Raw genomic sequence first — 57,671 nt, 5'->3', positions numbered from 1 at the left:
TCGGTATAAGACCTCCATGTCGTCGTTACGCTCAGCTGTTATCTCTCAGAGGTATTGAGCTCCCCTGTGTTGGAATAACTATATTGTAGTGGCTATGGCGAGATTATTCCTTGTTTGACCTTATGGCCTATATGAATGTGGCTGACTAATCCCTTGAGCTGCCTCAGGAGTCTATGAATGATGCTCCAGTACCTCATAACCTTGACGTGATAGCATATCGATAAGCGTTATCAAGGGAAGTCCGATTAAGGTATTAGGGTCTTTCCCCTCTAATCTGTCGAATAAGGCAATGCCCAGGCCTTCGCATTTAAAGCTACCAGCGCAAAAGTATGGCTGCTCTTTTTTCAGGTAGTATTCAATTTGCGCTGTGGTTAATGCTCTAAAGTGAACCCGAAATGTTTCGCAGTGGGCCTCACACTTACCTGTAGTGATATTGTGAAGTGCTATGCCCGTATAAAAGGTGATCACCTGATCCGACGCAGCAGTTAACTGCGACACCGCAGTCTTATGGTTTAACGGCTTGCCGATGATCTCTCCATTGATAACGGCAACTTGATCGGAACCTATCACAAGGCCTTGAGTAAACATCTCGGCACCAACGCGGGCTTTATCTTTAGCTAATCGAACAACATGTGCTTCCGGTGCCTCTTCTTTGAGCGGCGTTTCATCAATATCCGGTGAGCAAGTACAAAATGGAATGCCTAACTTTGATAGTATCTCTTTTCGATATGACGAGGTTGAGGCTAAAATAATCTGAGAGGGCATAAATAATGTGTTCCTGAAGATAATAGTTGGTACTGTCCGAGAGGTGATTTTTTCACAATAAGCTAAGATTTAGTACCGGGCTGTTTGAATTCGAGTGGAAGTTTAGCTTCGTTTCACGTTGAACATCACTCTCTTTTGATATTTCTACGACTTAAAGTGCACAACCGCTTCTATTTTAAGCATGAGCTACTTGAGTAAATCAGGCCGCTTGGGTAAAATTTCCAATCCATCAATTTTTGTTTTTAGGGTCAGAATGTGCGGTCAATTTACCTTCTTATTTAAAGATGGCAAATTTTCCTTTGACTCTGAGGATTTCAAACTATAATATGCGCGCCTTATGCAAACAGTAAAGATACCGGTTTCAATTGATCCTATACGCGCTTCGGCGAGTCAGCTTTCTTATGAAGGTGTGATTCCGCATAAGCAATTAAAGCGATTAAATGAGTTAAGTGCCGGCGACTGTTCCGATGTGACAGTGTCGTTGGAATGTGGCGTAGATATACAGGGGATAGTCTACCTGAAAGGGAAGGCTGTGACGGAGCTCACTCTGAATTGTCAACGTTGCATGACGCTATTTACCACTGAGGTTACGGTCGACTTCAACTTTAGTCCCTGTGGGAATGAAGCTGAAATCGATGAGCTCCCGGATGCGTATGACCCTATTGAGTGTAATGAAATAGGCGAAGTTCGTCTGCATCAATTGATTGAAGATGAATTGATAGTCGCTATGCCTTTAATACCTATGCACGCTAACGAAAGTTGCGGACAAGGTGATCAAGACATAGTAGTAGGCGAGATTGAACCCGCTCAACAGGAGCGTCCAAATCCGTTTGCAGTGTTAGAAAAACTGAAGAGCAAGTAATCTAGGAGACAGGTCAAATGGCTGTACAGCAGAATAAAAAATCTCGTTCAAAGCGCGGAATGCGCCGTTCACACGATTCATTGGGCACAGCTCAATTGTCAGTGGATGCTACGAGTGGTGAACTACACCGTCGTCACAACGTGACTGCGGATGGTTTCTACCGTGGTCAAAAGGTTATCAACAAGTAATTTGTTGCTACCTTTATGACTAATCTGACGCTTGCGTTAGATGCGATGGGGGGCGATTATGGTCCCCGCATCACAGTGCCTGCAGCCTTGCAGGCACTTCGTTTATATTCCTTTCTAAATTTTTATCTTGTTGGTAATAAGACTGACATTGAGAAATACCTTTCTCAGGTTGAGTCTGATGTTCTTCGACGCATTGAAATAATTCATACGACAGAAGTTGTCACCATGTCTGATCGCCCCGCACATGCGCTCAGAAACAGAAAGCAAAGCTCTATGAGATTGGCAATTGAGTTAGTCAGAGATGGCAAAGCCCAAGCTTGTCTGAGTGCCGGCAATACCGGTGCGCTGATGGCCATGTCCAAAGTGCTGCTTAAAACACTTCCGGGTATCGACAGACCTGCGCTCGTGAGTTGTCTACCTGCTGTCAATAAAACCCCGGTTTACCTTCTCGACTTAGGCGCCAATGTCTCTTGCTGTTCTGAAACACTCTTTCAGTTTGCCGTTATGGGCTCAGTACTATGTGAGGCTGTGGACAAGAATTGTTCGCCCAAGGTGGCCCTGCTTAATGTCGGTATTGAAGAGATCAAGGGAAATGACCAGGTACAACAAGCGGGTCAACTTTTACAACAAAGTCCACAGATCAATTATACTGGTTTCATTGAAGGGAACGATCTCTTTTCTGGTTGTGTCGATGTGATTGTTTGTGATGGCTTTGTAGGTAACATCACTTTAAAGACATCTGAAGGTATAGCTCGTTTACTGGTACATCAATTAGAAAAAGGGCTTACCAAAGGCTTTTTTGTACGGTTAATGGCCAAAATGATCGCTCCTCGTATAAATTCTGTCCTGAATCAGATGAACCCCGACCACTACAACGGCGCAAGTTTGATAGGATTGCGCGGAATTGTAGTAAAAAGTCATGGAAGTGCCGATGAATCTGCTTATTTACAAGCAATTAGTCTAGCTGTTACAGAGGCACAACGTCGACTCCCTCAGATGATTGAAGAACGTCTCGAGTCGATTCTTTTAGACATAAATAACTGATATCTCCTTATATGCATACAAAAATTCTTGGAACTGGTAGCTATCTACCAGCACAAGTGCGTAGCAATCAAGATCTGGAACAGATGGTTGAAACCACTGATCAGTGGATTGTTGAACGTACAGGTATTTCAGAGCGCAGAATTGCTGCCGCCGATGAGTCCGTTTCTACTATGGGCTATGAAGCTGCGGTAAAGGCGCTTGAGATGGCAGGTCTCGACGCCAATGAACTCGATATGATCGTGTGCGGCACGACGAGTGCCAGTAATGCATTTCCGGCGGCAGCTTGTGAAATTCAGGCGAAGCTTGGTGTTCATACCATTCCTGCGTTTGATATCGCAGCGGCCTGCTCAGGCTTTGTTTACGCGCTTTCGGTCGCCGACCAATTCGTTAAATCGGGTGCGGCTAAAAAGGTATTAGTGATCGGTGCGGATGTCTTATCCCGACTTTGTGAGCCTGAAGACCGCAGTACCATTATCCTGTTTGGTGATGGTGCCGGTGCGGCAGTCGTTGGTGCATCGAGCGAACCAGGTATTTTGTCTACCCATATCTATGCCGATGGCAGGCAAGCTGATCTGCTGAAATGCTCTTTCCCTCCTCGCATGGGTGAAACCTCAGAGGCTGTCGGTTACATGACAATGAAAGGCAATGATGTATTTAAAGTTGCCGTTACTCAACTGTCACAGGTTGTCACTGATACATTGCGGATCAATCAGATTGATAAATCTGAAATTGATTGGTTGGTTCCGCATCAGGCAAATTTCCGAATTATTAAGGCTACGGCTAAGAAGCTCAACATGAGCTTAGATAAGGTTGTGTTGACCTTAGCAAAGCACGGCAATACCTCAGCGGCTTCAGTGCCCATCGCTTTGGATGAGGCCGTCAGGGATGGTCGAATTCAGCGTGGCCAGCTTATCCTGCTCGAAGCTTTCGGTGCCGGATTTGCGTGGGGAAGTGCACTAATTCGTTTTTAACTCTTGTTTAAAACAATGAGTATTATTTTTTGAATTGTCATAGGTATTAAATGATGGAAAATTCTGCTTTTATTTTTCCGGGTCAAGGATCTCAAGCGATTGGGATGTTGGCCGACCTTGCTTCAGAGCATCAAATCGTTGCTGATACATTTTCTCAAGCAAGTGACGTTTTAGGATACGATTTGTGGGAGCTTGTTCAACAAGGTCCAGTCGAAACGCTCAATGAAACAGATAAGACCCAGCCTGCATTACTTACCGCTAGCGTTGCCATCTGGCGAGCCTATGAAGCTGTTGGTAAGGCAATGCCTGCAGTGCTTGCCGGCCATAGTCTGGGTGAATATTCTGCATTGGTTTGTGCGGGCGTTATTGACTTTATTGATGCCGTAAAACTCGTAGAGTTACGTGGTCAATTGATGCAACAAGCCGTGCCTGCTGGCAGTGGTGCTATGTATGCAATTATAGGTTTAGATAACGAATCTATTGCAAAGGCGTGTGAAGAAGCCGCACAGGGTGAAATTGTGAGTCCTGTGAACTATAACAGTCCTGGCCAAGTGGTTATTGCCGGCAGTAAGGCGGCAGTAGAAAGAGCTGCAGCCTTGTGCAAAGACAATGGGGCAAAAATGGCGGTAGCACTTCCCGTTAGTGTACCTTCTCATTGTGAATTGATGCGTCCAGCGGCGGAAAAGCTAGCGTCGGCACTGGAAGCTATTGAGTTTAAAACACCTAAAGTCAAGGTGATCAATAACGTCGATGTCGCCAGCCCTGAAACTGCGACAGAGATCAAAGATGCCTTGGTCAGACAGTTATATTGTCCTGTCAGATGGTCTGATAGTGTTAATGCTATGTCTGAAAGTGGCATAACTCATCTTTATGAGGTCGGGCCGGGTAAGGTGTTAACCGGATTGGCAAAACGAATTAATCGATCGCTTACTGCAAAAGCGGTCAACGATGCTGCATCATTCGCTGCATTGACCGAATAGGAGATATTCATGAGTGTAAGTATAGATTTAACAGGCAAGGTGGCGCTTGTTACGGGCGCAAGCCGTGGTATTGGCCGTGCAGTTGCCGAGACGCTGGTTGCAGCTGGTGCAACAGTGGTTGGAACTGCAACGAGCGAACGTGGCGCTGCTGCTATTCAGGAGTATTTGGGTGACAAAGGTTTAGGCTTAGTCCTCAACGTTACCGATAGCCAGTCTGTTACCGATCTTTTTGCTCAGATAAAAGAAAAATCAGGTGATGTCAGTATTTTGGTTAACAATGCCGGCATTACCCGTGATAATTTATTGATGCGTATGAAAGAAGATGAATGGTCAGATATCATAGATACCAACCTTACATCGCTATTTCGTACCTCAAAGGCCGTCATGCGACCTATGATGAAAAAACGTAATGGTCGAATCATCAATATTGGTTCTGTCGTTGGTTCTATGGGAAATCCGGGACAAACGAATTACTGTGCAGCTAAGGCTGGTTTAATCGGCTTTACCAAATCTCTTGCAAGAGAGGTTGCATCTCGTCAAATAACAGTAAATGCTATTGCTCCTGGATTTATCCAGACAGATATGACTGATGAGCTGACGGAAGAGCAGCAACAAGGTATCATGTCTCAGGTTCCTATGGAGCGTCTAGGTCAGGCGCAAGAGATCGCTAATGCAGTGGTCTTCTTAGCTTCAGACTCCGCTGCATATATCACAGGAGAGACTCTCCATGTGAATGGTGGCATGTACATGGTTTAAGGGTGATTGGTAAATAATGCGGTTAATTATTGATGATCCTTATCAAAGTGTGTTTAAATTCGTGGTTAGACCACAAAAGTTAAGCTTGCATTGTTTACCAAATTGAATAAACTACTCTCAATCTTGCGCAAGTGCGTAATTTGAATAGGAAAGAAACTAATGAGCAACATCGAAGAACGTGTAAAGAAAATCATTATTGAGCAGCTAGGTGTTAAAGAAGAAGACGTTAAGTCTGCAGCATCTTTCGTTGACGACTTGGGTGCAGATTCTCTGGACACTGTTGAGTTGGTTATGGCTCTGGAAGAAGAGTTTGACACCGAGATCCCTGATGAAGAAGCTGAAAAGATCACTACTGTTCAAGCAGCGATCGACTACGTTTCAAAGAATCAGTAATCCTGAATTCTAGAAAACAGGCAGCATTTATGCTGCCTGTTTTTGTTTCTGGCTACTGGAATTTTTCGTTCAACTATTTCATGCTTTGAACCCAATTACTTCTCGAGTTGCTAAACTCTGTATCTTGAAGTGGTTTAGGTATATATTTTATTCCTCTGGTTAGAAACTCTCCATCGCAGCGTTAAACCGCTGTAGTCGATTAACTCAATGTATATAGGTGAACGTGTGTCTAAACGTCGTGTAGTCGTAACAGGACTTGGTCTGGTCACTCCTGTAGGGAATACGGTTGATTCTTCCTGGAAAGCCCTTGTTTCTGGTAAAAGTGGTATTGCACCAATAACTAAATTTGATGCCAGCGAGTTTTCGACTCGTTTTAGCGGCTCGGTCAAAGATTTTGATGTCGAGCAATATATGTCTAGAAAAGACGCTCGCAAGATGGATCTGTTTATCCAATATGGTATGGCCGCCGGTATTCAGGCTGTAACCGATTCAGGTCTAGAAATGGATAAGCTTGATCCTGCCCGCGTGGGTACCGCTGTCGGCGCAGGAATGGGCGGTATGCCGCTCATCGAACAAGCTCACTCAGCGCTGATGAAAGGTGGACCACGTAAGATCTCTCCTTTCTTTGTTCCAAGTACTATTATCAACATGATCTCTGGTCATCTTTCGATTAAATACGGGATGACGGGGCCTAACTTTGCCGTTACTACAGCCTGTACTACCGGTGTGCATAACATAGGTTTTGCCGCACGGACTATCGCTTATGGCGATGCCGATGTGATGGTTGCCGGTGGTGCCGAAGATGTGACTTGTCCGTTAGCCGTTGGTGGTTTCGGTTCGGCTAAGGCGTTATCGACCCGCAACGATGACCCGCAAGCGGCGAGTCGTCCCTGGGACAAAGACCGTGACGGCTTCGTTATTGGTGACGGCGCCGGTGTCATGGTTATGGAAGAGTATGAGCATGCTAAAGCACGCGGAGCGACCATCTATGGTGAGCTTGTCGGTTTTGGTATGAGTGGCGATGCATTCCATATGACATCGCCTCCTGCCGACGGTGCGGGCGCAGCAGCGGCAATGGTCAATGCCATTAAAGATGCAAAACTTGCAAACGAGAGTATTGGTTATATTAACGCTCATGGCACATCAACCCCGGCGGGTGATAAAGCCGAAGCGGCTGCCGTTAAGTCAGTGTTTGGCGATCATGCTTATGATCTGCTCGTCAGCTCGACTAAATCTATGACAGGCCATCTGTTGGGTGCTGCTGGATCGGTAGAAGCGATTATTACCTTGCTTGCACTTAAAGATCAGGTCATTCCACCAACATTGAATTTGGATAACCCTGATGAAGGTTGTGATTTGGATTTTGTGCCTCACACCGCAAGGGATCACAAGTTTGATTATGCCCTTTGTAATTCATTTGGCTTCGGTGGCACAAACGGCTCTTTGTTGTTTAAGAAAGCATAATTGTAGAGTCACTTCTGAAAAGCGCCTATGGGCGCTTTTTTTATACCATTTTTTAAATGGAGAATGCCAAAACTCAGCTTACGCTAACAAGTAAAGGGGAAGGTGGTAGCGCTTAGTTAACCTGGCTTACGCTTTGGGTTTACACCTTGCGTCAGTTTTTAACATGTTGAATAGTCATCAGATTAACCAGGATTTACCGTAAGATTAACCTTAGTTAATCTCTATTGGATCTTACCTTCGATAGGCAGATACTTGCGATCTCTAACTTCGGGTTTAAGGAACCTCACGTGTTAAATCTTACTGTACTTCCCCTAATGCCGCTTGTCGGCGCGTTAACGGCAAACCTGAATGAGCTGATAAGAGGTGAAACTGTTAAAGTGCACCCTAAGCTAACGATTGGAATGAAAACTTTCAGTGTTGCTGCCGCAGGTTTTGCAATCGTGTGGTTTGCACTGCTGGTGACAGCAATTTATGCCGGAGGTGAGGCAGATAACATCGCAGGAATCGAGGTGTTGATACTTTTCTTAGCTGGTTTCTTCATTCATTCGGGGATCAGTGCCTCACGCTTATTCAATGAAGGTGCACAACTATGGGTTTACCGCCTCTCAATTCCTTTTATTCTCGTTTCAAGTTTCATCGTTCTAAAATTTGGCTAACTGATTAAAACCTAGCTAAAACAGGCATAAATCTCTGATTATACTTGTACGCCATTTACTGTTTATGGCGTACACTTACTCCATACTCCAATTGTTTCGAGATTATAATGGCCGGTAAAGAACGAGCGATAACCTTAAGGTTTCTAGCGGAGCCTGCAGATGTAAACTTCGGTGGTAAGGTGCACGGTGGCGCCGTCATGAAGTGGATCGATTTAGCCGCTTACGCGTGTTCGGCTGGCTGGAGTGGTAAGTACTGCATCACAGCCTATGCCGGTGGGATCCGCTTTGTTAAGCCGATCCATGTGGGAAATATTGTCGAAACTACGGCGAAAGTTATCTACACGGGCCGCACATCTATGCATCTTGGCATTGATGTTCGTGCCGGAGACCCTAAGAACCCGGAGCGTCACCTCACCACTCACTGTGTCGTGATTATGGTCGCCGTAGACGATGCAGGTCATCCCACCGAAGTACCTGAGTGGGTGCCTCAAACAGATGAAGACATTAAATTACGCGACTCGGCCATTCGTTTGATGGAGATGCGTAAGAAAATTGGTGCCGAGATGGAAGCCCACGTAACCTCTGCTTAATTAAATCTCATACGTAAGAGGCACCTTAGGGTGCCTTTTTTCTATCCGGCTTTCATAAAAAATGAACAGGGTGATAGACTAGTTTAATACTCAAACTAAGCTAAGAACTAAAACTAATAAGGGAAGAAGATGGCAAAAGTAGCGTTTATCGGCCTGGGTGTTATGGGTTACCCGATGGCTGGTCACCTGGTTAGAAATGGTCATGATGTAACCGTATACAATCGCACAGAGGCTAAAGCAGAGGCTTGGGTCAACGAATATGGCGGGCAATCCAAGCCTACCCCTATGCTTGCCGCACAAGATCAGGATATGGTCTTTATCTGTGTCGGTAACGATGATGATCTACGTGAGGTGACCTTAGGTGAAGCGGGTGTACTTAATGCAATGAAGTCCGGAACGATTCTTGTCGATCATACGACAGCCTCTGCCGATGTTGCCAGAGAGATTGGTGATATCGCACGACAAGCTGGTATCGGCTTTCTGGATGCGCCGGTATCCGGTGGACAGGCTGGTGCAGAGAATGGTGTGTTGACAGTGATGACTGGCGGTGATGCGGAGATATTTGAGCAAGCTAAGCCTGTTATCGATGCTTATGCTCGCTGTATCGAGCGTCTTGGCGATATTGGCGCGGGACAACTCACTAAGATGGTTAATCAAATATGCATTGCTGGTGTGGTTCAGGGGCTTGCTGAGGGGCTTCATTTTGCACGCAGCGCCGGGCTCGATGGTGAGAAGGTCGTCGAAGTGATCAGTAAAGGCGCAGCGCAATCCTGGCAGATGGAGAATCGCTATCAGACGATGTGGCAGGGAGAGTATAACCTGGGCTTCGCCGTAGACTGGATGCGTAAAGATCTCAATATTGCATTAGATGAAGCCAGAAAGAATGGCTCACATCTTCCTCTCACTGCTCTGGTCGATCAGTTTTACTCAGAAGTGCAGGCAATTGGCGGTAATCGCTGGGATACATCAAGCCTGTTGGCAAAACTTGAGCGCAACAGAAAGTAAATTCAAAAACAAAAAAAGGACTGCTCAGCAGTCCTTTTTGATTGGGTAGTTTAGATTTAGTGCTCTTACTCTGGATCGAGGACGATATGTTCAAGTTCAACCGCAGCAACGGCGTGAAGGGCATCCATAGTTGCGCCAACCAGAGAGATTTTTCCACCCGCAGATTCGATCAATGCTGCACGAGAAATCTCACTGAACTCTCTGTTATGTCTGGCCATGGTAGAAAGCGCCATCTGCATGGGTAACATAGATGGGTTAAATGCCGCATTTTCGGCGTATCGGCCACAATAGGTCGCACCATCTTTTGTTTCCAGAACAACAGCAGCATAACTATTCGTATACGGGGCATAGCTCAAGCTTGCATGGTCCAAAGCCTCGATGATCATCGGATCTGAGCTGTCCAGACTAAGCTCATGCTGCTGTTTGGTTAGCAAGGGCTCGGTGATATTCAGATCGGTCGGACCGAAGGCATAAGGTAGATAGTGTGACAGAGGTTGAGTTTGCTGCTCTGGCAGGTGGATTTTAACCTTCTGACCTTCGACCAATTCGTTCATAAACTGACGACAGTGGCCACATGGTGAGAAATTAACGATGACATCTTCGATTTGACGCTCACCGCTCAGCCATGCATGACTGATAGCACTCTGTTCAGCATGCACCGAGTGGAAAAGTGCTTCACCAGAGAGCTCCATATTCGCGCCCATGTAGATATCACCACTCTTACCTTTGGCAATGGCACCGACATAAAACTCACTGATAGGCGGTCTGGCCAGTGCTGCGGCGACTGGAAGCAAGGCGATCAGAAGCTCGCTCTCCGCTAATCCACTCTTAGTAATAAGCGTGCTAAGTTGCTGGGCATCGATATGGCCGGCAAACTCGGCATTCAACATGGGTACCAATGCATCTGATAGTGGTTTGGGCAACTCAGCGATGCACTTTATAAATCTATCTTGCATGTTTATGGTCCTATACTTGTTAAGATAATGAAAATCATTTTAGTAATCGTTTTACAAGGATGATGAGATCCAGCTCCCATTTATTTCAGTAAGATCCTACAGATTGCTAAGATAATGACATAAAGCCGTAAGTAATTTTTGTTTGTCTTCATTTTGAGCTGTTTCATTTACCAGATTTTCTAACTTCAACATATAATCAGGATCGTTGAGTCTCGCCTGACAAAATTCACGCCATCTCATCGATTCCATCTCATCGAAGGTCTCGGGGTAATTACGGCCTCGGTACCTGAATAGCATCTCTTTAAGCCTGGAGTCATCGAATTCAAGCTCGAGTGCTGCAAGATTCTGCGGTGAGGTGTGACGAATAATTTCCATCTTCTCTTTATCTGCAGAATTGAAAAAACCACCGCTATATAGCTGCAGGTCCGGGTCCGTAGAACCGGACTCATACTCCACATCGAAGACGGCAACTAATTTCTCACGCAACTCAGGGTGTTGCTTCAACAGCTTAAACTGTTCTCTGGCAAATGCCTTATCTATGTCAAGTCTCTGGGCATTTTCATCACTGAGTGTTTTTGCCGAAGCGATAAAGGGACACTTATTGATGTGGATCTGTTTAACGCTGATAGGAAGTTCATCTTCGCCAAGATCGGCTCTGGGCGTATACATGCGCTCCCTGATCTGTTCGGCACTGAGTTCGATAAGAGGTGAAATGTCCATGGCCAAGTTGACACAGATAATGGCATTTTTATTGGTGGAGTGATGTGCCACCGGTGCAATGATGCTGGTACAACCATGGAGTGAACTGATTTTTGAACTCACATGCACCAGAGGTTGCATGTTAAGCACATCAATGAGTTTAGAGACCTCTTGTTTGCGTCTTAAGTTGAAGTAATAGTCGAACAGTTTAGGCTGTTTCTGTTTAATCAGCTTCGCCATATCTATGGTGGCATAAACATCTGACATGGCATCGTGTGCCTTTTCATGACTTAAGCCGTTGGCCTGGGTCAAATGCTCTAATTTAAAACTGGGCGAACCATCTTCTTTTTGTGGCCACTCGATACCTTCCGGTCTGAATGCATAACACGCCCTGACGAGATCTATGATGTCCCAACGTGAGTTACCTTGCTGCCACTCACGGGCATAAGGGTCATAAAAGTTTCGGTAGAAACCATAGCGGGAAACCTCATCATCGAAACGAATGGAGTTATAACCAGCCACACAGGTATTGGGCTGACTGAAAAGGTCATGCACTTTGGCCATAAACTCAGCTTCAGGCATTCCTTTCAAATTTGCCAGCTGAGGCGTAATGCCTGTGATAAGTATTGCTTCAGGGGAGGGCAGGTAATCGTTTGCCACCTTGCAATAAAAAGTCACCGGATCGCCAATAATATTAAGATCCATATCTGTACGGATCCCTGCAAATTGGGAAGGGCGGTCTTTAGCCGGGTTCGCACCGAAAGTTTCATAATCGTGCCAGAAGATGCTTGGGATATTGCTGGGAGACATAGGTAATATTTTTTGGAAGATACTTGCGACTAATCATAGCATTCTACATATCGCTTTGTCCTTAATGGTGAGACTAAGGCACTGTGAGGAATCACAAAGGGGCCGTTGAGTTCAATTATTGTACCTAAACGCTATGGTTGTGAATGTGTTTTAAACACATAAAGGGTAAGCATGGGGGGGAGTCGGGTTTTATCGTAATAATCAAGCTAGCTAGAAATCCAGCATGTGTATATATGGTTCAATTGTAACCAGTTACATAGCTGGTACAAATAAACTAAGCCATGTACAATCCCTCACCCAATAGAGGTGTTGTACTATGTTTGAACCCCTGTTAACACAGCCTGAAATTTTAAAACTCGATCATCACTCCAGACTGATTGTAACCTTGCACGAAAGTACGAGTGACTTCAGCTTATTACAAGTAATGAATGGCCATATAGGTGAGTTCATTATTGTATCTATCTGTGACGACTCCTTGTCTGTCATGGTTAGATTGCACCCTTTTCTTTCTATAGCAGTGGAACCATCAAATGCAGACGTTACGACATTGCTCGATGATAGGACTCCATTGACAAGAAGTGCAGGGCAAGGTTGGCGCCTGTTTAGTGCGCTAGGTATTTCTCCGCGTATGTGTGCCAGTCAGCTGAGAGAGGGCTTGTTCATCGACGTAGGGTGTAACTCTCAAGCGCAGTTTTCTATTGTGCAGTCAGGAATGTGGCAAATTGTCCCTCTAGAGGAAGATAACAGATTATTCCATGGGCCAAGAGAGCTTATGCGGGCGAAGGCCCTTGTCGCCAGAGCGGTTCAACATGAACTCAATACCCAAGAGTTATTGCTCGAGATAAGCGAGTTAGAAAATGTCAGGAGCGACCTTACTGCCTTTAGTTGCAGCGAGCTGGTTAGACGTCATCCGGAGATCAGTGCTGAAGTCACTAAGCTAGACGCGCAACTATTGAGAAAAAAACAGTGGTTGTCCCGAAGTTACAATCAATCTGTGGAGCGAGTAAGTTGGCAGTATTCGGCTAATCATGCTTCAAAACATGAATTACAAACACGTAAGCTGGAATACTATAAACTGTTATCGACCACTGCGATTAACGACATGGTTCAACAACTGATTGTTGACGAAGAGTAACCAAATAAACCAACGGAAAAATGATGAAATATCGTTGTCCCCTATGTAAACAAGCTTTGCTATTGAAAGACCGAACCTGGTATTGCCCTGATAACCACAGGTTCGATTGTGCCAAAGAGGGTTATGTCAACTTACTGCCAGTGCAGAAGAAACGCTCTAAAGATCCAGGCGATAATAAGGAGATGATGTTTGCTCGCAGAGAGTTTCTTAATAAAGGACATTATCAACTGCTTAGCGATCGGGTTAATGAATTAGCCTTGCAGCACGCTCATGGTGCCAAAGCCGGATTAGATATTGGCTGTGGTGAAGGTTATTACAGTCATCGTTTAAATGATGCCATGTCTGCAGATATGAATTTTTCGCTTCAAGGTCTGGATATTTCTAAGTCTGCCCTGAAATACGCATCGAAAAGATACTCAGATATCAGCTTCTGTGTTGCCAGCGCATTCGAAATGCCATTTGCGGATGAGAGTTTTGATCTTATGATGCGCATCTATGCACCTTCTTTAGATGAAGAGTTAAGGCGCGTGGCCAAAAAAGAGAGCATATTGATCACAGCGTCTGCTGGAAAGAACCATCACTTTGCCCTTAAGAAAATGATTTATGATAACCCAACTCCCCATATAACCGAGAGCAGTCAGATCGCTGGTTTTGAGTTACTTCACCGGGAAAATTTGGAGTCAATGCTGGCACTCAGCGATGAAATGGATATCACTCATTTTCTTAACATGACGCCTTATAGCTGGAAGTTGACCGATGAACAGAAGGGAAAATTGATAAAAAATGGGCTCAAATGCGAGTTGGACTTCAAAATTGAGGTTTTTAAAGCCATTTAATCAAAAATAAATGGATGAACGCTCAAAAAATGAGCAAGCGCCTGTTTTTAGTGTTTTTACACCATGTTTACAATCATCTCAATAAAACCAAGCGACAGATAACAAAGCGAAAAGATGGTTTTCTGGTGATTTGATTGTTGACATGAGCAGAGAATGATTTATAGTAGATGCAGCTCGAAGGTTGCATTTATTTTTATGTTCCAATACGAATTGTTCGTCCTGTTAACATAAGTAATACCGGCATTTTCAAGCTCTACTGCCGTTTAGGCTATATTTTATTTAAGTTACAGGATTTATATCATGTCTCAAGTTACTGGCGTTGTTAAGTGGTTCAACTCTGACAAAGGTTTTGGATTTATCGAGCAAGAGTCTGGTCCAGACGTTTTTGTTCACTTCCGTGCAATCAACTCTGACGGTTTCAAAACTCTTGACGAAGGTCAGAAAGTTCAATTCACTGTGACTCAAGGTCAGAAAGGTCCACAAGCTGAAAACGTAACTATCGTTTAAGTTTGAGCCTTTGATTAGCTTTAGCTAATCCAAAAGAATTTTTAAGAGCTGCGATTTATCGCAGCTCTTTTTTATGTCTGCAGAATAATCGTAACCAATCCAGACTTCCAGCTTTCCACTCTCGTCCTGTTTAAATCCCCCCTGAATTGCTCAGCCCCAGCCAGCCGTTATCAAGCTCCTTATACTTATGAGTATTATTATGGTGGCATGATTTTCACTGGCATGGAATTCGCTATCTTCATCTACAGTTTTAAGATATAGGCTGCTCTACTATAGCCAAGGTTAACTGTAGTCGCTCCATTAATGAGTGAGGCCAGGTGGAGCTTACATGGTCCGTCGACTTTCAGTATGACATCGACTGAAGAGTGTCAGGAAGCGAGAAGCAGGTTGTTAGTGGGGAATAAAAAAGGCACCACAGATTGTGATGCCTTAAATGACAAGTACTAATACAAGCGGAATAACTTTATGAAAAAAGTTTATCCTCAAGGGTTCTGCCTTTCAGTAGCGCACGGTATTTCCAAGCCTTGTGCGCTAAAAGAGTAAAGAACTGAACTTCGATATCAGGGATCTCTTCGGCAGAATAATGGATCAAATATTCATTCTCCTGCTTCTTAGTTACGCTGTTGATGCCGGCCAGACTTTCAAGAGCCGAAACGAAGGGTTCATCTTCGCATTCTTGCATCGAAACCGTGAGGTACTCATCGGTCATGTTTTCCTGTATCGATACAGACTGTCCAAGCTTGCCTTGATCGAGGTAGAGCACCTGGTCGCATAATTTTTCAAGCTCATCCAGGTTATGTGAGCTGATAACGAAAGTGATATCGGACGACAGGGATCTCACCAACTCTCGTATTACTTTGGCATTTGCAGGATCCAGACCCGCCGTTGGTTCATCCAATAAGACCAGCTGAGGCGAACCTATCAGAGCCTGAGCTATGGATGCCCGCTTACTCATACCATGACTCAGAGATTGTGGTTTCTGCTCCACAACATGGGCAAGGTCGACCAGAGACAATACACGCAGGCTCTCAGCTTTTGCTTGCTTAGTCGTTAATCCTTGCAGAGTACCAAATAGAGTGAATTGAGTGATTAGATTAAGATTTGGGTCCAGAGTTGCATCTTGTGGTAGTGATGCAACTTTACCAAGCAGTTTAGTGCTGCCGGGCTTCTCTCCCATGATTGTCACCGAACCACTGCTCGGCAATAAATATCCACACAGTAAGCTGAATAGGGTGGTTTTACCTGCGCCATTGGGTCCCACAAGTGCTATTGGTGACCCGGCCTTAAGCTCAATTGAGACTCTGTCTAGGGCCAGTTTGCTGCCATAGGATTTAGTGAGCATCTCACATTTTATCAGACTCATAATGAACTCCTTTTCATGTAAGTTCTACCAAGGAAAAGCAACACCAGAGTCTGGATAACAGGGATGGGGGCATAAACAAAACTGCCCATTCCTTGTGTATTGATCATCAAACTTAGTTGGGCACCAGGTAAGGTCCAGTGAAGGAGCCCGGCAAGTGATGGAATGTAGTTATTGATTATGGCAAGCACAATGGCACTCACAGCCCAAAGCAGAATGGCGTAGATAGTCGCCTGCCTGGCAGAGTTGGCGTACAGAGAAAGAATAGCCATCAATGCCGTGAACGGGGTAAGAATGATGAACATATTGATAAAAACGATAAGCCCGGAAGTGAGCGCCGGCAGTAGCAGTGTCGCGTCACGTGACATTGCAAGAATTACCGTAGCCAAAATAGTAAACATGAGCAATAGCGATTGGATTAGCATATGGCCGATATATCGGCCAAGAAATAAGCTGTCGCGACCCGTTCTAAGCGTGAGGAATCTAAAAGTGCCTCTTTGTTTGTCTGATGCAAATTGATCCGCAGAAACAAAGATACTGAAAAGTGGGAAAATATAGAGTGCCGATATCCATAGAATCGCCATCTCGGCCACCTGCCATTGAAACAACTGACTGATGGACTCCTCACCAAATACACCTGCAATCAGTTGTTTAAACTCTGGGTTGAGTAAAAAGCTGGATGCGCTGCGAATAGGGTATAAAAGGAGTAATAACCACACCAGTGAGAATGCGACAAGCGCGATTAATCCTCTGGGGTTAAACAGTAATTTTTTTAATTCAAATTTGGCTAGTATGAGCGTATTACGCATCAAGCCTGAGTCAGCGTTAGTTTCCAATGTGATCCCTTTTTGTTTGCTATGCCGATGAGATAGGTACGATAAACCCCAGAGTACCGATTAGTTTCACCCAATGGTACTCTGGGGATCTATGTTTTGTAACAGATCGTTTTGTAACAGGTCGATTGTTACTGATCGTTTCGTATCTGATTGTTTCTGTGAGAATCAGATTTTACTTTTATACCTATTGCTATTAGTTCTTGTCGGTCAGTTGTTGCTTGTCAATTAAGTAAATCGTGCAGTGCTTCTTTCAACATGACAACTTCTTTCTCTAACAGTGTCACCCGGGCCGATAACTTTCCCACCTCATCGCTACATTCATTTAGCTCACCGTCATCGGGAGTCACAGCCGAATGTTGTGCAGTGGGCACTGAGGTTCCTTTGATCTGTTCTGAAAGTAACTCTTCATAACGAGAATCTCTTTTTCCTGGTTCTCTGGCGAGTTGGTGAACGATAGCCGGATCGGCTTGGGCCAAAGTGATCAGCGTTTTTTCTACGGCGGCGACATCTTCGAAATTGTGTAATCGATTACTTCTGGTCCTTAGCTCACCTGGCGTTTGCGGACCACGCAGAAGCAGGAGGCAAACGAGGGCATATTGAGCCGGGCTTAATTGAAGATCGCTAAACTCTGTATTGCAGAATCTGTGTTTATATTTGACCACTCTGGAGCCAAAACCGCTCTGATCTGTTACCAGTCTTCGCTTCATCAAAGCGTCTACGGCTATTTGCGTTTCGGTTTCAGTCATCGACAGCACCGGCTCTCGGCTCGATTTTTGATTACAGGCAAGTGTCAGTGAATTTAAAGAGAGGGGGTATTGTTCCGGGGTGGTGACCTCTTTCTCGAGAAGGCATCCGATAACTCTTGCTTCATGGAGTGTTAGTTTCATTTCTGGAGACTCATAAAAAAAGCATGACTTTGTTATAACAGAGTCATGCTTTTAATCAAGCGACGAATTATCAGATATCATCTTACCGCTTGAAAACTAGTCGAATCGTCCTAAGTACCCTAAATTCAGGCTATACCAATCGATATTAGACAACTCAATCGACTAATCTTATTCCATCGACAGAGATGGTGATCTGTTTGGCTTTATATAAACCACCGATACTCTTCTTGAATGCTTTCTTGCTCATAGACAATTTGGCGTAAATGGTATCGGCATCCGTCTTATCATTTAACGGGAGGAAACCACCGGCTTGTTTAAGTTTAAACATGATAGTCGTCGAATGCTTATCTAACTCTTCCTTGACCCCTTTTTGCAAGATAAGGTCAATTTTATCGTCACTGCGAACTTGCTTAATGAAACCTTTCATTCGCTGGCCGAAACTTAGTGTGCGGAACACTTCATTTTTGAAGATCACGCCCCAATGGCTGTGATTAATAATCGCCTTGTAACCGAGATCGGTAGTGCCACCGATAATAAGATTCACCTCTTCGCCTGCATCATATGGAGGCGGTGTCGTGTCGAGAAATCTGTCGATCTTTGAAGAGGCGACGATGCGATCATCGACATGACTTTGATAGATGTAGACAAGGTAAGAGCGACCTTCCTCTATTTCACGGTGTTGTTCACCGAAAGGAAGCAGTAGATCTTTGTCTAAACCCCAGTTTAGAAATGCACCGAATGGTCCGGTAGCAACGGCTTCTAAATAGGCGAATTGACCCACTTCAGCTAAAGGCTTACGCGTGGTAGCAATGAGCTTATCCTCTGAGTCCAGGTAGACAAACACCTCTAACATATCGCCTAAGTTACACTCTTTTGGCATGACCTTGGTCGGTAGAAGTATTTGACCGAGTTCCTGTCCATCTAAATAAACGCCAAATTCAACGACTTTAACGACTTCGAGTGTGCTGGTTTTGCCTATCTGTATCATGGAGTTCTCTATTGCTTACGACATATCTATGGCTGCTGATTATAGTGGAAAATGAGCCATTAATCTGTAAGTGATTTTAATCTAACTGGACTAATTGAATGAAATTTAGCCGCGCAGACTGCTTCCGATAACTTTCATGGTAATCTTCATCGATATAGTACAAGTAGAACTTCACAAATTATGTGGTGCAACTACTTGCAAAATAGTTATTTGAGGTGTCTAATCGCGCTCCTTTAATTTGGTTATAATGGCAAACGGATTTAAGCTAGTATAATTGTGCCTTATGCATATTGACTGGTTTGACGTAAGTTGATTTTTACGCCTAATGACGAATGGCTTTGCTACATTAGTTTTAACTGACAGTACCGACAATCCAGTTCGGTACTACTTTATCTGGCTTATATACAGGTTTAAAGAATATGAGTGATTGGTCTATTAATGATGCCCGCACCGGGTACAACGTTAATTATTGGAGTCAGGGACTTTATGGGATTAGTGACAGTGGAGAAGTAACCGTATCTCCCGATCCCTCTCACCCTGAATACAGTATAGGGCTAAATGAACTTGCCAAAGATATGGTCAAGTCTGGTGTTGCCTTGCCAGTGCTGCTTAGGTTCCCTCAGATCTTACATCATAGGGTAAACAGCGTTTGTCAGGCGTTCAACCAAGCAATACAGAAGTATCAATATCAAGCCGATTACCTCTTGGTCTATCCGATTAAGGTCAATCAGCAGCAAACCGTTGTCGAAGAGATCCTGGCCAGCCAGGTTTCTAAAGAAGTGCCACAATTGGGACTCGAAGCGGGCAGCAAGCCAGAGTTGATGGCTGTACTTGCCATGGCTCAGAAGGCCAGTTCAGTGATCATCTGTAACGGTTATAAAGATGTCGAGTATATTCGTCTGGCTTTAATCGGTGAAAAACTGGGTCATAAAGTTTATATCGTTTTAGAAAAGCTATCTGAACTTAAGATCATTTTGGAAGAAGCTCAAAAGCTTGGTGTGACGCCCAGATTAGGTTGTCGGGTACGTCTTGCATTTCAGGGGAAGGGCAAGTGGCAAGCCAGTGGTGGAGAGAAGTCTAAATTTGGCCTTTCGGCTTCCCAGGTACTTACTGTTATCGATTCATTGAAACGAGAGCAGATGCTGGATTCCTTGCAGTTACTACATTTTCATCTTGGTTCTCAAATTGCTAATATTCGGGATATTCGCCAGGGTGTGAGTGAAGCTGGCCGCTTCTATTGTGAGCTTCAGAAGCTTGGGGCTAATGTTAAGTGCTTCGATGTTGGTGGTGGCCTTGCCGTCGATTACGACGGTACTCGTAGCCAAAGTTCTAACTCAATGAACTACGGATTAACCGAGTACGCTAATAATATTGTGAGTGTACTTACCGATCTTTGTAATGAATATCAGGAGCCGATGCCAAGAATTATCTCGGAGTCGGGGCGTTTCCTTACGGCACATCATGCCGTGTTGATCACAGATGTCATAGGCACCGAAGCGTATAAACCAGAAGTTATTCAGCCGCCTGAAACCGATGCGCCACAGCTGCTGCACAATATGTGGCAGTCTTGGAGCGAAGTGAGTGGCAGAGCCGACCAACGAGCATTGATTGAGATCTATCATGATTGTCAGAGCGATCTGACCGAGGTGCATTCGCTATTTGCCTTAGGCCAAATGAGTCTTTCCGAGAGAGCATGGGCGGAGCAGGTTAATCTCAGGGTTTGTCATGAGCTTCGTGATGTGATGAGCCCTAAGTACCGCTTCCACAGGCCTATTATCGATGAGTTAAATGAGAAACTGGCCGATAAGTTTTTTGTTAACTTCTCGCTGTTTCAGTCTCTGCCGGATGCTTGGGGAATCGATCAAGTGTTTCCTATCATGCCGCTTTCCGGCCTGGATAAGGCACCTGAGCGCCGTGCGGTTATGTTAGATATCACCTGTGACTCAGATGGTACAATCGATCAATATGTCGACGGTCAGGGAATTGAAACCACAATACCTGTACCGACCTGGAGTGCAGAGAGTCCCTATTTAATAGGCTTTTTCCTTGTGGGGGCGTATCAGGAGATCTTGGGCGATATGCATAACCTGTTCGGAGACACCAACTCGGCAGTCGTACGTCTCGATGACGATGGTAGAACCAATATTGAATCTGTTCTGGCCGGGGACACGGTGGCGGACGTTCTTAGGTATGTGAACCTCGATGCTGTTTCATTTATGCGTACCTATGAAGAGTTGGTCAATAAGCATATTCAAGAAGCTGAGAGAGCGAATATACTCGAAGAGTTACAGCTAGGGTTGAAAGGTTATACTTATCTGGAAGACTTCTCATAAGGTAATTAGAGCAGGCTTATAATGAGCCTGCGACTGGGTAACTCAATTGTATGTTTTTTGAAGGTTCAGAAAAAAAAATTGAAGTGGTCGTATCCTCTACGGCCCCCTCTCTACGCCAAATGGGCGATAGCTTTTGGGCTGGGGTAGTCGCAAGTGCAAATGCTGAAATTCTTTCAAAGATGTCTAATGCTTATTGTGACGCTTACATTTTAAGTGAGTCCAGCCTGTTTGTCTGGGACCATAAGTTTCTGATGCTAACCTGTGGAACGACAACGCTTGCCGATGCAGTACTCATGTTTGTCGATAAGCTAGGTGAAAGCGCGATAGCCTCTGCCAGTTATCAGCGAAAGAGTGAGTCTCTTTCTCACCTTCAAGCGAGCAGTTTCGAATGTGACCTGTCGCGGCTGAGAGAAAAGATCGCCGGAAGTGCATATCGTGTCGGCCACTTAGATACACATCATCACTATATTTTTTGTACCGATTCGAAAGCGCAATGGCGTTCTCCTCAGAATAGTTGTGAGTTGCTGATGTATCACATCAAGGGTGACGTAGCCGAATACCTGAGAAGTGATAAGCAGTCGAGCAGGGGGATCAGGGATATGCTCAGGCTCGAGTGTCTGTTTCCGGATTTCGTATTTGATGATCATATTTTCGACCCCTTCGGATATTCAATTAATGGTCTGTGGAATGAGAAATATATGACCATACATATCACCCCTCAGGAAAAGGGCTCTTATGTGAGTATCGAAACAAACTTGCACTTTTCTCAAGGCTCGTTCAATATATTCGCCGACCTGTTAAATATATTAAACCCCCGAAGCTGGGATATCATAGGTTTCAATACCGAAATATCCGCGGAAGGTTTTCCCGCTTGTATATCGGTGGCGAGTTGTTCACTACCGTTAACCGCAAGTGATACCGTTTATTTCAATCAATATCATCAGCAGAGTAATGAAGTGCTGATCCCTGAATCTTTGTAATAATGATTCTTTTTAATTTCTGGAGCTTTTATGACCACAATTGCAGATAAACCTGATTACTCTCTCTATTCCAATGCATTTGGTTATCTAAGACAGCCTTTAGACTTTAATCCTATTCAAAGCGATGCAGATGTCGTGATTTTAGGCCTGCCCTTCGATATGGCAACCACTGGGCGCTCTGGCGGACGCATGGGACCCGGTGCGATTCGTCAAGCCTCGATCAATCTAGCATGGGAAGAAACGCGTTGGCCTTGGGACTTTAAGCTTAGTGAGCGCTTGAAAGTTGTTGATGCAGGCGATCTGGTTTATGACTGTGGTGATGCTGCCGACTTTACTCAGCGTGTCGAAGACTTCGCTACGGCGATTCTTGATTCAGGCAAAGCCTTGTTAAGTTTTGGCGGCGATCACTTCGTGACCTTGCCACTGCTCAGAGCTCACTATAAAAAGCATGGCAAGATGGCACTGCTTCATTTCGACGCACATACCGATACCTATAGCCAGGGAAGCAAGTACGATCATGGCACCATGTTCTATCATGCACCGAATGAAGGGATCATAGCGCCTGAAAATTCACTACAAATTGGTATTCGAACCGAATACAATCATGACGACCATAAGTTTAAGGTTATCGATGCCGCTGCTGCTAACGATATGACCGCCGATGAGATCGTGACTCAGATCAAACAGAGGGTAGGGGATATGCCACTCTACGTGACCTTCGATATCGACTGTCTGGATCCCGCCTATGCACCGGGAACCGGAACCCCCGTATGTGGCGGACTCACCAGCGATAAGGCGATGAAAATTATCCGTGGACTGAGTGGTATGAACGTTGTGGGTATGGATGTAGTAGAAGTTGCACCTGCCTACGATAGTGCCGAGATCACCGCGCTCGCCGGTGCGACCCTGGGTCTTGAGTTACTGCATGTGTGGTGCGACGCTAATAAGTAAAAATAATTAAAGATGATCTGTTATGCATCATCTTTTATCGAATCAAGAGTAGGAACAATCAGAAATGTCAAAGCTGAGTGATATCAGACGCGAGTATACGCTGGGAGGGCTTCATAAGGAGGACCTGCCTGCCGATCCAATAGATCTGTTTTCCAAATGGATGGAAGAAGCTCGCGATTCAGAGCTACTCAGCGATCCGACTGCCATGTCGGTAGCAACGGTAGATGAAGATGGCCAACCCTTTCAGAGAATCGTGTTACTTAAACGATTCGATAAAGACGGGTTTGTTTTTTTCACTAACCTTGAGAGCCGTAAGTCTCAACATATAGAGGTAAATTCAAAGGTCAGTCTACTCTTTCCTTGGCATTCACTGGAGCGTCAGGTTGCTATCACAGGTGAAGCTGAGCCTCTGTCGACTGCCGAGGTGATGAAGTACTTTATTACCAGACCCAAAGAGAGCCAGATTGCTGCCTGGGTTTCTAAACAATCCAGTAAAATATCAGCAAGGCAGGCGCTCGAAACTAAGTTTGCTGAGATGAAGGCGAAATTCAGCCAAGGTGAGGTACCATTGCCCAAATTTTGGGGCGGCTATATTGTTAAGCCCTCCAGTATTGAGTTCTGGCAAGGTGGTGAGCATAGATTACATGATCGTTTTCTTTATTCAAAAGAACATTCCAGTTGGGATATAAGCCGTCTCGCCCCCTAGGTTTTCATTGTTTGTATAAATATTGAGGGATATAAAGCGTATCCCTCACTCCCTTCATCACGATACATTTACAAATTCTCATTTTCATTCTTATACTTGTTACTGTGTGAATTTTATTCGCTCAACATCATAATTAATTACTAAGACCGCTAAGGGGAGAATATGAGAACTTCAATTATAGGGTTATTGCTATTGTCATTTGGCTTTATGGCATCGGCTGAACCTTGGTCCATCGATAATGACAGCTCAAATATCAGTTTCATTTCAATTAAGAAAGTCGATGTTGCCGAGATTAATCATTTCAAGACTTTTTCCGGTCAATTAACCGAACAGGGGCATTTTACCTTAACTATCGAACTTGCCAGTGTTTGGACCAATGTAGATATACGTGATAGTCGCTTAAAAGATATTCTTTTCGAAGTTGGCGCATTTCCTAAGCTGACACTGAACGCGACCGTGGATATGGCTAAGCTCGCAAATATTAAGGTAGGTGACACTGGAGTGATGGAGATCGCAGCCGATATAAATCTGCATGGTAAAATGCAAACAAAGACACTCTTTGTCACAGTTGCTAAACTTAGCGAACAGCGTTTGTTGGTTTCGAGTACACAACCGACTATTGTTAATGCAGCGCAATACGGGCTGTCATCAGGGATCGATAAATTGAGAGATATCGCAGGTCTCACATCAATTAGCAAGTCTGTACCAGTCTCATTTATTTTGAATTTAAGTCGTTAAGCCCAAAGTACAAAGTAAAATCGAGACTCTAGCTAAAAACTGTTTCATAATGCCAAAAAAGTGTCTTTTAAACTGGATAATGAGCATAGTATCTACCATGCTCTAACTGAGTACATGAATAGGGTCGAAGATGGTTACCGATAAAGATGGATATATGCATCTCATTCAATTCCTCACAGAGCATTTAGGGCTTTTTGAGGGAAAAGAAGCCGCTGGTGTGTCTGATGATACTGTAATGGAGCTATTTGAAGAGCAGCTTTCTGCACAGATCATTATGGTGTGTGGGCAAAATCCATCGCTAACCTTTGCTCAACGTAATCAAGTTATTCGTGAGATCGATGCCATCGTCTATGATCTCGAAGAGATCCTGGCGAGCGTCGCGAACCGTAAAGCTACCCCCAAACAAACGATTTTTATCACTGAATTTTCTGGTCTGATCAAAAACCTGTTCGATCAGGAGATCTCTAAAATTCTTATTGCCGAGTAACTCGCTGTTTACTTTATAATTGCTTACATATTTTTACATGCGATAACTTGTGTCATATAGAGAAGACACCTAATGTTGGATGAGATTCACATTAGGAGTACTCACTTGACTATGTGGAAATATTCTTTCGAGCAACAACATTTTTTTGTCTATTTTGCCTTACTGGTATTTTGGGCTCTGGTGCACGTCTTTAGCCGCAACGCCTTTGGTTTGGGGTGGGGCTTCTTTCCATTTGTGATCACTTTGCCCTTTATTCCATTTATACTTGTCTGGTTAGGCGTACAATTTTCACGACACCTCAAGCATTATCAAGAGGGGATATGTAGAAGCCTTCATGTATTTCATTGCTTCTGTACGGCTACTCTTTTTAGTTTGTTTGTATTTCATTTTGTGTACTGATTTATAAATTTTCACCCTTAGCAGATGCAAGGAGTGCGCGATGCTTAAATTATTAAATGGCTTTGATCATGATACGGTCGCTATCAGGGCGACAGGTGTGGTCACCGGCGAAGATTATGACGAACACTTATTGCCTGTCATCGAAGCGAAGTTGAAAGACCATGCAAGCATTAAACTTTGGTACGAATTTGATGAAGCCTTTGAGGGGATATCTGTCGAAACTCTATGGGATGATGCCAAACTTGGTCTGTTTCATCTGACCGATTTTTATCGGGTGGCGTTTATTACAGACAGTCGCTTGGTCGCCGGGATGGCGAATGCATTAGCCTATATGATCCCCTGTCCGGTTAAGGTCTTCGAGCGAAGTGAAGCTGGAGTTGCGCTACAGTGGATGAAAGAGTCTGAGACGAGTGATTCAGTCTGAGTCTGTACATATTAATCTCATTAAATAGGATCAAATGAAAGCCTTGTAGCTTGAGTTAAATCTTTTTCGTAAATTTTGTAGTGAATTGTAAATGTTAGTTAAGTGTCGGCCTGGTGCCGACATTTTTATGTAGATACAGTATTATATCAATCGGTATTAATCCCATGTAAAACTGGCCAGTATCTAGTTTTAAGTCGATCTGTATTGTGTTTAGATATTGTATCAATCGGTTTTAGACAAATGTCGTTAAATATCAGTTCATTCAGCGTGAGTTCAAGTCTCTGAAGGCGAGGGTGATAGTATATTCAATGAAACTGGTAATAATTATTAGGAATTAGGAATGCTGAGAAAAATTGGCTTTTGTATGTTACTCGCTTCAAGTACCTGTTGGGCCGGAGATAAAGCAATTATTGGTTCATCTGAGTTGATGTCGGTCGAACAGACCGGATTAAGTTATGAGGCCAGAATAGACACGGGTGCGGTGAATACCTCTCTTCATGCTTTCGATTTGGAGATAGAAGGGGGCAGTGAAAAGAATATGAAAGATAATGTGGGGAAAACCTTGTTTTTCACCACAGAGAATGAAGATGGCGAACAGAAACGTCTGAAGGCTAAGATTGTGAAAACCTCGACCGTGAGTAACTCTCAGGGAAGGGAGACTCGTTATATGGTTGACCTTAATGTGGGTTTCCAGGGCAAGGAGAGAAAAGTCAGGGTTAACCTGAGGGATAGAAACCATATGGATTATAAGTTACTCATAGGCCGGAATTGGCTTAAAGGGAAATACATAGTCGATGTGTCAGAAAAGAAAGTAATAGGGCCTGTTGCGCCGATTAATATTCTCGAGTCTGGACTTACTTTTGAAACCCGTATTGACACCGGGGCTGTCGAGAACTCACTCCATGCCGTCGATCTTAAGGTGGAGAACGGTGAGCCGGATATGGAGAAGAATATTGGCAAACGCTTGAGCTTTACGACCGAAAATGAGAAAGGGGAGTCTCATCGGGTCAATGCGATGATCGTTGAAACCTCATTGATCCGCAATGCTCAGGGGAGCGAAATACGCTATATGGTCGAGTTGACTGTGGGCCAGCCGGGACAAGAGTATAAAGTAAAGGTTAACCTTAAAGATCGCAGTAAGATGAGTTATAAACTTCTTATCGGACGAAATTGGTTACAGGGCCATTATATGGTCGATGTCTCGCTCTAGTTAATACCAATCGGTATAAGAGCAATAAAAAAAGGTGCTATAAGCACCTTTTTTCTTACCGACAATTAATGATTAATTGCACTGTAGCTTCATTATCGTTTAATTGGGAGAGTACATATCACCCGGGTAAATTGGTTCAGTGTCGATTCGACTTCTAATGAGCCGCTGAGTTCTGATCCTACCCAAGCATCTAAACTTGGCAGCGTGCCTGAATAGGCATTTGTCCCCAGTTGTGAATTCAGCCCCGCCAGTTTGTCCTCCGAGATACCCAGGCCATTATCTTCTATTGTGATGATTAGGTTATCATTCCGCTGCTCGACTTCTATCGATATCTGTTTGAGTTTTTGCCGACCGGAGAATGCATGAGAAAGACAGTTATTGATTAAGGAGTAAAATATCAGTAACAGATCCCATGAAGAGCGATTGATGCTAAGTTTGCTATCACAAACTACCTTGACCTGTATCTCCTGCTCTGTGAGTTGTGGCTCCATAACCACTAGAAAATGAGATAGATAGTGCGACAGGTTAATTGATTTAATTGCCATGTCCTTACTCACAATCAGGTGTTGGAAATGGCGTAATTTATCGGTATGTTCCGTTAAGCGGCCGACGATCTCATCATAATTATCCTGACTGAGCCCCGCCTTATAGTTACAGATGAGGGATAATAACTGGTCTTGCTCTTGGGTGTGTTGCTTTATCAGGGTTGCGAATAGTTGTGGGAATAATTCATGGTTTTTAACCTCTACACGCTGCAAATTATTGAGCTTATCTATGGTTAATTCGAGTTCGTTTGTCCTCTCTTGTTGCTGTTGGCTCTCTTGTTTACTCATCAATAGCTGATGTGAATATTTTGCCAGTGCTAAATTGAGCGATTCGTTCTTGTCATGTAACTCTTGACTGATGATTTTTTGCGAGCCGATCTCAAACGCCATGCTGCCTATGGAAGTCATGGTGCCATCATCATCCTTAATCGGGAACTTAGTGACTTGATAAACGATTTCACCTTGCACCGAAGGGATAGGCTGTTCGAAGCTCTGTGGACTCTGTGTCTTTAAGGTGATGTTATCGTGTTTCAAAATTAACTCGGCAATATGAGCCGGAAAAATCTGACTGTCCTTGGTACCTATAATGCTGTGACGTTCAATTCCGATAACTTCGCAAAATCTGTCATTGACTAAGATATAAGAGCCATCGATATCTTTGATACTGATGAGGTTCTGTGATGAATTCAGCAGCGAATTAAGCTGTTTCTTTCGCAGTTTTAACTCTGTTTGAGCGATTCTTTGAACGGTCAGCTGCTCCTCTAGGGCTAAATTACTTGCATCGAGACTGGCGAAAGCCACCTCCAGTTGATGACTTCGAGAGATAAACGCTCTGGCTAATTGACCCAACTCATCTTTGCTGATGGTGGCTTCTAACTCTAATTTTGCTATCTGGTTTCCCTGCAGGGCATTAACCATCCTGGAAATGGGCCTGATGAACAGCTTATGTTGAAGAATAAACAGTAAAATCAGCGCTGCCAACTGCATGAGTAGCAGGTAGATCCCCATTCTGGCGGCAATGATATTGGCTTTATCATTCATTGAAGAGAGTGGTGTGACGAGTACAATTCTCCAAAAGGTCTTTGGCATCATGAAGATGGACACTAATGTTGGTTCGCCCAGAATAGGATCATGGCCTAGCTCGAAAGAGGCGACTAAGGAGGTCGATTTTGGTTTACCTTTCGCATTGAGATTGATAAGTGCGGCAAGTTTTTCTCTTTGGGAGAAATGGGTGGTGTCCATCAAGTCGGCAAGCTGAAATTGATTATAGGCAGGGTTCTCCTGTGACTCTTCAATCAACTGCCCGTCCAGTTCAATCAACCTTTCGTTTATGGGTTCAAACACTGGATTATTGGCAGTGAAGCCCGCAAAGGGTTTAAAGAAAGCGCGTTCATCAAAAATCTTGTTTCTATCATCTTGTTTAGGGGCCGCCAGTACTCTGTTGCTATGATCGAGAGCAAACATATAACCTTGGTTATCATTCATCGATTGATGAAAAAAGTGGCCTAACCCCGATAGCGTAACATCGACCGTAGAGACGCCTACAAATTGATGCTCAACCCACATAGGCACAGACGCTGTTAACATGGCCTGATTGGTGAAGGGGTCGATATAGGTTTCAGACCAGAATGTGGTGCCGCTGGGAAAGAAACGGGTGGGTTTGTACCAGCTCTCTGAATGATATCCGGGCCCATTGAGACGGTTATAGTCATCGACACGTTCCAGTTCAAGGGCCTTGTTTCTGGCCCAGAAAAGACTATCGAGTTTTTTAGTTTCATCGAAGCTGCCCGGTTCCGGCCAGATCCCGCCACCGGAGATCAGATCATATTTTCCATTCTTGTCCAGCAGTGCAGGAATGGATTTCAAGAGTACTTGACTGTCATGGGCATATATCTCACCTAAAGAGGCCATAGAGACTGCGAGACTTTCTATCTTCGATGTGGTTTGTTGCAGCTTTGCAACTATGGCTAAGCCTTGGTTCTGGCTTAAAGTGATCTGGGCCTGTAGCTGGTGGCTTTTCTCTATGGTAAAGAGTATCCATACACTGGATATGATGATCAGCGAGGCGATAATAATTTGAATAAAAGAAAACTTGACCGGTAAACTGTCGCTCCAATGCAGAGCCTGTATGTTAGGTTTACTGATCTTGGAGTTGCCCATATATCTTTTCAATCCTCTTATGGCATCAGATTAAACGCTAACACTTAGGTGTAACCCGGGTATTAAAGGTTAGCTTGCCGGCTGTTGCATTGAAGCGAATAACACGAACAGTTTATCACTGGTGCCTGATTAAACTGTTCGTGATTTCCCCGTATCTGCCTCTTGTAATTTTGACTAGATCTTCAATCCAACAAGCAGTTCATCTAACTGCTCGGCTGTTGCATGTAGCTCGTCACAACCAGAAACCGATTCATTTGCAGATTGTTCTACATTGTGTGATTGATTGCGGATCTCCATCAGGTTAGAGGCTATTTCATTAGCAACCGATGATTGCTCTTCGGCAGAGGTTGCAATGAGCACGCTCATCTCCATAACTTTTGAGCTGTGATGTGCAATCGCCTTAAGATCCTCGCCCGTATCCAGTACATGCTTTTTACCATCATCGGCTTTATCGACGGTGCGCTTCATTACCTGAGTCAGGTTCTGAGCACCGGATTGAAGTGCTTCAATCATGGATTTGATCTCGACCGTCGCGGACTGAGTTCGTCCCGCTAGGGTTCTGACCTCATCGGCAACGACGGCAAAGCCACGGCCTTGCTCACCCGCTCTTGCTGCTTCAATCGCGGCGTTCAAAGCCAATAAATTGGTTTGTTCGGAGATGGCATTAATGGTCGTCACAACCTCGTCGATCTTGGCCGCATTCTCATTGAGATCATGGACGGCGCTTGAGGCATTGGCTATCTCATCGGATAAACCGCCGATAGCGACAACGGTAGTCTCGATGTCTCTGGAACCGGCATCGACCTGGCTATTGGCTTCCTGGGTCTCGCTTGATGACTGTTCGGCATTGCGGGCAACCTCAATCACGGCAGCAGTCATCTCCTCCATCGCGGTGGCTAGTGAGTCCAGATGCTGACGTTGATTTGCCGCCAATGACTGGCCTTCCTGAGCATTTTGTCTGAATGACTGCACCACTTGACGGATCTGTGTACTCGCCTGAGTGATCTGCTTAACCAGGTTATGCTGTCTCTCGACCAGAGTATCAATACTGATAGCCAGCAAACTAAACTCATCTTTAACTTCAAAGAAGTTGAGACGACTGGTGAGATCGCCGTCGGCGGCTCGTTTAAGGGCCATCACACTGGTGTAGAGTGCGCCTCCGACAAATGTAGAGATGTAGTAACCCGCAATTAAGATGATCACAATCATGGATGCGACGGACATAACAATAGATAACCAATGGCTGTTATCTTCGATTGTCTCGAGAGGTGCGACTGCTGAGGTCGTAACTAATTGGTTGTTACTGACTTTACTCACCGACAGCAGACCGGAACTTGTCTCCTGAGTACCGCCGCCTTGCTGTGCGAGACGTTCGCTCTTGCCGACTAGATCACTGACCAGTTTAATATTAGCAACCCGGTTAACTCTTTTCAGATACTCTGCACGCTGTGACTCAGGAATAAAGTCATAACTGATATCAACAACTGAATTTACGCTTTGAGCCTGAGCCAGATTTGCCTTGTTATGAGTCTCAAGCAACTCAGATTCAAATTGGCTGTTAAGCACCAATGCAAGGCCTATCAAGGTGAAGATGGGAACGATAGCTAAAATAGCAAATTTGGTTTTCAGGGTCATATGGATAAGGTATTGATCTATCCAGCGGAATTTTACTTCTTTCATAAGGCTCTCTCTGTGTGATCTTAATTATTATTTATTTATCGATGGCGCAACCATGGATAGTCTTTAGGCGTAATAATGGTAAGTTTTGCTTAGAATTTGCGCATTGACGCTTGTTTTTATGCTTAATTATAAGATACAGAATAGATGTTACATTGCTCTATTACCGATCGCGAGCAAAACCGCAACCTTCTGCTAATTAATTTATAACAAGTTGTCGTTCAAAAAATGTCGCCTAAAGCCTAAAGATCTCACTAAAATAGGGGTTTAACAGATAAAACAGTTAATTTACGCTGGTCAAAAGGGCGGATGTCACGTAAAATTCGTGTCTTTTTCTATTTTCATAAAGAAAAATAGCTAGTACTACAAAGTAACGGCCAATGGGTCGCACGCACTGGAAGAGAAGATGTCACAGTTAACAGAGATCGTAGAACAGGCCTTGGCTGCCATTGAAGGGACCGAAGATTTAAAAACCCTTGATGAGCTTCGTGTCGATTACCTTGGAAAGAAAGGTAAAATTACCGACATGATGAAGATGATGGGGAAGCTAAGTCCGGCCGAAAAACCGGCATTTGGCCAAGCTGTTAATCAGGCGAAACAAGCCGTACAAAAGCAGCTGTCTGAACGAATAGACAATCTGAAGGCAAAAGAGCTTGAAGCACAACTTGTAGCAGAAAGCATTGATGTCTCACTACCGGGTCGTCGCATCGACAACGGTGGTCTGCATCCTGTGACTCGCACTATCGAAAGAATCGAAACCTTTTTTGGTGAGCTTGGCTTTAGTGTCAAGGAAGGTCCGGAAATCGAAGATGACTTCCACAATTTCGATGCCTTGAATATTTCAGAGCACCACCCAGCTCGTGCCGATCATGATACGTTTTACTTTAATCCTAAGGTGATGTTGCGTACTCAAACTTCCGGTGTACAGATCCGTACTATGGAAAATGAGAAGCCACCTCTGCGTATTATCTCTCCAGGCCGCGTATATCGTAACGATTACGATCAGACTCACACGCCTATGTTCCATCAGGTTGAGGGGTTGTTGGTTGCTGAGAACGTCAACTTTGCCGAGCTTAAAGGCATACTGCATGACTTCCTGCGTAACTTCTTCGAAGAAGACTTAGAAGTCCGTTTCCGTCCTTCATACTTCCCGTTTACAGAGCCTTCTGCTGAAGTGGATGTTATGGGTAAAAACGGTAAATGGTTAGAAGTGCTTGGCTGCGGCATGGTGCATCCGAATGTACTGCGTAGCGTTGGCATCGATCCTGAAAAATACTCTGGTTTTGCTTTTGGTATGGGTGTTGAGCGTCTGTCTATGTTGCGTTACGGCGTTAACGATCTACGTTCTTTCTTTGAAAATGACCTGCGTTTCCTCAAGCAATTTAAATAACGGAGCTGTATTAGCATGAAATTTAGTGAATCTTGGCTTCGTGAGTGGGTAAACCCAAGCATTAGTCGTGAAGAGTTATCCCATCAAATCACCATGGCTGGTTTGGAAGTAGATGGTATTGAAGGTGTTGCCGGTGAGTTCAGCGGTGTTGTCGTTGGTGAAGTTGTCGAATGTGGTCAACATCCTGATGCCGATAAGCTTCGCGTAACAAAGATCAATGTCGGTGAAGATGAATTGATCGACATCGTTTGTGGCGCATCTAACTGCCGTCTGGGTATTAAAGTTGCGGTGGCTATGGTCGGTGCAGTACTACCTGGCGATTTTAAAATTAAGAAAGCCAAACTACGCGGTGAGCCGTCGTTTGGTATGCTCTGCTCATACGGTGAGCTGGGTATAGACGTTGAAAGCGATGGTATCCTCGAACTACCAGTCGATGCGCCAATTGGTGCAGATCTTCGTGATTATTTGAGTCTCAACGACGCCGTTATCGATGTTGACCTGACAGCTAACCGTGCAGACTGTCTCGGTATGGCAGGTCTGGCCCGTGAAGTGGGTGTATTAAACCGTCAGTCTGTGACTGAGCCTAGTTGGGAAGCGGTTACGCCTACGATTGATGATGCTATCAAGATCGATCTTCAGGCGCCGGCATCTTGCGCTCGTTATTTAGGTCGTGTGGTTAAAAACGTTAACGTGAAGGCCGAGTCACCACTTTGGATGCAAGAGAAGTTGCGTCGCAGCGGTATTCGCTCAATCGATCCTATTGTCGATATCACGAACTACGTATTGATCGAATTTGGTCAGCCTATGCACGCATTCGATCTTGCTCAACTGGCAGGTGACATTCAAGTACGCATGGGAACAGGTTCTGAGAAGCTCACTCTGCTTGATGGTAACGAGATCACAGTTCCTGCTGATACTCTAGTCATCAGCGACCAAAAGCAGCCTCTGGCGCTTGCTGGTGTCTTTGGTGGCGAATTCTCTGGTGTGAACACCGATACTCAAGACATCATGCTCGAGTGTGCGTTCTTCGCACCTTTAGCCATCTTAGGCAAGGCTCGTCGTCTTGGCCTGCACACAGACTCTTCACATCGCTTCGAGCGTGGTGTTGACCCTGAGCTGCAGCATAAGGTGATGGATCGCGCTACACGCCTGGTACTCGATATCTGTGGCGGTGAAGCAGGCCCAGTTGTTGAAGCTAAATCAGAAGAGCATCTTCCTAAGCCTGTTGAGATCGTATTACGTCGTAGCAAGCTTGACCGCATCTTAGGTCATCATATCTCTGATGCTGAAGTAACTGAGATCCTTGAGCGTCTTGGCTTTGCTGTAACAGTGAATGCAGATACCTGGGAAGTGACGACGGCAACGTATCGTTTCGATATGGCTATCGAAGAAGATTTGATTGAAGAAGTTGCCCGTATCTACGGTTACAACAATATTCCTAACACAGCGCCTGTAGCGTCGCTGAGCATGCCTGATCATAAAGAATCAGATATTAGCTTAAAGCGCGTTCGCAGCATGCTTGTTGCTCGTGGTTTCCAGGAAGCGGTGACCTATAGTTTCGTCGATCCTAAGTTGCAAAACTTAGTTCATCCTGGTGAAGAGGCGATGACATTGCCGAATCCAATCTCAGTTGAGATGTCAGCGATGCGACTATCTATGTTTACCGGTCTTTTAGGTGCCGTAGGTTACAACCAGAGCCGTCAACAGAACCGTGTTCGTCTTTTCGAAACAGGTTTACGCTTTGTTCCTGATAACACTGCAGAATCAAATGTACGTCAGCAGGCTATGCTGGGTGCGGTTATTTCAGGTAACCAAAATGATGAGCACTGGTCGATGGAGTCTAAAACGGTCGACTTTTTCGATCTTAAGGGCGACCTTGAAGCCATCATCGGCTTGACAGTTTCCGATGTTGAATTTACTTTTAGAAGTGCAACACATCCGGCTCTTCATCCGGGGCAATGTGCTGAAATATTAAGGAATGATCGAGTAATTGGTATCATTGGTGCAGTACATCCAAGCTTAGAAAAGCCTTTTGGACTCAATGGTAAAACAATTGTTTTTGAGCTCGAATTGGACGCTTTATTACATGCCGGCTTACCGCTAGCCCAGACTGTATCTAAGTTTCCTGCTAACCGTCGTGACATCGCCATCGTAGTAGATGACAATGTTTCTGCCGGAGATGTTGTAAAAATGATAAGAAAAGTTGGCCAAAATCAGTTGGTTGGCTTAAACTTATTCGATGTATACCAAGGTAAAGGTGTTGAGCCGGGTAAAAAGAGCCTAGCCATCGCACTTACGTTACAAGACAACACACGTACACTTGAAGAAAAAGAGATAGCTGAGATGGTAGATTCAGTGGTTTCCGCTCTCAAGTCAGAGTTCAACGCACTGTTGAGGGATTAAAGAATATGGCACTTACCAAAGCCGAAATGGCAGAGCATCTTTTTGAAACGCTAGGAATTAACAAGCGTGTAGCTAAGGAGATGGTAGAGACGTTTTTCGAAGAAATTCGTCAAGCACTCGAAAGTGGTGAGCAGGTCAAGTTATCTGGCTTTGGCAACTTTGACCTTAGAGATAAGAATCAAAGACCGGGAAGGAACCCGAAAACAGGCGAAGATATCCCTATCTCAGCTCGCCGAGTCGTAACTTTCCGACCTGGACAAAAGCTTAAGAGCCGAGTCGAAGAGGCTAACGCGAAAAAATAATCGCGTTAAATAGTTACAGTTAAGGCCACTCATGTAGTGGCTTTTTCTGTATATTTTTCTAGTGAAATTCATATCAATCTTATTCGTTTTCTTATTTACAGGTGAGAATTAAATAATCTTTCGAACAAATACAGCTATTTGAATCAAAGGTTACTTGCCGCTCCTGAAACCGTCTAGCATTGAAAATGCCATTACTCAGCTGTTGGTAGCATCTGCCAACGGAAACTTCTCAAATACTTCATTTCATTATTGCCTTGATGTAAACGGAATTGCCATTCCAGGATCAATCGCCTTGAAATAAGAATTTAAGAGGGCGCTACCGAGCAGTCTGTCCACAGTGTAAGGCATTAGTGCCAGATATTAATGTTCGGTATTAGTGTTCGGTATTAGTGGTTATTAGCGCTGAATATTAGCGCCAGGTATTAATTGAGGTCATTTTTTTGTCAAGAAAGCCTAAGTATTTTGATCGTAAGTTCAAAGCCGAGCTACTTCACCCCAAATATTGGTTAACCTGGTTTGGGATCCTGATATTGGTCATCTTCGGTTTGATGCCGGCAAGGCTGCGTGATCCCATAGCGCGTTTACTCGCTAAACTGGTGATGACGATTGCAAAGAAACCTATTTCGATTGCTCGAATCAATGTCACAGCCTGCTTTCCCGAAAAAACTCCTGTCGAGGTAGAGGCATTACTCAAAGAGAATATTGAAAACTTTGTCATGATCTTGCTGGCCCAGTCTGAGCTGCTGGTACGCTCACATGCCAACATGCGTCGCAGGGTCAAGTTGATGGGGTTTGAGCATGTTGAGAATGCACGAGCGGCCGGTCAACCGGTAATATTTATCATGCCCCATGTGTGGGGAATTGAATATGCGGGTCTCAGGTTGAACCTCGACCTGCCTATGGTGAGTATGGCTAAGGCCCATCGTAACGGCCTGTTTAACTGGTTTAACAACCGTATGCGTAGCAGTCTCGGTGGCAACATCTATATGCGCGAGGCGGGGATCCGCGCACTCTTGTCTGAGCTTAAAAATGATAAAAGCTTCTTCTACCTTCCCGATGAAGACTTAGGGCCGGATAAAAGCGTTTTTGCCCCTTTCCTGGGCACGGTTAAGGCGACACTGCCGGTCGTCGGGCGTCTGGCTCAGGCCGGTAATGCCCAGGTGATGCCGGTTAAAATTGGCTATAATCAGCAAGCTCGTCAATTTGAATTAACCGTCATGCCGGCCATCGAACCCGATGAGATGAAGGGCAAAGAAAATGAAGCGCTTGCCTTGAACAGGGCTGTGGAGCAGGTGATCTTAGCCTATCCGGAGCAGTATATGTGGTTTTTGAAGGTGCTCAAGACACGCCCCGAAGGCGAAGCACCCCTGTATTGATTCACCTGTATTAGTTCAATAGCCGATATGTTCGGTGCGGTGTCAGTGATGCCGTTTCTGCGAAAGCAAAAAGGTGAGGTTAAGCATAAGCTTAAACTCACCTTTTTTTATTGGTACTTATGGCTGGCGTTCGGGTCGTGAACCATGGCTGTTATTGTTTTCTCATCTGCATAAAGCTCATAATTGACAATAGGGTAAAGAATGCCGGGTCGCTCCAGCCAAAACCGACGAAGATATCAGTCAGGCCAGCATACAGAGTAATGATGACGCCCAGGCCATTTGAGATTGTCAGGGCCAAAAACAGATTTCTAGCCAGTTTACCGGTCTCAATCTCACGCAATAACAAGCTTATCGCGGCTATTCCCCCCAGAAATATCGATGTGTGCTGAGAGAGAAAATAGGCATAGCGGTCGTTAATCTCTACCCCATACATGGGCCACATTAGTGTTGGCACAAAAAACAGCGCCAATGCGAATACCGTGTAAACCGCGCCGTGGACAGTTAAAAATGTCTTGTTGTTCATCACGCTCTCCTCACCCTTGGGCTATGGGGCCATTATTGATCGCAGACAGCGTCTGGTTCACATCGAAAATCAGCCCCCTGACATCTGATATCCCCATTTTATTTAAGCGAGCCGTATGCATCTCCAGATAAGCCTGTGCAGTGGCTTCATCTTCAAACAGGTATATTCCACCTCCGAGCTGCCTAGCTTCATTTTCGGTCCAGATCTTCCAAATCATTCCGGGTTCATCATTGATTGACTCGGCTAAGCCCGTAAGCATGGTTGCCATCTCTTCTCCAAACGGACCCTTAAAACCGAAATCGACCTGTAGTAACTTTTGCATCTCTTATCTCCAATATAAATTTTCTAAATTGCTTAACATGAGAGTGGAATTCATAAATATGTCTGCAGCTCTCTGGTATGGGGATAATAATACCTGTATAAATTGAACATAAAAGCTCATAAAACTGCGGTTATATGTGGAGAAAATCGACCAGTGAGATTGAAAACCACCCTGGATCAGTGGCTAACCTTGTACGAAATTGACCGTGCAGGCAGTATTCAGGCCGCTGCGACAGCATTGAACAAGAGCCACACCACGCTAATCTATTCGGTCAAAAAGCTTGAAGCGCAGTTAGGTGTCTCTCTTGTGGAGATAAAGGGTCGCCGTGCGGTACTGAGTGACGATGGAAAGGCGCTCCTTCGCCGGGCAGATTCGATGTTAGAGCAGGCGAGGGAGCTCGAAGAGATAAGCACCCAGCTCGCTAAGGGAATAGAGTCGGAGATAACCATCGCCATCGACCACCTGTGCGACCGCAGTTGGTTGTATCAACCAATGGCTGAGTTTCTGGCACAAAATAGCAGCACCTCGATTCAGGTGGTTGAGACCTCTTTGTCTAAAACATCGCAGATGGTGACCGATGAACTGGCCGACATATCTATCGTCACTCTGCCTGTCACTAATTATCCCTGTGAGGCTTTCGGTATCGTGACTATGCTGCCCGTGGTGGCCAAAACCCATCCACTGGCAAGTAAACATCCCCTGTGTACGGCGGATTTTACCACTAGCTGCCAGATCGTCGTGCGAGATCTGGGGGGCCCTGTAAACCTTGGCGGTAAACAAGAGGCAAAACAAGAGGAAAAGCTGGATGTGGGTTGGCTTAAGTCCCGTCAGCGCATCACGGTGGATAATTTCGACCATGCCTGGCAGGCCGTCGAGCAAGGCGCTGGCTTTTGTCGCCTGCCGGAACACCAGCTAAACCAACTCAGTCAAAGCCAAAGAATGGACAATATTGCTATCCTGAAAGTCGAGAACGCCGAGCGTTATCAGGTGCCGATGCATTTAACCTTACCGAAAGGGGCGAAAACCGGCCCCGCTGCTAAATGTCTGTATGGGCTGTTGATTGAGAGTACAAAGCTTAGGGAATAAGGCTGTTAATCAAAGAGCTTTTACTCATACTTATAGCCTGCGCCATACACAGAGTGAACGGCGCTCTCCTCAATTCCGATAGAGGCAAGTTTCTTACGTACCTTCTTAATATGGCTGTCTATGGTTCTGTCACTGACGAAGTGGCGGTCATCGTAGATGATATCCATCAACTGATCCCTTGAAAATATTCGACCGGGCTGCTTAAACATGGCACTGAAGAGGTAAAACTCGACCTTGGTCAGGTCACAATGCACACCGGATTTAGACACTTTAAAGCTCTCTTTATCGAGTCGAATACCATCAATTTGAATATCGTTAGTGTTAGCAGATGCCTGATTGACCACTCTGCGTATCACGGCTTTGACCCGGGCGACCACTTCCCGCGGACTAAAGGGTTTACAGATATAGTCATCGGCCCCAAGCTCCAGACCGAGCAGGCGGTCTATCTCCTCTACCCGGGCCGTGATCATTATGATGGGGACGTTCGAGTGCTGGCGGATCTGTTTGCACACCTCTAAACCATCGAGGCCCGGTAGCATAAGGTCCAGCAATATCAGATCGCAGGGATGGCTGGCTAACCAGGCTTGCACCTCATCGCCGCGATGGAGTTGATGGGGTTCGAAGGATGAGCCGGCAAGGTAGTCGGCCAGAAGCTGGGCTATCTTCACCTCATCCTCAACAATCAAAATTCGTTTTGCTGCTTCAGTGTTCATCCAGTTGCCTGTCATTAGTTATTGCTATTCGTTATTAGAGCGAGTTACTAGAATAAGTTTCTAGAATAAGTTTCTAGAATAAGTTACTAAAATTAGTTACTAAAATTAGTTACTAAAATTAGTTACTAAAATTAGTTACTAAAATTAGTTACTGGCGTTCAAGTAAGTTATTTCAGCGGAAGCGTGATGTCGAAGGCCACGCCACCTAAACTTGAAGCACTGGCGGTAATGGTGCCGTTGTGCGCCTCGACGATGTTCTTAGCTATGGATAAGCCTATACCCGAACCACCCGAATTTCGATTGCGCGACGATTCTGCGCGATATAACCTGTCGAACAGTTTCGCTAACTGCTCCTCACTCACTCCTGGTGGTGTATCGCTCCAACTGATGAGGACGTTTGGCCCCTGGGTTTTAACCTTTATCTCGACGGTGCCACTTGAGTCGCTATAAGCCAGGCTATTATTGAGCAGATTGAGGAACAGTTGATTCAGGCGGTGCTCATCGCCCTTAAGTATCAATTTATCTTGTTCATAGTCCTGTTCACAGCCCTGTAAATAGCTCTGTTCGATGTTAAACCCGGCGCTCACTATGGTGTCTTTTTTACTCTCGATAACCTGCTCTAACACTTCAACGAGATCCAGGTTTTCGAAGCGATAACTCAGCGCGCCCATGTCCGACATAGACAACTCATGCAGATCATTGATCAGAAAGGCTAAACGCTTAACCTCCTGGTACAGTGAGTCGACCGACTCGGGGGAGTGGTCTCGAATACCGTCCTGTAGCGCTTCTAACTCCCCCTGCAAAATAGCGACGGGGGTTCTGAGCTCATGGGAAATATCGGCTATCCATTGCTGACGGGCCTTCAAGTTACGGTCCAGCGATTTTGCTAAGCGATTAAAGTCCTGGCACAGCTCACCTATCTCATCATCGCTCGACACGGCAATGCGGGTGGTAAACTCGCCTTTACTGATCTTATGGGTGGCCTGGCTGAGCCTGATGATAGGTTTAACGAAAAATCGGCTCTGGATCAGGGCGATAAGCGCCGATATTAAAATGACGAAGATAACAATCCAGATTAAATTGGTCTTTAATTTATCGACAAACAAGCGGTCGAGTTGAGAGGTGATATGGGTGGTTCTGTGGTAGCCCAAATAGCCTACGGTTTGATCATCTAGAGTAATGGCTATCCAATTGATTGTATCGAGCTTATCTTTGCGGCCCAGCAGCAGTTGCTGATCTCTGTCGGCGATAAAAACTATTGGTGGTCTGGGCCGGGGCTGCCGCTCACCATTTGAGAGTGGCGGCCGAAATTGTGCCCGGTCAGGATTGCTGTTTCTCGGCACATAATAGGTATCGATAAGCGTGCGCCAGGTCGATCTGCCACGTTGTCGAAGCCAGTGCCAATCCTGCTGTTTTTGGTACTCTCTGGCCACGGCCTCGACCATGGGGGCTAACTCCTTCTCGCGGTTTGCATCCAGGTACTCACGAAAACTGCTGCTAAAAGAGAGGCTGCTGAGGATGTAAATTCCAAGCACGATAAAGATATTAGCCGTGATGATGGCTAAAAATAACTTGTGCTTAATCTTAAATTTCATCATATGACCATGCTTATGCCGGGTTTGTCCTGAATGTCTTGTTTGTAATTACCAGTCTCTTGCAACAAAAGTTGTTTATAACAACAAGGTACAGATATAACGGACGGTGTAACTATTATAAAAGTACCCTGTTTTATGGACTGATACCAATCAGCTTACCAATCGGCATAAGCCATCTACTTCGATTCATGCGCAAGACTAATTCAGCTCTGCCAATCCCGGGTGATCACTCATATAGCGCGTCGCCTTAAATATCTCTGAGCCATAGTGGTATTCCCACACGACTTCATGACTGGCGTTATATTCAAACAAACGTCCCTCCGTGCCTTCACACACCAGTGTATTGCCGCTCTTCAGTCGCTGGGCGCCCGAGATATGGTCGGCATAAAATTCGCCCGAAACCCCTTCGCTATAACTATTCATCATCTCACCGGGCGTGCAGTCTTCTCCCTGAAAACACAGTTCATCGACAGAGGAGTAATTGCCTTCGGGTCGGTTGGCACCATTGTTAAACACTAAAATATTGCCGCCGCCCGCTGTACCAGATTCAATAAACTGCGCGTCATGCTGAACAAACAGGGTTTGCTCGCCGTCGCCGCCATGGGCAGATGGGTTGCCGACCCGGGTCACTATGCCCCGGCTGGCATCGCTATGGTCTATGACCCAGTATTCGCTGAAGTTACGCACGCTGATGAGTATCTGGTCTGCAGCGCTGTTGTAGTCGACCGAGTTAACATGGGTCCAGTCGGCGGAGCCTGAGCCGTTAAAGAAGTTCAGATTAACTTTTTCGGTATGCTCATTGATATCGGTGACATAGGTCTCACTGATACTGCTGTCTGCGTCCTGGACGATATGATCCCAGGTACTCCAGCGCCAGACTATTTCACCGTCGCTGCAGTTGCTCTGCTCGCTGGCTCTGCAAATTTCATAGATGGCGTCGGCCCACAGGCTATCACCCGATACACTGGTTCTGCCAAGTGCCAGCGCCTCTGCGGCGGTTTTAGCCTCCCAGACAATGGCCAGAATATTGCCATTGGGTAAAATCTCAACATCGTGATGGCTCAGGTAGCTGTCGGTGGCCAGCGTGGTTTGCCAGATAACTTCGCTGTTCCAATCCAGAAGTTCGATCACACCGGCGCTGCCGCCGGTTTGCCCCGCAAACGTGGCGGGCTTATTGGTTATTACGCCCGGTCGTAACAGCTCGCCGCTCTCCATAAGATACACCGACAGGCCAGGGCGGTAGTCGCTTTGCCAGCTATGCACAGTATTACTTTGCTGGTCTATCAGGTAGGTGTCGGTCGATTGCATCGGCGAAAACAGGGTGTAGCCCTCGCTTTCTGCGGTCACATCGCTCGGCTCAATATCTCGTACACATCTGACCTTGTTGTTATCGCGCAAGATATCGCCCTGAGGCCCGTGGTAATAAAAAGTACCGCTAGCACCGCTGCTTGAGCCTGCGCCCGGCGTTGCAGAAACCGAAGTTTTATTGTTACTGCGCTGGGCGCCTGCGCCGTGTACATCCATGATAGTACCGTTCATATAGCCCAGAGCGCGGCCAAATGACACATAGGTGGCGCTGCTGCCATTACCGTTATAGGTGGCATGGGTACTCGATGCCCAGTAAAAGCCCCAGTCATTTTCACCGGCTTCATTGTTAAATGAGCTGGCGTTAAATATCGGATCGATGGCCGGTTGATTATCGGTGTCCGGCGAGCGGCTGTAATCGACTATGCTCTGCAGCTCTTTGGCGTCTGGTAACCTCCAGTCACTGTAGGAGGCGGTGGTCGATGCTTCGCACTGCGCCACAGCATCATCCCAATTCACTGAATCGCTGTCATCTTGCTGCCACATCAAACCGGTGGCATCGTCACTGACTGTATTATCGCCATTATCACTGAACGCATTGACACCATAATCTGTGTTGCCGCTGACACAGCGCACATAGAAGGGTAATCTCTCGCTGGGGTAGCCCTTGATGCGTCCATCGACGAAGTTAACCCCAAATGTGGTGGCATCGGCGTTCATGGTCGTACTGACATACTGAGTGCTGGAGGCAAATTGGCCGTCGATGATCCGCTCGCCACTGGCCACATCACCGAAAGCCCAATCGAAAACCACATCGAGAAAAGGGGTTAACGCTGCGGTATCCGTGCCCTGATACCCGCTTGGGTCTTTGCCGCTGAATTGGATCAGCGAGTATGACTCTTTGATGCTGGGCAGACGCCAGTCATCGCGTCCGCCATAAGTTAAATTTTCGCAGTAGCTCATGGTGTCACTGTGATAAAGCTTGTCATCACTTGTCAGCGAGCCGTCACCGTTGATGTCGCTGCTCTGCTGCCAGATAAGGCCGGTAACATTATCGGTAACCATGAGTCCGTCATCGCTGAGGGTATAATCGGGTTGGTTACCGCTATAGTCGGCGTCATAGCCACTGCCGATACAGCTGGTGGCGTCGCCCGATGATGAGTCGTAGCACTGGTTTTGATTGGTATCGACGATGGCATAGCTTCGATTGACTGGTATCGAACCCTTGTCGGTACTGCTGCTAATGGTTATCGAATCTGCCAGGCTGAACTCACTGCCGTCACTGACAATCAAAGAGATTTGGTAATCGCCGTCGATATCGGCGCTAAAGTCGGGATTAACAGTGGCTGCATTGTTAAGGCTGGCACTGCTGCCGGATGGCGCACTATCTAATGTCCAGCTGTAGGTTAGGGGATCACCATCGGCATCAGAGCTGTCGCTGCCATCGAGCGTAACACTATCTCCTGTTGTGACACCTCTATCGATTCCGGCATTGGCAACGGGCGTATGGTTAGTGTCTGTCGCTTCGGCGGTAATGGTGACGGTATCGACACTGGCATCTGTACCATCAGATACGGTTAAAGCAACCACATAGCTGCCATCGGTGTCGGCGCTAAAGCTTGGAGTTGCGCTGCTGGCACCCGAGAGCACGGCAGCGCTGCTATCGGGCAGAGAAGTAAATTGCCACTGGTAGCTTAAGGCATCACCATCGGTATCTGAGCTGCCGCTGGCATCAAGGGTGATAACTGCAGCCGACATAACTGTTTGGTCGCCCCCCGCATTGGCTACAGGCGCGTTATTACTTACGGGGGGAACTATGGGGGCATCAGCCTCATTAGCATCGTTAGAGTCGCCACCACAGCCGCTCAGGACAATAGCAGATATAACGAATAGCGACGCAATGCTCACAGAAGTCATACTCTCTGCTGCGGTTGTGCGTGGTCTGGTGAATATCATTTGGTCCTCCTTATCTACTTCACCAAGGAGTGTCGAGCTATTTGCTATCGCTCTCTTTGGTCTTTAAGTGTAAAGGTCAATGGCTGCTTTGCAGTGATAACCCTGGATTAGGAACACCATAACGACACAATGTGCAGGAAATGAGGAAGGGGATAAGAGTATTAAGTTTTAAGTGGTAAGTTAGAAGGCTGATATGACCCGGGCAAAGTGGACTGGCCTGATATAAAACCTTGCTAGTTGCCAAACCACTGGAGAGCTAGTTTTTCATGCTTTTGAATAAAATCATTTTTCAGCACCATATAAACATTAATATTACCGCTTTTGGAAACAGCCTGTTTTTTAATAGCAGCATATTCTGTTGCAATGGTAGGGTGTGCAATCAGGTACTCTTTAAATGCTCTATGTCGATCTAGGTGCAGATCATTTGTTTGAAATGCATGAATATGATGAGTACGTTGGTTGCCACCTTTTTGATAATACCGTCTGCCAGAAATACCATTTTCACCTTTAATTTTATAACCAAGTGCTTTTAAGTTTTCATTTGCAGTATCTAATTCCTTAAGGTTGGTAACCTCAATTAGAATATCAATAACAGGCTTAGCTGCTAATCCTATGACAGATGTACTGCCAATATGCTCGATCTTAACAGCATTGATACCAATCGCCTTGGTGAGCAAGGCTCTTTCAGTTTCAAACGTTTTCTTCCAGTTTGGATCGTAGTCAACAACTTCAAGAACTCTAGTGCTCAAGTTAACCTCCTTTAGCAACAAACGCCGCTTTGCCTGTCCATTTCCCTGCCATTGATATGGGTGCCATTTTCACTCACATATTGATTCTTATCGGCTCGGTTTCATCAGCGTCCATTTTTCAAATGTTCGATGAACAGTCGAAGTGGCATCATGGCTCGATATTCTCTTGGGAAATAGATATTCATGCTGGGTAAAGGGGCCTGATGCTCTGTAAGGACCTCTACTAACTTTCCGTCTGCCAAGGCATCGGTGCAGTAATCACGAAACGTAAAGGTCAGCCCAAGCCCCTGAAGTGCCAGATCGATCGTGGCAGGTGATGAATTGGCAATCAGGTTGCCGCGAACTTCGACCGGATAGACGCTATCTGGCCCGGTGAAGATCCAAGGCGCTAATTGTCCTGAACTTGGAAACCGATAGCGAAGACAGTTGTGCTTCAACAGATCCTTCGGGTCCCGTGGAACACCATGTGTTTCAAGGTATTCAGGGCTTGCCACTACAGCTGTTTTCAGTGGACCGCTCAGGTTGACTGCAACCATGTCCTGTGCAATCAAGCCACCAAGGCGGAACCCAGCGTGTAACCCCTCATCCAGAATATCCGACATAGCATCGGTCATAGACAATTCAACCTCGATCTCAGGGTAATTTTTCTGAAACGTAGCAAGTTTGTTTCGAACCAGCAGAAAGTAAGCAAACTCGGGTATTGCGAGCTTCAGGGAACCACGCTCATCGTGCCCTGCGGTTTGCGCACTGTACAAACCTTCGCCTAGCTGCTCGAAGGCCGGTCCGGTACTACGGGCCAGTGCCCGTCCAGCTTCGGTTAGGCTAATTGAACGGGTTGTTCGGATAAACAGCGCGGTGCCGAGCTGCTCTTCCAGTTTTTTTAATTGATGGCTTACGGTTGAAGGTTTAACCCCGAGCTCTCGGGCCGCACCCCGCAGGCTCTTTTGGCACGCAATGGCGTTGAATACTTCAAGGGTGGAAAGGGGTAGTCGCATTGGTAGATTCTATTCACTAGAGAGGTTGATATTCGGTGTATTGTTTACTTTAGTGAACCTAATTAAAGTAAGCAACAAGTAAACGAAATATTTTAATCATCGTGGCGAACAACAGTGCCACGAGGAAACACAACAGTGAGGCCTGCTTTATGGATATCCTTGTGCTAACCGCTCATCGAGATCTTTCTACCTCCACCGCCAATCGAAAGTGGTTTGAAGCCCTGTCAGATGTTGATGGGATCATCACCCGCGACCTGACGGCCGTAGGGGGGCCGGAAATGCGCTTTAATCCATCAGTTGAGCAGGCGCTTCTTGAGCAGGCCGATCGTGTGGTGTTGCAGTTTCCGTTCTACTGGTACTCTTCACCGCCGGTCCTCAAGGCATGGATCGACCAGGTGCTACTCTTTGGTTTTGCCTATGGCCCCGATGGCAACAATCTGCGGGGAAAGGAGTTGGTGCTTGCTATCTCCACCGGAGGTCCGGCCGATAGCTTTCAACCTGGCGCATTCAACAGCTTTACCATGCCTGAACTTCTGACGCCCTTTCAGCAGACCGCATTGATGATCGGTATGACCTATCTGCCGCCATTTGTTCTTCATAGCGCGATGAGCAGAGACCAAACCAGGCTCGATGCCAGTGTTCCAGCGTTGATTTCCCATGTGACCAGTCCGCGACTTAACTACAACGCCAAACAGCCAGGCTCTGAATCACGGCAGTGATAAACGTCACAATCACTACTGGAAATCAAGTGAAGCTAATCATTTCACTTACCAGTGAAGATTAAGTATAAATTCAAGATCTTATGGGGGATTTTCCCTCGTAAGTTGGCGTCTGAAAGCCCACAAGTTCGATTTACGCTCGTGACGTCAACAGCACAAACGTTTGTTAGCCAGACGCACTACCGAGCGCCTGTCTGGCAAATAAATCAACCGGTTACATAACTATCAGGAAAACCAAATGGAAAATTTTGACAACAAAGTGGTACTAATCACAGGCGGCGGAACAGGAATTGGGAAAGCCACAGCATCGGCTTTTATCGCCAAAGGGGCAACGGTGGTTATCACTGGCCGAAGACAGTCTGTTCTTGAGGAAACAAGCAAGGAATTGGGGCCGCAGGCATACTCCATAGTCGGAGATGTCAGCAAAAAAGGGGACCCAGCTCGAATTGTTGAGCAAACCATCAGCAAATTTGGACGACTTGATGTTCTGGTGAATAACGCCGGAACCGGGAAGATGGGCCCGCTATCTGAAACGAGTGATGAAGATATTGAGAGCATTTACCGAACCAACGTGTTTGCGCCTCTGGCCCTTGTCCGCGAGGCAACAGTCCATCTTGCCAATAGTAAGGGGGCAGTGGTCAATATTTCATCCGTTGCGGCACGCGGTATGATGCCGGGCGTTGCGGCTTACGCGTCATCCAAGGCGGCCGTGGATCATGCCACCAGACTACTCGCTGCTGAACTCGGTCCAATGGGGATCAGAGTCAATGCAGTCGCACCTGGCCTTACAGACACAGATATAACCGCCGATGTTAAATCAAATGAAGAGATGCTGGGAATGATTATCGCTCAAACTCCGATGGGTCGCCTTGGCGAACCCAAAGATATCGCAAATGCGGTTCTGTTAATGTCCGGTAGCGGTGCCGGGTGGATCACCGGGCAATCTGTGCAAGCCGGAGGCGGATTTTTACTATAGAGCGTACTGAGATGGATCTGCTTTCAAATGATCCCGGTATTCATTTAGTTGAAAGGCAATAGTTGAAAGTCCAAATTTAGGGCTTTCAACGGCCCCGGATTTGAGCACTATTCAGGGTTCTACCTGACATTCTTCATTAGTATGAACGCTTCACAAAGAGGCAAATAATAGTTGGCTAAAATAAGTGACGAAGTTGCAAAATCCAACTGTTATTTGTCCTTTTGAGTGACTTGGTAGGCGATATCCTGCTTCGAAGCTTGCACACTCTTATGCTCCGCCGTGTACTCCCACCAAACCTTTGGTTCATCACCATTGATAAAGCATATAACTGAAATAAACACATCAATGACACACGGATCATGTCTGCTACCAGTTAAAATGCAGAGCCTCTCGTACATTTCATACGGGTCCTGCCCCATGAGATCACCGGGTTTCTCTATACCAAGTAACTCAAGGTCAGCGGCGCCTGCCTTACCTATATTTGGAAGATCTGTAAGCTTCCTAATATTTTCACGGACAATTTTGCTCGGATTCATGATTCGCCTAATGCCCAGTTAAGGAGCTGATAATTGTTGGCTTAAATGTGTAGCGAAACGAAACCGAGCCAACAGTTAGCAGTCCCGCTTTAGTTACTTGCTAGGCATTTTTTACACTTAACTTTGACCAACACTGGAAGGTGCCAATTGAATAGAGGATACCTATAGATAAACAAATACCAGAACTGACAAGCCAAAAAGTTAAACTGTTTTCCGGAAACATTGGCATTATTGCAACAAACGCTACTCCACGAACTAAATAAATTAGCGAGATAACAATTAAGCCAAGTTTAAGAAGAGGAAGTTTAAAAAGAACTTTAGCGCCAGACAGGCCATATAACGACCAAATAGATAAAACCAACACAATAACTGATGTAACTACAGTCGGATACCAATGTCCATCTTCAGCCATTCTGGCCATTTGCTCACCAGCACCAAAAAAACGATACCAGTCACCACCAAAAACAATACAACCTAAATGAGCTAAAGCAGCAACTGCACTACAAATTGAGCCAATGATTAAAAATTTATTCTTACCTGAATCCACGATACTTCCTTAAATGCCTAACAGCTTATTCAATTGCAGCAGGATAACGTTCTCGACTGCTCGATTATTTTAATAAAGCTATCACTTGTAACTTATTGTTGTAAGCTGTTTATTTTTTGCTGGTCTGGAAAATCGCCTGCTAGTGGCCGATAAAAAAATGCGTGGGTGTTTAAGAGGTCTGTATAACACTTTCTTCCTGTTGCAAGTTATTGATAATATTTGATGAAGTCTTTTGCACACGTGTTTTCGGAGCGTAAACTTGAGGATTTATGCATCTTTTTTATAGCAATTACCTCAATATTAGCCATGCCTTGTATATGTATGCAGTGCTCAAGAGGGAGGGGGGCTTCAATGGGGCAACTAAAGTTTATCGAGGCTATACGGGCAGGGATTTGAGTACGTCATTACAGTTATCAAACAGAACCATCTCACCTTTAACAGAACCATAAACGGTTACGATCCCGGTTGAAGACTCTGTAAATGGTAGATTGCACGTTGCTCTGAATCTCTATGTTTATTCGGGTCTTCTATGCACACTATAGACTCAATCTTTGCAAAATATCGAGTCGGTACGTTTGCCTCTTTTGCACCAATAACAACATGGTTCAGATACCAGGAGTAAGGCTTCAGCGATGAGTCTGTTCTGGTCGCATAGTATGTAAATGCTTCAAAGATATCGCCAGCGTCATTTTGTACAGTGACGGTTTTTTCACTGTAACCATAACCTAAGCCTTCCGCTCTATCTAACGCCTCTTTTTCTGCTTCATTTATTTCAAACAGCGACCCTATGACAAAATCATCAATTTTGTTCGTGCGAAAAGCGTCGCATTTTCCTGAGCCATCTTTACCAATTTTATGAAAACGTAATTCATGCTCTTTAAGAATAAAAGCACCAAGCCTTGCAGCACTTGGTACTCGTTGTTGTAATCTTAAAAGTGACATATTAGAGCCATATGCAAAGTACTTCACGCTACCTCCAAAGAATGGCGTCGGCTCAGACAGCCCGTTGGCAATTATCAGCTAAACAATACGTTCGCCAATCGGACTATTTGGGTCATCCTGTGCTTTTTTTATGGATACCCCGTTTAAACCTTCGCTATCGAAATGGTTTGAGATCATGAGTATCCCCAACTCACCGGCACGGGGACGGAAGATGATGCCGTTATTCCAGACCGAGGTGATAATGCCGTTGGACTCCATAATGGGAAAATGCAGTTTTGGATTTTGTGTTCGTGGCTCTTCGCTGTCTTCTCGCTCTTCAGCTTTACCTGGCAGGACGAGATCACGGTAAAAGGTCGCCCAGTTGGTGATGAGCGCGCTCTTGTTGTGCAGCAGGGTCATGAATTCAGGGATCTCGGTGGCAGGCGTTCCCGCCCGTCGTGCGCGAAAGGTGCCGTCCGGGTTGTGGATAGATTGGCGGATGAGGGCCGGGTTTTCTATATCGCCTTTGAAATAGGGCACGTTGGCTTCGTAATTACCTGCGTGTTGCTCGTTCAGACCCGCAATGGAGGGCTGTCGGCTGCGGAAATTGGCCAACATGATGTTCAAGTCTGCTCGCATCTCGCGAAAGAACCATGAGCTTATAATATCGTTACTCGAGACAAAGGGGGCCACATGTTCCTGCTTTGCTTTGGCTTTTTGCCGTGACAGCCATTCAGGCTCTATGTGGTGAATAGCGACATTTTGTGGAGGGCGACGCGTTATCTTTGCGCCCAGATAATCTCCCATGATCCCCATAGCCACAGCGGGTGACCTGAACATGGCACTCTCTTGCTCACCAACCACCTGAATTTTGGCTGCTTCAAAACCGTCCACCCGCACAGGGTCGAGTGCCTCTATGTCGGTGTCGGCACTTAACATGTCATACAATTTATAATAGGTATGGCCGTCTCCCAGGGTGTGGTTCATAGAGATAACCAGCGCGAAACCAGCCTCAGTCATAGCCTGTTGCAGAGGCGCAGAAGAGTCGCTATCTATAGCTTCCACTTTTACCGGAATCACCGCCACCTTAAACAGCGCCTCATCTTTATCTGTGGCAGGTTTTGAGCGTGCGCACTGCACCGGCAGTAACGTATTAACCAATGCTTCATATGGCATGCTAAGTGAAAAGTTTGTATCTCCCGGCGCATGAACGGTCAGATGTTGGTCGATACTGGCCTCAGGCTCAACGCTTGTTGAGTAAGCCAGTGCTACTACCTTATTTTCGGTGCTCTTTTTAACGATTCGGGATGTGAGCCAGGGATTTTTCTCCAGCATCATTGCCAGGCGCTGACGTAGGTACTCGACCGGGGGAGCGCCTTCAAACAGGGTTACGGTGGTTACAGGTGGCAGGTGCAGATTTTCGAGTTCCCATTGGGTTAATTGCAGCGTTTCTCTGCCATCGGGCTTAGCATGTTCATCCTTGTTCATTTGATACTCCCATCTGTAATTACTAGTTTTAGTTCAGTCGTTTAACGTTCACTCTTTTTAAGTGAGGCTTGTTAACATTCAATTTGTTAAAGCTCAGTCTATTTGAGAAAGTTACTATATAAATAGCGATAGAAACTAAGGCTAATACACACTTGTCTAATAATTAGCTTTCTTCTTAATAGCTCGCTACTTAATTAATGTCTGGTTATCCGGACACCCCTTCACTCTGCGTCGAATATTGACAGCTTCAGGGTTAACGGCTGGCCCAGCCAACTGGCATAGTCGCTATGATCTATCAGGTCATCGCCCGTCACCGGATGTAATAAGACAGATAACCCATTTCGGTTTTTGTCTATCCAGGGCAGGAACATATCGAACTGCTCACCGGTGAATGAGATCTGGAAACTCCACTGGGGATGAGGGCCGACTAACCTGGTATTTAAGTTACCCACGTACAAACCAAGCTGATTATAGACCCTATCTCTCAGCTGAGTAGCGTGAGCCAATGAGTTCTCATCAAAATAGAGGTGAGCGTGGTAATCCGAAAATTTATTGGCCGGGAATGCCATAAGATTAACCTCTGGTTGTTATAGTTTCTCCTCGATTCTTCACTCTCTCCTGATGAAAGAGCGATGCTAGTAACAGGTTGGAAAAAAGCAGAACGATGCAGACAAGCTTTCCGGCTGTGATACCACCACTGTCGATGAGTAAATTTAATAGGGGGGCCGTTAAGATTGCTGCAACCAGATAGTTTAGATAAATTTTAGGCTTCATTAATTAATCCATTAACTCGCTAAGTCTGTGGTCCTTTAAGTCTAAATTTCCAACGCCGGTCAGGCAAGCATTGATGGACTTTCTGCTCTAAAACTCCACTTTCGGATAAGAAAAAGTATGTGAAAGGGGGATAACGTTCGACGCACAAGGCGGAGCGATTTTTCGACGCTCTTTGTCCCCTCGCTTGTTAGGCCTAAGCATGGATGAGCAAAGGGCTGCAGTTACCTCTTGCTACGCTTAACCAACTCAGTCTCTAGCATATTAACCATTTGTTGGGATGCGGCTCCAACCGCTTCCCCAACAGTTTCCGCCTGCTCGCTGACTGCAATTGGGCGTTCCCCGGCAAGCCTGACCTCCAGCAAACAGCGCTTGTCCGTCACTCCTTGCTTAGCCGAGCTGTTCTCGTCACTTAAATGTACTTCAATGCGCGTGATATGATCACTGAAACGGCTTAGATCGGATCTCAAAACATCTTCGACACTTTGAGCAAGTGCTTCTCGCCCGGAGATGTTCTTATCTGTATTGACCTGAATTTGCATGACAATCTTCTCTTGTAATTTGAGTTTACGGTAGGCCTAACGTCTTAGTATCGTGCACACGCTCACTGTGATCGTTAGGCCGGTAAAAATGCGCTTTGGTAATCTGTTGTATTAGAGGCGAAAACCGATGTCAGCCTGAACATTCCTTCGGTGTAAGTGTGCATGCACGTTTTCCAAACCTATTATATAAACCAGCTCAGCTATAACTCTCTGAAATACACAATATTATATTAGGTCACAAGTGAAAAAAGCGCATAGTTTAGGGAGTTATTTCTTTAAAATGTGCTCAAAATAAATGCGACTGAATAAAATTACAGATAGACGAGGATTACCAATACACACTCCAAACCAGGTCGATATAACAGAAGGCGGGGGGGCGGCAAGTTTCAGCTTAAGCAGTCAACTGTATTTTTAGAATCCTATTTAGGTGGTACATGATTTCCGCGCGTAGTAAATGAACGCGGACGCACCCAAAACCAACAAGCCAAAACAAGCAATCCAAATGTGGTGTAGCTAACTATAAACACCCACTCTGGAGCCTGATAATATAAAATTTCTGTTAGCCAATGAGATACAAATGAACCCGCATACACAGTATCGCCAGCCTTAGAGCGGAGCGCCATTTCCCAACTTGTGAGAGGGCAAATCACGCCAACCCATGACTGGAACACGACAACTGCAAGACTCGTGATGTGGGCCACACGAAACCATGGATTTCTAACCCAAGACCATGAAAATAGCTTTCCGGCTAAGATCAGAAGCAGACCGAATATAACGAATCCAACAACAAGAACATGAGTAAAGAGCAAAGTTTCCGCTGCAAATAGATAGAGCACCTTAGGTTCCCCCCGGCCACCCATTTTTATTTAATTCAATCTTGCCGATGCTCATAAGACAGGCCACTAAAATGGCCTGTCTCACATAAATAAGCTCTTCGAACATAACGAGATATACAGTGAAAAAATATGGGTTTGCCGACTTAGGTGGTTAGGTGGGGCAGAATAGTGGGCAGGTGTCCTCTAATAGAGTTAACGTCCTGCTCAACGATATCTTTGTCGAGCTCCAACGTAATAACCTTAGCGACGTTACTGTTCATCTCCTTGCGTAAGAGCCCAAGGAATGCAGGTGCGGCAACAACAATCAGTTGGCAGAATTTCTGCGCATTATGTGCCGCCTCAAGGTATTTACAGAGCTGTTTGGCAAATTTTACCGCCTCATACTCCTTGGGAGCTGTTTTACCACTAACTGAGTGGTGGCTACCCTTGGCACCACCTGCCTGACTTCCGGGCAGATCTGAGGTTAGCTTCTGTTCGTGCTGCTGCGCCTCGGGATGGATCATGTCCTCAATCTCGTTTAATGCAGATTTTTTTGTTTCAGCGTTAAATAGACGTGCATGTGCGCTATCGGCTACCAAAATCCAACTACTCATCATATCTCTCCCTGTAAGTTTATAATTAATAACCTATCCTAATTTAAAATTAGACAATTCGAGTCACTTATATTGTAGGCAATATCAGTCGGCTCGCCAGAGGCATACAGTCTGAATTATTCTTTATCAGTCAATTCAGCGTATGTTTTGTTAATTTTTCAGTATTAATTTCCATTACCTTTCTCAATTTCCTTAGTCAACAGGTCGAACAGTCAGGCGACGGCATTGATATTTAACTTGCCATGATCTTTCTATTGCAGAGTCGGTTTTAGATCCATTTTTAGAGTGAAAGTCAGATAGTTATGCTCGGGACTTATCACCAGGATATGGGGGGATGGCCTATAGCCTGCCGAATTATCTACCGGTAAAAATTGCGGCAATACTAAATGGGTTCCATGGGAACTAGTGAAAAAAGTGCTCATAGGTATTCAATCTGCAAAATAATGAGGGTAGAATGCAGCTACGTTTCATTCAGAGGATATTGATCACTGTGTTAATTACGCCACCTTAACGTTCCGCCCTCCCTATAGCTTTCATTGCTACCTAAGCACCATGCTTATTCTTTGCGCTTGTTAATTCTTTGTCGTTTTTTCGACTATTTTTCTGCGCCAAAATTTTATCAAAGAAGCACGAATCACACTCCAGGCATTACTTCTGGTGCCCTGTGCCGTGCAAAACTGAGAGTTCAATGTTAAAAAACTTTAAAACTGATTGGATGTCAAATATCCGTGGCGATCTGCTCGCGGGTATCGTTGTGGCTTTAGCGCTCATTCCCGAGGCTATCGCATTTTCTATTATTGCGGGTGTAGACCCTAAAGTCGGCTTATATGCCTCATTTAGTATTTCGGTAGTCATCGCCTTTACTGGCGGGCGCAGCGGAATGATCTCTGCGGCAACTGGTGCGATGGCATTGCTGCTGATCACACTGGTGAAAGAGCACGGTTTAGAGTACCTGCTTGCTGCAACCGTGTTAACGGGCCTGCTACAGATATTAGCGGGTTATTTGAAACTGGGTAGCTTGATGCGTTTTGTGTCGCGCTCTGTGGTAACCGGGTTTGTTAATGCGCTGGCAATATTGATTTTTATGGCCCAGCTGCCGGAACTGACCAATGTGACCTGGCATGTGTATGCTATGACAGCGGCAGGCCTTGGTATTATTTATCTGTTTCCATACCTGCCGGTTATCGGCAAAATAATTCCATCTCCGTTGATCTGTATTGTTACGTTAACCGCTATTACCATATGGTTTAATATTGACGTGCGAACTGTCGGCGACATGGGAAATCTACCCGATACCTTACCGATTTTTTTATGGCCCGATGTGCCGTTAAATCTGGAAACCTTGTTGATTGTATTGCCTTACTCCATGGGCCTTGCTGTAGTGGGTTTATTAGAGTCAATGATGACGGCGACGATTGTCGATGACCTGACCGATACCAAGAGTGATAAAAATCGCGAGTGTAAGGGCCAAGGTGTTGCCAATATCTTCACCGGCTTTCTTGGTGGTATGGCCGGTTGTGCCATGATTGGTCAATCGATGATCAACATTAAATCCGGTGGACGTGGACGCTTATCCACGTTAGCGGCGGGCGTATATCTGTTGATTATGGTGGTATTTCTTGGGCCCTGGTTAAAACAGATCCCAATGGCGGCGTTAGTGGCGGTCATGATCATGGTCGCAATCGGTACCTTCTCATGGCGTTCGATTACCGATCTGAAAAAGCATCCACTGTCGACCAACATAGTTATGCTGGCCACAGTCGCCATCGTGGTCGTTACGCATAATTTAGCCATTGGTGTATTTATCGGGGTATTGCTTGCCTCACTATTCTTTGCGAATAAGATCAGTCGTATGATGGTGGTCAGAGATGATGTTAGTGAGAGTGAGAGTGATAGCCGGGAATATAGAGTTATCGGGCAAGTTTTTTTCGCATCGTCAGACAAGTTTATCGAGTCATTCGATTTTAAAGAGGTTTTAGAGACGGTAACCATCGATCTGTCTGCCGCCCACTTTTGGGATGTGAGTGCGGTGACGGCATTGGATAAAGTGGTGATTAAATTCCGCCGAGAGGGAGCGCAAGTTAACCTTGTCGGTATGAATCAAGCTACGAGCACTATCGTCGACAAATTCGGCGTGCACGATAAACCTGAAGAAGTTGAAAAATTACTGGCTGGACACTAATAGGATGAGACAAATGAAGAATATCGTCGCCTGTATAGATGGCTCAAAATTGACTTTGGCAACCTGCGAAGCCAGTACTTGGGTAGCACAGAAGGTTAAGGCCCCCCTTATCTTACTGCATGTACTCGATAAAACTACGAGGCCTGTGGTGAGCGAATTGTCGGGACAGATAGGTTTAGGCACTCAAGAGGAACTCCTCAATGAGCTGGTGGAACTCGATGAAACCCGCAGCCGAGTTGCCCTTAAGCATGGTAAGCAATTACTTGAAGATGCCAGGGCGTTGGCTTGCACCAAAGGTGTCGAAGAGATCAGTAAATTGCAACGCCATGGTAGCCTCCAAGAGAGTCTAATAGACTTAGAAAGTGAGTTAAGGGTATTAGTGATTGGTAAGTCGGGTGAAGACCATAGCACCAGTAAGACCATTGGCTCGCAGCTCGAAAGTGTTATTCGTTCCATTAAAGCGCATATCTTAGTGGTCAGCGATACGTTCGTGACGCCTGGCTCCTATATGATAGCCTTCGATGGTAGTGCAACCAGTGAGAAGCTGATTGAAAAGGCGATAAATACGCCTCTACTTGCAGGGCTCGAGTGTCATTTGGTGATGGTGGATGAATCGGGCAGCAAGAGTACGGCTTTCGATCAGGCAGCCATGCGACTTCGGGAAGCCGGAGTTAGCGTGAGTGAGAATATCCTGTCCGGGCGTGTCGATGAAGCGCTGCTTAATTATCAGCAAGAACAACAGCTGGAGATGATTGTGATGGGAGCTTTTGGTCACTCAAAACTCAGACAGTTCTTTGTCGGCAGCAACACGACCGAAGTGCTGGTGAAAAGTGCGGTCCCGCTACTCTTGATCCGTTAACACGCATCTAAAAAAAGTAGATAAAGGCGCAGAGAGTTGGGTAGAGAGTAAAGAGTAGAGAGGGCTGAGACTTGCCTGTCTAAGCCTGCCAACTCAACTCTCAGTTAAACAAAGTAGATAAAGCCGCAATTCCTTTCAGGGGATTGCGGCTTTTTGATGCTGCGCTATGGCGTTAGTGTACATAAGTGGGTTAGATCAATAGTTCTAGTTAACCTGACATTGATTAGAAAAAGTATCTTAATTTAGCGGAAAGACCTACTTTGCACCGAATAATTTGTCATGATCGATTAAATTTAACTCTGACCCTATTAACTTATAGCTCGGACAGTCAAACCACGACACTGATATTTGACCTACCTTAACCTTCGTGACTCGAAGCAGATTATTAATTCAGCTGCGGCGCTTGGTATAAAAAACCGCAACTTCCTTCAGCGGAGTTGCGGTTGATAGGCGCCAGAGATTAGGCTCTGGCCATGAGGTTTCGATTAGGAAAAGTAACTTTAATTATTCGAAGGAACCAATTCGCTCAGAACAATTTATCCTTACCTAGTAAATTTTACTCTGACCCTGACGAATCCCCACAAAAAGGTAAGCTGAAATAATGAGATAGGTAAAATAGTGAGGAACATTCATGGCATTTGGTGATCAAATTTATCGCCAAACAAAAATTACCACGAGTAAATGCCAT

56 protein-coding genes are annotated in these 57,671 nt (G+C 45.5%); 31 read left to right on the top strand and 25 right to left on the bottom strand.

Annotation, left to right across the window (positions count from 1 at the left end; all coding sequences use genetic code 11):
• Positions 1-171: 171 nt before the first annotated feature.
• On the bottom strand, positions 172-765 hold the full coding sequence (locus EKG39_RS11515; RefSeq protein WP_126505899.1) for a Maf family protein: 594 nt from the start codon (positions 763-765) through the stop codon (positions 172-174).
• Between the two features lie 337 nt (positions 766-1,102).
• On the opposite strand from EKG39_RS11515, the gene yceD reads away from it, so the two are divergent.
• The 11 genes from yceD (at position 1,103) to EKG39_RS11460 (ending at position 9,674) form a co-directional block, all read left to right on the top strand.
• Positions 1,103-1,627: a 23S rRNA accumulation protein YceD gene (gene yceD, locus EKG39_RS11510; protein ID WP_126505898.1), complete on the top strand. Its 525-nt coding sequence runs from the start codon at positions 1,103-1,105 to the stop codon at positions 1,625-1,627.
• A 17-nt stretch (positions 1,628-1,644) separates the two neighbouring features.
• Positions 1,645-1,815, top strand: coding sequence for a 50S ribosomal protein L32 (rpmF, locus tag EKG39_RS11505; protein ID WP_012276873.1), 171 nt, complete (start codon positions 1,645-1,647; stop codon positions 1,813-1,815).
• A gap of 15 nt (positions 1,816-1,830) precedes the next feature.
• A complete protein-coding gene (plsX, locus tag EKG39_RS11500) occupies positions 1,831-2,859 on the top strand; it encodes a phosphate acyltransferase PlsX (protein WP_126505897.1) in 1,029 nt (342 codons plus the stop codon).
• An 11-nt stretch (positions 2,860-2,870) separates the two neighbouring features.
• A complete protein-coding gene (locus tag EKG39_RS11495) occupies positions 2,871-3,830 on the top strand; it encodes a beta-ketoacyl-ACP synthase III (protein WP_126505896.1) in 960 nt (319 codons plus the stop codon).
• A 53-nt stretch (positions 3,831-3,883) separates the two neighbouring features.
• Positions 3,884-4,810: an ACP S-malonyltransferase gene (gene fabD, locus EKG39_RS11490; RefSeq protein WP_126505895.1), complete on the top strand. Its 927-nt coding sequence runs from the start codon at positions 3,884-3,886 to the stop codon at positions 4,808-4,810.
• Between the two features lie 9 nt (positions 4,811-4,819).
• The gene (gene fabG / locus EKG39_RS11485; RefSeq protein WP_126505894.1) at positions 4,820-5,566 is read left to right on the top strand and encodes a 3-oxoacyl-ACP reductase FabG; all 747 of its coding nucleotides are present in this window, start codon (positions 4,820-4,822) and stop codon (positions 5,564-5,566) included.
• Between the two features lie 159 nt (positions 5,567-5,725).
• Positions 5,726-5,959 (top strand): acyl carrier protein, encoded by a 234-nt coding sequence (gene acpP / locus EKG39_RS11480; RefSeq protein ID WP_011496723.1) that lies wholly within the window; start codon positions 5,726-5,728, stop codon positions 5,957-5,959.
• 225 nt (positions 5,960-6,184) lie between these two features.
• Positions 6,185-7,423, top strand: coding sequence for a beta-ketoacyl-ACP synthase II (gene fabF / locus EKG39_RS11475; protein WP_126505893.1), 1,239 nt, complete (start codon positions 6,185-6,187; stop codon positions 7,421-7,423).
• A gap of 287 nt (positions 7,424-7,710) precedes the next feature.
• Positions 7,711-8,079, top strand: a complete 369-nt coding sequence (locus EKG39_RS11470; protein ID WP_126505892.1) for a hypothetical protein — start codon at positions 7,711-7,713, stop codon at positions 8,077-8,079.
• A gap of 107 nt (positions 8,080-8,186) precedes the next feature.
• A complete protein-coding gene (locus tag EKG39_RS11465; RefSeq protein ID WP_126505891.1) occupies positions 8,187-8,669 on the top strand; it encodes an acyl-CoA thioesterase in 483 nt (160 codons plus the stop codon).
• Positions 8,670-8,798: 129 nt separating this feature from the next.
• Positions 8,799-9,674, top strand: a complete 876-nt coding sequence (locus EKG39_RS11460; RefSeq protein WP_126505890.1) for an NAD(P)-dependent oxidoreductase — start codon at positions 8,799-8,801, stop codon at positions 9,672-9,674.
• A 65-nt stretch (positions 9,675-9,739) separates the two neighbouring features.
• Here the strand turns inward: EKG39_RS11460 and cdd are convergent, their stop codons facing one another.
• On the bottom strand, positions 9,740-10,630 hold the full coding sequence (cdd, locus tag EKG39_RS11455; RefSeq protein ID WP_126505889.1) for a cytidine deaminase: 891 nt from the start codon (positions 10,628-10,630) through the stop codon (positions 9,740-9,742).
• Positions 10,631-10,726: 96 nt separating this feature from the next.
• A complete protein-coding gene (gene sbcB / locus EKG39_RS11450) occupies positions 10,727-12,139 on the bottom strand; it encodes an exodeoxyribonuclease I (RefSeq protein WP_126505888.1) in 1,413 nt (470 codons plus the stop codon).
• A 316-nt stretch (positions 12,140-12,455) separates the two neighbouring features.
• On the opposite strand from sbcB, the gene EKG39_RS11445 reads away from it, so the two are divergent.
• From EKG39_RS11445 to EKG39_RS11435, 3 genes are all read left to right on the top strand, one after another.
• Positions 12,456-13,274: a hypothetical protein gene (locus EKG39_RS11445; RefSeq protein WP_126505887.1), complete on the top strand. Its 819-nt coding sequence runs from the start codon at positions 12,456-12,458 to the stop codon at positions 13,272-13,274.
• Positions 13,275-13,297: 23 nt separating this feature from the next.
• A complete protein-coding gene (gene rlmA / locus EKG39_RS11440) occupies positions 13,298-14,110 on the top strand; it encodes a 23S rRNA (guanine(745)-N(1))-methyltransferase (RefSeq protein WP_185817583.1) in 813 nt (270 codons plus the stop codon).
• A gap of 300 nt (positions 14,111-14,410) precedes the next feature.
• The gene (locus tag EKG39_RS11435; RefSeq protein WP_012142953.1) at positions 14,411-14,617 is read left to right on the top strand and encodes a cold-shock protein; all 207 of its coding nucleotides are present in this window, start codon (positions 14,411-14,413) and stop codon (positions 14,615-14,617) included.
• Positions 14,618-15,080: 463 nt separating this feature from the next.
• Here the strand turns inward: EKG39_RS11435 and EKG39_RS11430 are convergent, their stop codons facing one another.
• From EKG39_RS11430 to EKG39_RS11415, 4 genes are all read right to left on the bottom strand, one after another.
• Positions 15,081-15,980: an ABC transporter ATP-binding protein gene (locus EKG39_RS11430; protein WP_126505885.1), complete on the bottom strand. Its 900-nt coding sequence runs from the start codon at positions 15,978-15,980 to the stop codon at positions 15,081-15,083.
• Complete coding sequence (locus EKG39_RS11425; protein WP_185817591.1) at positions 15,977-16,786, bottom strand: ABC transporter permease; 810 nt, start codon at positions 16,784-16,786, stop codon at positions 15,977-15,979. Before EKG39_RS11425 ends, EKG39_RS11430 begins: the two co-directional genes overlap by 4 nt.
• Positions 16,787-17,034: 248 nt before the next feature.
• Positions 17,035-17,700: a YceH family protein gene (locus EKG39_RS11420; RefSeq protein WP_126505883.1), complete on the bottom strand. Its 666-nt coding sequence runs from the start codon at positions 17,698-17,700 to the stop codon at positions 17,035-17,037.
• Between the two features lie 154 nt (positions 17,701-17,854).
• The gene (locus EKG39_RS11415) at positions 17,855-18,688 is read right to left on the bottom strand and encodes a CvfB family protein (RefSeq protein WP_126505882.1); all 834 of its coding nucleotides are present in this window, start codon (positions 18,686-18,688) and stop codon (positions 17,855-17,857) included.
• Between the two features lie 419 nt (positions 18,689-19,107).
• Between EKG39_RS11415 and speA the strand changes: the two genes are divergently transcribed.
• The 8 genes from speA to EKG39_RS11370 all read left to right on the top strand — a co-directional run bounded on the left by speA (position 19,108) and on the right by EKG39_RS11370 (position 26,916).
• On the top strand, positions 19,108-21,021 hold the full coding sequence (gene speA, locus EKG39_RS11410; RefSeq protein ID WP_126505881.1) for a biosynthetic arginine decarboxylase: 1,914 nt from the start codon (positions 19,108-19,110) through the stop codon (positions 21,019-21,021).
• A 50-nt stretch (positions 21,022-21,071) separates the two neighbouring features.
• Entirely contained in the window at positions 21,072-22,001 is a 930-nt protein-coding gene (locus tag EKG39_RS11405) for an adenosylmethionine decarboxylase (protein ID WP_126505880.1), read from the top strand.
• 30 nt (positions 22,002-22,031) lie between these two features.
• Positions 22,032-22,952 (top strand): agmatinase, encoded by a 921-nt coding sequence (gene speB / locus EKG39_RS11400; RefSeq protein ID WP_126505879.1) that lies wholly within the window; start codon positions 22,032-22,034, stop codon positions 22,950-22,952.
• A gap of 64 nt (positions 22,953-23,016) precedes the next feature.
• On the top strand, positions 23,017-23,658 hold the full coding sequence (gene pdxH / locus EKG39_RS11395; protein WP_126505878.1) for a pyridoxamine 5'-phosphate oxidase: 642 nt from the start codon (positions 23,017-23,019) through the stop codon (positions 23,656-23,658).
• Positions 23,659-23,820: 162 nt separating this feature from the next.
• Positions 23,821-24,396, top strand: a complete 576-nt coding sequence (locus tag EKG39_RS11390; protein WP_126505877.1) for a YceI family protein — start codon at positions 23,821-23,823, stop codon at positions 24,394-24,396.
• A gap of 130 nt (positions 24,397-24,526) precedes the next feature.
• Positions 24,527-24,883 carry a DUF3802 family protein gene (locus EKG39_RS11385; protein ID WP_126505876.1) on the top strand — a complete coding sequence of 119 codons (357 nt, stop codon included), beginning with the start codon at positions 24,527-24,529 and terminating at the stop codon, positions 24,881-24,883.
• 439 nt (positions 24,884-25,322) lie between these two features.
• Entirely contained in the window at positions 25,323-25,706 is a 384-nt protein-coding gene (locus EKG39_RS11375; protein WP_126505875.1) for a SpoIIAA family protein, read from the top strand.
• A 340-nt stretch (positions 25,707-26,046) separates the two neighbouring features.
• A complete protein-coding gene (locus tag EKG39_RS11370; protein ID WP_126505874.1) occupies positions 26,047-26,916 on the top strand; it encodes a putative ATP-dependent zinc protease in 870 nt (289 codons plus the stop codon).
• A 92-nt stretch (positions 26,917-27,008) separates the two neighbouring features.
• Here EKG39_RS11370 and EKG39_RS11365 read toward each other — a convergent pair whose 3' ends face one another.
• Complete coding sequence (locus EKG39_RS11365; RefSeq protein ID WP_126505873.1) at positions 27,009-29,621, bottom strand: PDC sensor domain-containing protein; 2,613 nt, start codon at positions 29,619-29,621, stop codon at positions 27,009-27,011.
• Between the two features lie 174 nt (positions 29,622-29,795).
• Positions 29,796-31,301 carry a methyl-accepting chemotaxis protein gene (locus tag EKG39_RS11360; protein WP_126505872.1) on the bottom strand — a complete coding sequence of 502 codons (1,506 nt, stop codon included), beginning with the start codon at positions 31,299-31,301 and terminating at the stop codon, positions 29,796-29,798.
• Between the two features lie 403 nt (positions 31,302-31,704).
• On the opposite strand from EKG39_RS11360, the gene pheS reads away from it, so the two are divergent.
• The 4 genes from pheS to lpxM all read left to right on the top strand — a co-directional run bounded on the left by pheS (position 31,705) and on the right by lpxM (position 36,769).
• Positions 31,705-32,688, top strand: coding sequence for a phenylalanine--tRNA ligase subunit alpha (pheS, locus tag EKG39_RS11355; RefSeq protein WP_126505871.1), 984 nt, complete (start codon positions 31,705-31,707; stop codon positions 32,686-32,688).
• A 15-nt stretch (positions 32,689-32,703) separates the two neighbouring features.
• Positions 32,704-35,091, top strand: a complete 2,388-nt coding sequence (pheT, locus tag EKG39_RS11350) for a phenylalanine--tRNA ligase subunit beta (protein ID WP_126505870.1) — start codon at positions 32,704-32,706, stop codon at positions 35,089-35,091.
• Positions 35,092-35,096: 5 nt separating this feature from the next.
• Complete coding sequence (ihfA, locus tag EKG39_RS11345) at positions 35,097-35,393, top strand: integration host factor subunit alpha (protein WP_012142935.1); 297 nt, start codon at positions 35,097-35,099, stop codon at positions 35,391-35,393.
• Positions 35,394-35,833: 440 nt separating this feature from the next.
• Positions 35,834-36,769: a lauroyl-Kdo(2)-lipid IV(A) myristoyltransferase gene (gene lpxM / locus EKG39_RS11340; RefSeq protein WP_126505869.1), complete on the top strand. Its 936-nt coding sequence runs from the start codon at positions 35,834-35,836 to the stop codon at positions 36,767-36,769.
• A gap of 151 nt (positions 36,770-36,920) precedes the next feature.
• On the opposite strand, the gene EKG39_RS11335 is transcribed toward lpxM, so the two are convergent.
• Positions 36,921-37,292, bottom strand: a complete 372-nt coding sequence (locus tag EKG39_RS11335; RefSeq protein ID WP_126505868.1) for a hypothetical protein — start codon at positions 37,290-37,292, stop codon at positions 36,921-36,923.
• A gap of 10 nt (positions 37,293-37,302) precedes the next feature.
• Positions 37,303-37,614: a monooxygenase gene (locus tag EKG39_RS11330; RefSeq protein ID WP_126505867.1), complete on the bottom strand. Its 312-nt coding sequence runs from the start codon at positions 37,612-37,614 to the stop codon at positions 37,303-37,305.
• Between the two features lie 153 nt (positions 37,615-37,767).
• Here EKG39_RS11330 and EKG39_RS11325 point away from each other — a divergent pair, with 153 nt between their 5' ends.
• On the top strand, positions 37,768-38,700 hold the full coding sequence (locus EKG39_RS11325; protein WP_126505866.1) for a LysR family transcriptional regulator: 933 nt from the start codon (positions 37,768-37,770) through the stop codon (positions 38,698-38,700).
• A gap of 20 nt (positions 38,701-38,720) precedes the next feature.
• Here EKG39_RS11325 and EKG39_RS11320 read toward each other — a convergent pair whose 3' ends face one another.
• From EKG39_RS11320 to EKG39_RS11300, 5 genes are all read right to left on the bottom strand, one after another.
• The gene (locus EKG39_RS11320) at positions 38,721-39,413 is read right to left on the bottom strand and encodes a response regulator (RefSeq protein ID WP_126505865.1); all 693 of its coding nucleotides are present in this window, start codon (positions 39,411-39,413) and stop codon (positions 38,721-38,723) included.
• 167 nt (positions 39,414-39,580) lie between these two features.
• Complete coding sequence (locus tag EKG39_RS11315) at positions 39,581-41,011, bottom strand: ATP-binding protein (protein WP_126505864.1); 1,431 nt, start codon at positions 41,009-41,011, stop codon at positions 39,581-39,583.
• Between the two features lie 195 nt (positions 41,012-41,206).
• Entirely contained in the window at positions 41,207-44,269 is a 3,063-nt protein-coding gene (locus EKG39_RS11310; RefSeq protein ID WP_126505863.1) for an Lcl domain-containing protein, read from the bottom strand.
• 233 nt (positions 44,270-44,502) lie between these two features.
• Positions 44,503-45,018 (bottom strand): GrpB family protein, encoded by a 516-nt coding sequence (locus EKG39_RS11305; RefSeq protein ID WP_126505862.1) that lies wholly within the window; start codon positions 45,016-45,018, stop codon positions 44,503-44,505.
• A gap of 104 nt (positions 45,019-45,122) precedes the next feature.
• A complete protein-coding gene (locus EKG39_RS11300) occupies positions 45,123-46,013 on the bottom strand; it encodes a LysR family transcriptional regulator (protein ID WP_126505861.1) in 891 nt (296 codons plus the stop codon).
• A gap of 149 nt (positions 46,014-46,162) precedes the next feature.
• Here EKG39_RS11300 and EKG39_RS11295 point away from each other — a divergent pair, with 149 nt between their 5' ends.
• Both EKG39_RS11295 and EKG39_RS11290 read left to right on the top strand, forming a co-directional pair.
• Positions 46,163-46,732 carry an NAD(P)H-dependent oxidoreductase gene (locus EKG39_RS11295; RefSeq protein WP_126505860.1) on the top strand — a complete coding sequence of 190 codons (570 nt, stop codon included), beginning with the start codon at positions 46,163-46,165 and terminating at the stop codon, positions 46,730-46,732.
• Between the two features lie 238 nt (positions 46,733-46,970).
• On the top strand, positions 46,971-47,708 hold the full coding sequence (locus EKG39_RS11290) for an SDR family NAD(P)-dependent oxidoreductase (RefSeq protein WP_126505859.1): 738 nt from the start codon (positions 46,971-46,973) through the stop codon (positions 47,706-47,708).
• Between the two features lie 209 nt (positions 47,709-47,917).
• Here EKG39_RS11290 and EKG39_RS11285 read toward each other — a convergent pair whose 3' ends face one another.
• The 9 genes from EKG39_RS11285 to EKG39_RS11245 all read right to left on the bottom strand — a co-directional run bounded on the left by EKG39_RS11285 (position 47,918) and on the right by EKG39_RS11245 (position 53,942).
• Positions 47,918-48,244, bottom strand: coding sequence for a helix-hairpin-helix domain-containing protein (locus EKG39_RS11285; RefSeq protein ID WP_126505858.1), 327 nt, complete (start codon positions 48,242-48,244; stop codon positions 47,918-47,920).
• Positions 48,245-48,344: 100 nt separating this feature from the next.
• The gene (locus tag EKG39_RS11280; protein ID WP_126505857.1) at positions 48,345-48,791 is read right to left on the bottom strand and encodes a hypothetical protein; all 447 of its coding nucleotides are present in this window, start codon (positions 48,789-48,791) and stop codon (positions 48,345-48,347) included.
• Between the two features lie 453 nt (positions 48,792-49,244).
• On the bottom strand, positions 49,245-49,760 hold the full coding sequence (locus EKG39_RS11275; protein ID WP_126505856.1) for a gamma-glutamylcyclotransferase family protein: 516 nt from the start codon (positions 49,758-49,760) through the stop codon (positions 49,245-49,247).
• Positions 49,761-49,811: 51 nt separating this feature from the next.
• Positions 49,812-51,200: a hypothetical protein gene (locus EKG39_RS11270; protein ID WP_126505855.1), complete on the bottom strand. Its 1,389-nt coding sequence runs from the start codon at positions 51,198-51,200 to the stop codon at positions 49,812-49,814.
• A gap of 221 nt (positions 51,201-51,421) precedes the next feature.
• Positions 51,422-51,769, bottom strand: coding sequence for a DOPA 4,5-dioxygenase family protein (locus EKG39_RS11265; protein ID WP_126505854.1), 348 nt, complete (start codon positions 51,767-51,769; stop codon positions 51,422-51,424).
• Positions 51,770-51,773: 4 nt separating this feature from the next.
• Positions 51,774-51,974 carry a hypothetical protein gene (locus EKG39_RS11260; RefSeq protein WP_126505853.1) on the bottom strand — a complete coding sequence of 67 codons (201 nt, stop codon included), beginning with the start codon at positions 51,972-51,974 and terminating at the stop codon, positions 51,774-51,776.
• A 221-nt stretch (positions 51,975-52,195) separates the two neighbouring features.
• Entirely contained in the window at positions 52,196-52,513 is a 318-nt protein-coding gene (locus tag EKG39_RS11255; protein ID WP_126505852.1) for an HPF/RaiA family ribosome-associated protein, read from the bottom strand.
• Between the two features lie 419 nt (positions 52,514-52,932).
• Positions 52,933-53,373 (bottom strand): DUF2784 domain-containing protein, encoded by a 441-nt coding sequence (locus EKG39_RS11250; RefSeq protein WP_185817582.1) that lies wholly within the window; start codon positions 53,371-53,373, stop codon positions 52,933-52,935.
• Positions 53,374-53,492: 119 nt separating this feature from the next.
• Positions 53,493-53,942: a host attachment protein gene (locus tag EKG39_RS11245; RefSeq protein WP_126505850.1), complete on the bottom strand. Its 450-nt coding sequence runs from the start codon at positions 53,940-53,942 to the stop codon at positions 53,493-53,495.
• 688 nt (positions 53,943-54,630) lie between these two features.
• Between EKG39_RS11245 and EKG39_RS11240 the strand changes: the two genes are divergently transcribed.
• The gene (locus tag EKG39_RS11240; protein WP_126505849.1) at positions 54,631-56,124 is read left to right on the top strand and encodes a SulP family inorganic anion transporter; all 1,494 of its coding nucleotides are present in this window, start codon (positions 54,631-54,633) and stop codon (positions 56,122-56,124) included.
• A 13-nt stretch (positions 56,125-56,137) separates the two neighbouring features.
• Positions 56,138-56,983 (top strand): universal stress protein, encoded by an 846-nt coding sequence (locus tag EKG39_RS11235; protein WP_126505848.1) that lies wholly within the window; start codon positions 56,138-56,140, stop codon positions 56,981-56,983.
• Positions 56,984-57,671: the final 688 nt, after the last annotated feature.

This window comes from Shewanella atlantica, from assembly GCF_003966265.1.
GTDB lineage: Bacteria > Pseudomonadota > Gammaproteobacteria > Enterobacterales > Shewanellaceae > Shewanella > Shewanella atlantica.
Note: the sequence above shows the minus strand (reverse complement) of the source record. Positions and strands in the feature narration are given on the sequence as shown.

Coding starts and splice junctions, on each gene's coding strand:
- EKG39_RS11515 (WP_126505899.1), bottom strand. CDS start 765: ATGCCCTCTCAGATTATTTTAGCCTCAACCTCGTCATATCGAAAAGAG.
- yceD (WP_126505898.1), top strand. CDS start 1,103: ATGCAAACAGTAAAGATACCGGTTTCAATTGATCCTATACGCGCTTCG.
- rpmF (WP_012276873.1), top strand. CDS start 1,645: ATGGCTGTACAGCAGAATAAAAAATCTCGTTCAAAGCGCGGAATGCGC.
- plsX (WP_126505897.1), top strand. CDS start 1,831: ATGACTAATCTGACGCTTGCGTTAGATGCGATGGGGGGCGATTATGGT.
- EKG39_RS11495 (WP_126505896.1), top strand. CDS start 2,871: ATGCATACAAAAATTCTTGGAACTGGTAGCTATCTACCAGCACAAGTG.
- fabD (WP_126505895.1), top strand. CDS start 3,884: ATGGAAAATTCTGCTTTTATTTTTCCGGGTCAAGGATCTCAAGCGATT.
- fabG (WP_126505894.1), top strand. CDS start 4,820: ATGAGTGTAAGTATAGATTTAACAGGCAAGGTGGCGCTTGTTACGGGC.
- acpP (WP_011496723.1), top strand. CDS start 5,726: ATGAGCAACATCGAAGAACGTGTAAAGAAAATCATTATTGAGCAGCTA.
- EKG39_RS11465 (WP_126505891.1), top strand. CDS start 8,187: ATGGCCGGTAAAGAACGAGCGATAACCTTAAGGTTTCTAGCGGAGCCT.
- EKG39_RS11460 (WP_126505890.1), top strand. CDS start 8,799: ATGGCAAAAGTAGCGTTTATCGGCCTGGGTGTTATGGGTTACCCGATG.
- cdd (WP_126505889.1), bottom strand. CDS start 10,630: ATGCAAGATAGATTTATAAAGTGCATCGCTGAGTTGCCCAAACCACTA.
- sbcB (WP_126505888.1), bottom strand. CDS start 12,139: ATGTCTCCCAGCAATATCCCAAGCATCTTCTGGCACGATTATGAAACT.
- EKG39_RS11445 (WP_126505887.1), top strand. CDS start 12,456: ATGTTTGAACCCCTGTTAACACAGCCTGAAATTTTAAAACTCGATCAT.
- rlmA (WP_185817583.1), top strand. CDS start 13,298: ATGAAATATCGTTGTCCCCTATGTAAACAAGCTTTGCTATTGAAAGAC.
- EKG39_RS11435 (WP_012142953.1), top strand. CDS start 14,411: ATGTCTCAAGTTACTGGCGTTGTTAAGTGGTTCAACTCTGACAAAGGT.
- EKG39_RS11430 (WP_126505885.1), bottom strand. CDS start 15,980: ATGAGTCTGATAAAATGTGAGATGCTCACTAAATCCTATGGCAGCAAA.
- EKG39_RS11425 (WP_185817591.1), bottom strand. CDS start 16,786: ATGCGTAATACGCTCATACTAGCCAAATTTGAATTAAAAAAATTACTG.
- EKG39_RS11420 (WP_126505883.1), bottom strand. CDS start 17,700: ATGAAACTAACACTCCATGAAGCAAGAGTTATCGGATGCCTTCTCGAG.
- EKG39_RS11415 (WP_126505882.1), bottom strand. CDS start 18,688: ATGATACAGATAGGCAAAACCAGCACACTCGAAGTCGTTAAAGTCGTT.
- speA (WP_126505881.1), top strand. CDS start 19,108: ATGAGTGATTGGTCTATTAATGATGCCCGCACCGGGTACAACGTTAAT.
- EKG39_RS11405 (WP_126505880.1), top strand. CDS start 21,072: ATGTTTTTTGAAGGTTCAGAAAAAAAAATTGAAGTGGTCGTATCCTCT.
- speB (WP_126505879.1), top strand. CDS start 22,032: ATGACCACAATTGCAGATAAACCTGATTACTCTCTCTATTCCAATGCA.
- pdxH (WP_126505878.1), top strand. CDS start 23,017: ATGTCAAAGCTGAGTGATATCAGACGCGAGTATACGCTGGGAGGGCTT.
- EKG39_RS11390 (WP_126505877.1), top strand. CDS start 23,821: ATGAGAACTTCAATTATAGGGTTATTGCTATTGTCATTTGGCTTTATG.
- EKG39_RS11385 (WP_126505876.1), top strand. CDS start 24,527: ATGGTTACCGATAAAGATGGATATATGCATCTCATTCAATTCCTCACA.
- EKG39_RS11375 (WP_126505875.1), top strand. CDS start 25,323: ATGCTTAAATTATTAAATGGCTTTGATCATGATACGGTCGCTATCAGG.
- EKG39_RS11370 (WP_126505874.1), top strand. CDS start 26,047: ATGCTGAGAAAAATTGGCTTTTGTATGTTACTCGCTTCAAGTACCTGT.
- EKG39_RS11365 (WP_126505873.1), bottom strand. CDS start 29,621: ATGGGCAACTCCAAGATCAGTAAACCTAACATACAGGCTCTGCATTGG.
- EKG39_RS11360 (WP_126505872.1), bottom strand. CDS start 31,301: ATGAAAGAAGTAAAATTCCGCTGGATAGATCAATACCTTATCCATATG.
- pheS (WP_126505871.1), top strand. CDS start 31,705: ATGTCACAGTTAACAGAGATCGTAGAACAGGCCTTGGCTGCCATTGAA.
- pheT (WP_126505870.1), top strand. CDS start 32,704: ATGAAATTTAGTGAATCTTGGCTTCGTGAGTGGGTAAACCCAAGCATT.
- ihfA (WP_012142935.1), top strand. CDS start 35,097: ATGGCACTTACCAAAGCCGAAATGGCAGAGCATCTTTTTGAAACGCTA.
- EKG39_RS11335 (WP_126505868.1), bottom strand. CDS start 37,292: ATGAACAACAAGACATTTTTAACTGTCCACGGCGCGGTTTACACGGTA.
- EKG39_RS11330 (WP_126505867.1), bottom strand. CDS start 37,614: ATGCAAAAGTTACTACAGGTCGATTTCGGTTTTAAGGGTCCGTTTGGA.
- EKG39_RS11320 (WP_126505865.1), bottom strand. CDS start 39,413: ATGAACACTGAAGCAGCAAAACGAATTTTGATTGTTGAGGATGAGGTG.
- EKG39_RS11315 (WP_126505864.1), bottom strand. CDS start 41,011: ATGATGAAATTTAAGATTAAGCACAAGTTATTTTTAGCCATCATCACG.
- EKG39_RS11310 (WP_126505863.1), bottom strand. CDS start 44,269: ATGATATTCACCAGACCACGCACAACCGCAGCAGAGAGTATGACTTCT.
- EKG39_RS11300 (WP_126505861.1), bottom strand. CDS start 46,013: ATGCGACTACCCCTTTCCACCCTTGAAGTATTCAACGCCATTGCGTGC.
- EKG39_RS11295 (WP_126505860.1), top strand. CDS start 46,163: ATGGATATCCTTGTGCTAACCGCTCATCGAGATCTTTCTACCTCCACC.
- EKG39_RS11290 (WP_126505859.1), top strand. CDS start 46,971: ATGGAAAATTTTGACAACAAAGTGGTACTAATCACAGGCGGCGGAACA.
- EKG39_RS11285 (WP_126505858.1), bottom strand. CDS start 48,244: ATGAATCCGAGCAAAATTGTCCGTGAAAATATTAGGAAGCTTACAGAT.
- EKG39_RS11270 (WP_126505855.1), bottom strand. CDS start 51,200: ATGAACAAGGATGAACATGCTAAGCCCGATGGCAGAGAAACGCTGCAA.
- EKG39_RS11265 (WP_126505854.1), bottom strand. CDS start 51,769: ATGGCATTCCCGGCCAATAAATTTTCGGATTACCACGCTCACCTCTAT.
- EKG39_RS11260 (WP_126505853.1), bottom strand. CDS start 51,974: ATGAAGCCTAAAATTTATCTAAACTATCTGGTTGCAGCAATCTTAACG.
- EKG39_RS11255 (WP_126505852.1), bottom strand. CDS start 52,513: ATGCAAATTCAGGTCAATACAGATAAGAACATCTCCGGGCGAGAAGCA.
- EKG39_RS11250 (WP_185817582.1), bottom strand. CDS start 53,373: ATGGGTGGCCGGGGGGAACCTAAGGTGCTCTATCTATTTGCAGCGGAA.
- EKG39_RS11245 (WP_126505850.1), bottom strand. CDS start 53,942: ATGAGTAGTTGGATTTTGGTAGCCGATAGCGCACATGCACGTCTATTT.
- EKG39_RS11240 (WP_126505849.1), top strand. CDS start 54,631: ATGTTAAAAAACTTTAAAACTGATTGGATGTCAAATATCCGTGGCGAT.
- EKG39_RS11235 (WP_126505848.1), top strand. CDS start 56,138: ATGAAGAATATCGTCGCCTGTATAGATGGCTCAAAATTGACTTTGGCA.